Source organism: Paludisphaera soli (assembly GCF_011064595.1).
GTDB lineage: Bacteria > Planctomycetota > Planctomycetia > Isosphaerales > Isosphaeraceae > Paludisphaera > Paludisphaera soli.
On the sequence record NZ_JAALJI010000005.1, the window covers coordinates 1 to 56,839 of the forward strand.

At 71.1% G+C, this 56,839-nt stretch carries 49 protein-coding genes and 2 pseudogenes; 29 read left to right on the forward strand and 22 right to left on the reverse strand.

The features are described from left to right. The 6 genes from G6O68_RS08170 to G6O68_RS08195 form a co-directional block, all read left to right on the forward strand. The coding region (locus G6O68_RS08170; protein ID WP_315852128.1) for a choice-of-anchor Q domain-containing protein at positions 1-918 on the forward strand (918 nt) is incomplete at its 5' end. Between the two features lie 83 nt (positions 919-1,001). Continuing rightward, complete coding sequence (locus G6O68_RS08175) at positions 1,002-1,859, forward strand: alpha/beta hydrolase (protein WP_165246517.1); 858 nt, start codon at positions 1,002-1,004, stop codon at positions 1,857-1,859. Between the two features lie 358 nt (positions 1,860-2,217). Next, positions 2,218-3,093, forward strand: a complete 876-nt coding sequence (locus tag G6O68_RS08180; protein WP_165246518.1) for a cytochrome C assembly family protein — start codon at positions 2,218-2,220, stop codon at positions 3,091-3,093. Continuing rightward, positions 3,090-4,409, forward strand: coding sequence for a glutamyl-tRNA reductase (gene hemA / locus G6O68_RS08185; RefSeq protein WP_165246519.1), 1,320 nt, complete (start codon positions 3,090-3,092; stop codon positions 4,407-4,409). Before G6O68_RS08180 ends, hemA begins: the two co-directional genes overlap by 4 nt. Before the next feature lie 643 nt (positions 4,410-5,052). Further along, positions 5,053-5,373 (forward strand): hypothetical protein, encoded by a 321-nt coding sequence (locus G6O68_RS08190; RefSeq protein ID WP_165246520.1) that lies wholly within the window; start codon positions 5,053-5,055, stop codon positions 5,371-5,373. Between the two features lie 40 nt (positions 5,374-5,413). After that, complete coding sequence (locus G6O68_RS08195; protein ID WP_165246521.1) at positions 5,414-5,731, forward strand: hypothetical protein; 318 nt, start codon at positions 5,414-5,416, stop codon at positions 5,729-5,731. Between the two features lie 149 nt (positions 5,732-5,880). Here the strand turns inward: G6O68_RS08195 and G6O68_RS08200 are convergent, their stop codons facing one another. The 6 genes from G6O68_RS08200 to G6O68_RS08225 all read right to left on the reverse strand — a co-directional run bounded on the left by G6O68_RS08200 (position 5,881) and on the right by G6O68_RS08225 (position 10,281). Beyond that, a complete protein-coding gene (locus G6O68_RS08200) occupies positions 5,881-6,255 on the reverse strand; it encodes a hypothetical protein (protein ID WP_165246522.1) in 375 nt (124 codons plus the stop codon). 87 nt (positions 6,256-6,342) lie between these two features. Further along, positions 6,343-6,669: a thioredoxin family protein gene (locus tag G6O68_RS08205; protein ID WP_165246523.1), complete on the reverse strand. Its 327-nt coding sequence runs from the start codon at positions 6,667-6,669 to the stop codon at positions 6,343-6,345. A 221-nt stretch (positions 6,670-6,890) separates the two neighbouring features. Next, positions 6,891-7,340 (reverse strand): hypothetical protein, encoded by a 450-nt coding sequence (locus tag G6O68_RS08210; protein WP_165246524.1) that lies wholly within the window; start codon positions 7,338-7,340, stop codon positions 6,891-6,893. A 335-nt stretch (positions 7,341-7,675) separates the two neighbouring features. Further along, positions 7,676-8,323: a hydrolase gene (locus G6O68_RS08215; RefSeq protein WP_165246525.1), complete on the reverse strand. Its 648-nt coding sequence runs from the start codon at positions 8,321-8,323 to the stop codon at positions 7,676-7,678. A gap of 387 nt (positions 8,324-8,710) precedes the next feature. Beyond that, positions 8,711-9,628, reverse strand: coding sequence for a helix-turn-helix domain-containing protein (locus G6O68_RS08220; protein ID WP_165246526.1), 918 nt, complete (start codon positions 9,626-9,628; stop codon positions 8,711-8,713). A 170-nt stretch (positions 9,629-9,798) separates the two neighbouring features. Then, entirely contained in the window at positions 9,799-10,281 is a 483-nt protein-coding gene (locus G6O68_RS08225) for a hypothetical protein (protein WP_165246527.1), read from the reverse strand. On the opposite strand from G6O68_RS08225, the gene G6O68_RS08230 reads away from it, so the two are divergent. Further along, positions 10,265-10,495: a hypothetical protein gene (locus G6O68_RS08230; RefSeq protein ID WP_165246528.1), complete on the forward strand. Its 231-nt coding sequence runs from the start codon at positions 10,265-10,267 to the stop codon at positions 10,493-10,495. The genes G6O68_RS08225 and G6O68_RS08230 overlap by 17 nt on opposite strands. A 191-nt stretch (positions 10,496-10,686) precedes the next feature. Here G6O68_RS08230 and G6O68_RS08235 read toward each other — a convergent pair whose 3' ends face one another. Continuing rightward, complete coding sequence (locus G6O68_RS08235) at positions 10,687-11,010, reverse strand: hypothetical protein (RefSeq protein WP_165246529.1); 324 nt, start codon at positions 11,008-11,010, stop codon at positions 10,687-10,689. A gap of 288 nt (positions 11,011-11,298) precedes the next feature. Here G6O68_RS08235 and G6O68_RS08240 point away from each other — a divergent pair, with 288 nt between their 5' ends. From G6O68_RS08240 to G6O68_RS08255, 4 genes are all read left to right on the forward strand, one after another. Beyond that, positions 11,299-11,577, forward strand: coding sequence for a hypothetical protein (locus tag G6O68_RS08240; protein WP_165246514.1), 279 nt, complete (start codon positions 11,299-11,301; stop codon positions 11,575-11,577). A gap of 554 nt (positions 11,578-12,131) precedes the next feature. Then, entirely contained in the window at positions 12,132-12,653 is a 522-nt protein-coding gene (locus G6O68_RS08245; RefSeq protein WP_165246530.1) for a hypothetical protein, read from the forward strand. Between the two features lie 272 nt (positions 12,654-12,925). Beyond that, on the forward strand, positions 12,926-14,407 hold the full coding sequence (locus G6O68_RS08250; RefSeq protein WP_165246531.1) for a protein adenylyltransferase SelO: 1,482 nt from the start codon (positions 12,926-12,928) through the stop codon (positions 14,405-14,407). A 315-nt stretch (positions 14,408-14,722) separates the two neighbouring features. Continuing rightward, entirely contained in the window at positions 14,723-15,463 is a 741-nt protein-coding gene (locus G6O68_RS08255) for a hypothetical protein (RefSeq protein WP_165246532.1), read from the forward strand. Positions 15,464-15,470: 7 nt separating this feature from the next. On the opposite strand, the gene G6O68_RS08260 is transcribed toward G6O68_RS08255, so the two are convergent. Beyond that, the gene (locus tag G6O68_RS08260) at positions 15,471-15,725 is read right to left on the reverse strand and encodes a hypothetical protein (protein WP_165246533.1); all 255 of its coding nucleotides are present in this window, start codon (positions 15,723-15,725) and stop codon (positions 15,471-15,473) included. Positions 15,726-15,787: 62 nt separating this feature from the next. Here G6O68_RS08260 and G6O68_RS08265 point away from each other — a divergent pair, with 62 nt between their 5' ends. Both G6O68_RS08265 and G6O68_RS08270 read left to right on the forward strand, forming a co-directional pair. After that, positions 15,788-16,564 carry a hypothetical protein gene (locus G6O68_RS08265; RefSeq protein WP_165246534.1) on the forward strand — a complete coding sequence of 259 codons (777 nt, stop codon included), beginning with the start codon at positions 15,788-15,790 and terminating at the stop codon, positions 16,562-16,564. A gap of 243 nt (positions 16,565-16,807) precedes the next feature. Next, entirely contained in the window at positions 16,808-18,478 is a 1,671-nt protein-coding gene (locus G6O68_RS08270; RefSeq protein WP_165246535.1) for a hypothetical protein, read from the forward strand. A gap of 415 nt (positions 18,479-18,893) precedes the next feature. Here G6O68_RS08270 and G6O68_RS08275 read toward each other — a convergent pair whose 3' ends face one another. Next, positions 18,894-19,352 carry a hypothetical protein gene (locus G6O68_RS08275; RefSeq protein WP_165246536.1) on the reverse strand — a complete coding sequence of 153 codons (459 nt, stop codon included), beginning with the start codon at positions 19,350-19,352 and terminating at the stop codon, positions 18,894-18,896. Positions 19,353-19,387: 35 nt separating this feature from the next. Beyond that, positions 19,388-19,780, reverse strand: coding sequence for a hypothetical protein (locus G6O68_RS08280; protein ID WP_165246537.1), 393 nt, complete (start codon positions 19,778-19,780; stop codon positions 19,388-19,390). A 464-nt stretch (positions 19,781-20,244) separates the two neighbouring features. Between G6O68_RS08280 and G6O68_RS08285 the strand changes: the two genes are divergently transcribed. The 4 genes and pseudogenes from G6O68_RS08285 to G6O68_RS33525 all read left to right on the forward strand — a co-directional run. Further along, on the forward strand, positions 20,245-21,615 hold the full coding sequence (locus tag G6O68_RS08285; RefSeq protein WP_165246538.1) for a Calx-beta domain-containing protein: 1,371 nt from the start codon (positions 20,245-20,247) through the stop codon (positions 21,613-21,615). Positions 21,616-21,758: 143 nt separating this feature from the next. After that, the gene (locus G6O68_RS08290; protein ID WP_165246539.1) at positions 21,759-23,204 is read left to right on the forward strand and encodes a Calx-beta domain-containing protein; all 1,446 of its coding nucleotides are present in this window, start codon (positions 21,759-21,761) and stop codon (positions 23,202-23,204) included. Between the two features lie 115 nt (positions 23,205-23,319). Next, positions 23,320-24,711 (forward strand): Calx-beta domain-containing protein, encoded by a 1,392-nt coding sequence (locus G6O68_RS08295; RefSeq protein ID WP_165246540.1) that lies wholly within the window; start codon positions 23,320-23,322, stop codon positions 24,709-24,711. Between the two features lie 82 nt (positions 24,712-24,793). Next, positions 24,794-24,871, forward strand: a pseudogene (locus G6O68_RS33525) (DUF4058 family protein); the annotation flags it as partial. Positions 24,872-25,075: 204 nt separating this feature from the next. On the opposite strand, the gene G6O68_RS08305 reads toward G6O68_RS33525, so the two are convergent. The 7 genes from G6O68_RS08305 to G6O68_RS08335 all read right to left on the reverse strand — a co-directional run bounded on the left by G6O68_RS08305 (position 25,076) and on the right by G6O68_RS08335 (position 34,859). Then, positions 25,076-26,254, reverse strand: a complete 1,179-nt coding sequence (locus tag G6O68_RS08305) for a DmpA family aminopeptidase (RefSeq protein ID WP_165246541.1) — start codon at positions 26,252-26,254, stop codon at positions 25,076-25,078. Between the two features lie 116 nt (positions 26,255-26,370). Further along, entirely contained in the window at positions 26,371-26,976 is a 606-nt protein-coding gene (locus G6O68_RS08310) for an REP-associated tyrosine transposase (RefSeq protein WP_206108047.1), read from the reverse strand. 169 nt (positions 26,977-27,145) lie between these two features. Then, entirely contained in the window at positions 27,146-30,211 is a 3,066-nt protein-coding gene (secD, locus tag G6O68_RS08315; RefSeq protein WP_165246542.1) for a protein translocase subunit SecD, read from the reverse strand. A 293-nt stretch (positions 30,212-30,504) separates the two neighbouring features. Further along, the gene (gene yajC / locus G6O68_RS08320; protein WP_240911100.1) at positions 30,505-30,846 is read right to left on the reverse strand and encodes a preprotein translocase subunit YajC; all 342 of its coding nucleotides are present in this window, start codon (positions 30,844-30,846) and stop codon (positions 30,505-30,507) included. 97 nt (positions 30,847-30,943) lie between these two features. Next, entirely contained in the window at positions 30,944-32,134 is a 1,191-nt protein-coding gene (tgt, locus tag G6O68_RS08325; protein WP_165246543.1) for a tRNA guanosine(34) transglycosylase Tgt, read from the reverse strand. Positions 32,135-32,141: 7 nt separating this feature from the next. Then, positions 32,142-33,536, reverse strand: a complete 1,395-nt coding sequence (locus G6O68_RS08330) for a DNA-directed RNA polymerase subunit alpha C-terminal domain-containing protein (RefSeq protein WP_165246544.1) — start codon at positions 33,534-33,536, stop codon at positions 32,142-32,144. Positions 33,537-33,725: 189 nt separating this feature from the next. Continuing rightward, positions 33,726-34,859 (reverse strand): tetratricopeptide repeat protein, encoded by a 1,134-nt coding sequence (locus tag G6O68_RS08335; protein WP_165246545.1) that lies wholly within the window; start codon positions 34,857-34,859, stop codon positions 33,726-33,728. A 409-nt stretch (positions 34,860-35,268) separates the two neighbouring features. On the opposite strand from G6O68_RS08335, the gene G6O68_RS08340 reads away from it, so the two are divergent. From G6O68_RS08340 to G6O68_RS08355, 4 genes are all read left to right on the forward strand, one after another. Beyond that, the gene (locus G6O68_RS08340; RefSeq protein ID WP_165246546.1) at positions 35,269-36,909 is read left to right on the forward strand and encodes a hypothetical protein; all 1,641 of its coding nucleotides are present in this window, start codon (positions 35,269-35,271) and stop codon (positions 36,907-36,909) included. A gap of 388 nt (positions 36,910-37,297) precedes the next feature. Next, positions 37,298-37,885, forward strand: coding sequence for a hypothetical protein (locus G6O68_RS08345; protein WP_165246547.1), 588 nt, complete (start codon positions 37,298-37,300; stop codon positions 37,883-37,885). A gap of 65 nt (positions 37,886-37,950) precedes the next feature. After that, a complete protein-coding gene (locus G6O68_RS08350) occupies positions 37,951-38,505 on the forward strand; it encodes a hypothetical protein (RefSeq protein ID WP_165246548.1) in 555 nt (184 codons plus the stop codon). A gap of 519 nt (positions 38,506-39,024) precedes the next feature. Next, the gene (locus G6O68_RS08355) at positions 39,025-40,503 is read left to right on the forward strand and encodes a hypothetical protein (RefSeq protein WP_165246549.1); all 1,479 of its coding nucleotides are present in this window, start codon (positions 39,025-39,027) and stop codon (positions 40,501-40,503) included. Here the strand turns inward: G6O68_RS08355 and G6O68_RS32345 are convergent, their stop codons facing one another. Then, the gene (locus tag G6O68_RS32345) at positions 40,504-41,916 is read right to left on the reverse strand and encodes an RNA polymerase sigma factor (RefSeq protein ID WP_206108048.1); all 1,413 of its coding nucleotides are present in this window, start codon (positions 41,914-41,916) and stop codon (positions 40,504-40,506) included. It abuts the gene before it with no gap. A 313-nt stretch (positions 41,917-42,229) separates the two neighbouring features. On the opposite strand from G6O68_RS32345, the gene G6O68_RS08365 reads away from it, so the two are divergent. Then, entirely contained in the window at positions 42,230-43,429 is a 1,200-nt protein-coding gene (locus G6O68_RS08365; protein ID WP_165246550.1) for a tetratricopeptide repeat protein, read from the forward strand. On the opposite strand, the gene G6O68_RS08370 is transcribed toward G6O68_RS08365, so the two are convergent. Then, positions 43,384-44,709, reverse strand: a complete 1,326-nt coding sequence (locus tag G6O68_RS08370; RefSeq protein ID WP_165246551.1) for a UDP-glucose dehydrogenase family protein — start codon at positions 44,707-44,709, stop codon at positions 43,384-43,386. The genes G6O68_RS08365 and G6O68_RS08370 overlap by 46 nt on opposite strands. Before the next feature lie 182 nt (positions 44,710-44,891). Beyond that, positions 44,892-45,941, reverse strand: coding sequence for a hypothetical protein (locus G6O68_RS08375; protein ID WP_165246552.1), 1,050 nt, complete (start codon positions 45,939-45,941; stop codon positions 44,892-44,894). Between the two features lie 351 nt (positions 45,942-46,292). On the opposite strand from G6O68_RS08375, the gene G6O68_RS08380 reads away from it, so the two are divergent. The 4 genes and pseudogenes from G6O68_RS08380 to G6O68_RS33530 all read left to right on the forward strand — a co-directional run. Continuing rightward, the gene (locus tag G6O68_RS08380) at positions 46,293-48,083 is read left to right on the forward strand and encodes an aspartate kinase (RefSeq protein WP_165246553.1); all 1,791 of its coding nucleotides are present in this window, start codon (positions 46,293-46,295) and stop codon (positions 48,081-48,083) included. Between the two features lie 121 nt (positions 48,084-48,204). Next, on the forward strand, positions 48,205-49,374 hold the full coding sequence (locus tag G6O68_RS08385) for a TlpA family protein disulfide reductase (RefSeq protein ID WP_165246554.1): 1,170 nt from the start codon (positions 48,205-48,207) through the stop codon (positions 49,372-49,374). Positions 49,375-49,544: 170 nt separating this feature from the next. Continuing rightward, a complete protein-coding gene (locus G6O68_RS08390; protein ID WP_165246555.1) occupies positions 49,545-50,279 on the forward strand; it encodes a YebC/PmpR family DNA-binding transcriptional regulator in 735 nt (244 codons plus the stop codon). A 142-nt stretch (positions 50,280-50,421) separates the two neighbouring features. Next, a pseudogene (locus G6O68_RS33530) lies at positions 50,422-50,595 on the forward strand (ACT domain-containing protein); the annotation flags it as partial. A gap of 191 nt (positions 50,596-50,786) precedes the next feature. On the opposite strand, the gene G6O68_RS32715 reads toward G6O68_RS33530, so the two are convergent. Next, positions 50,787-51,284 (reverse strand): hypothetical protein, encoded by a 498-nt coding sequence (locus G6O68_RS32715; RefSeq protein WP_165246556.1) that lies wholly within the window; start codon positions 51,282-51,284, stop codon positions 50,787-50,789. Positions 51,285-52,218: 934 nt separating this feature from the next. On the opposite strand from G6O68_RS32715, the gene G6O68_RS08405 reads away from it, so the two are divergent. Beyond that, a complete protein-coding gene (locus G6O68_RS08405; protein WP_165246557.1) occupies positions 52,219-53,478 on the forward strand; it encodes an argininosuccinate synthase in 1,260 nt (419 codons plus the stop codon). A 54-nt stretch (positions 53,479-53,532) separates the two neighbouring features. Here the strand turns inward: G6O68_RS08405 and G6O68_RS08410 are convergent, their stop codons facing one another. After that, entirely contained in the window at positions 53,533-54,498 is a 966-nt protein-coding gene (locus G6O68_RS08410) for a hypothetical protein (protein ID WP_165246558.1), read from the reverse strand. Between the two features lie 272 nt (positions 54,499-54,770). On the opposite strand from G6O68_RS08410, the gene G6O68_RS08415 reads away from it, so the two are divergent. Both G6O68_RS08415 and G6O68_RS08420 read left to right on the forward strand, forming a co-directional pair. Further along, a complete protein-coding gene (locus tag G6O68_RS08415) occupies positions 54,771-55,022 on the forward strand; it encodes a hypothetical protein (protein ID WP_165246559.1) in 252 nt (83 codons plus the stop codon). Between the two features lie 3 nt (positions 55,023-55,025). Further along, a complete protein-coding gene (locus G6O68_RS08420; RefSeq protein ID WP_165246560.1) occupies positions 55,026-56,495 on the forward strand; it encodes a hypothetical protein in 1,470 nt (489 codons plus the stop codon). Positions 56,496-56,839 lie beyond the last annotated feature (344 nt).

Here is a 56,839-nt window from a genome sequence, read left to right on the forward strand (position 1 = left end):
TGGCTGGCCGGGATCGTGGGGGCCGGCGACGGCGGCGGGCCGGGGGGCTTCGGCGGCGGCGACACCCTGAACGGCTCCAACACCGGCGGCGGCGGGGCCGGCATGGGGGGGGCCGTCTTCAACCTCTTCGGCACGGTCACCATCCTCAACAGCACCCTCTCCCAGAACGTGGCCTCCGGCGGCTCCGGCGGAGGCTCGGCCGACTCCCCTTCGAGCAAGAACGGCCAGTCCGGCTCGGGCTTCGGGGGCGGCGTCTTCAATCTCAACGGCGTCGTGAACGTCGTCAACTCGACCCTGGCGGGCAACGGCGTCGGCTACGCCCTGGGGGCCGGCGCTCCGGGGCAGATGTCGGGCGCGGCGGTCTACTGCATCGCCATGGGCCTGACGCCGGAGGGGGGCCAGGCCGCGGCGACGGTCAACCTCGGCAACAGCATCCTGACCAGCTCGAACCCGGCGGTCCCGGCCGTCGCCTCGTTCCCGGCCTACGGCCCGACCACGATCAACGCGATCGGCCCCAACCTCCTCTCCAACGTCCCGGTCGAGGTCCGCGACGCGGCCGTGAATGACGACCAGGCGGCGACCTACGCCGTGCGGTCCTACCGGGCCTCGGGGGCCGCGGACCTCTTGGCGACGTCCTCCGCGCCACGGTCCTACACGGGCGTCCGGTTCCTCGTGGCCGACCCCCGCCTGGGGGCCCTGGGGACGAACGGCGGCCAGGCCTCGACCCGGGCGCTGCTGCCGAGGAGCCCGGCGATCGGCCGGGGCTCGAACCGCCTGGCAGCGGCCTACGGCCTGGAGACCGACGCCCGCGGGCCCGGCTTCCAACGCCGGGTCGGCCGGAGCGTGGACCTCGGCGCGTTCGAGTTCCACCCCGGTGCAGGCCCGAGGTTCGCGCGCCGGCCGGGGGCGTTGAGATGAGTCCCGCCCGAGCGATACCGGGGGCGACGTCCGGTGTTCCATCTTCGGATCGAGGACCAGGCCGGGGCGAGGGGGGCGAGGCGATGAGCGTTCGACGACGGCTCGGGGCGACCTTGTGGCTGGGGCTGGGGATGATCGCAGGCTCGGGCTCGGCGTCGGCCGAGGAGGGTGCGACGACGACGAAGGGGTTCGTCTACAAGAAGCCGGCGAGCGGGCCGCTCAAGCTGCTGGTGACGTACCCGCCCGGCTGGAAGGCGACCGACGCCCGGCCGGGGGTCGTCTTCTTCTTCGGCGGCGGCTGGGCGGACGGCGACGTGAAGCAATTCGAGGAGCAGGCCGAGCACCTGGCCCGGCGGGGGATGGTCGCGGCGCGGGCGGACTACCGGGTGAAGTCGCGGCAGGGGGTCTCGCCCGAGGCCTGCGTCGAGGACGCCAAGAGCGCCGTGAGGTGGCTCCGGGCCCACGCGAAGGAGCAGGGGATCGACCCGAGCCGGATCGTCGCGGCCGGCGGCTCGGCGGGGGGGCACATCGCCGCCTGCGCCGCGTTCACGCCGGGGCTGGACGCGGCCGGCGAGGACCCGGCGGTCTCCTCCAAGCCCGACGCCCTGGTCCTGTTCAACCCGGTCCTCCGGTTCCAGGGGGTCCCGAAGTTGATGCAGCGGATCGGCGGCGACGCCAAGCTGGGGAGGGCGATCTCGCCCGTCCTCCACGTTGGCAAGGGCGCCCCGCCGGCCCTGATCCTCTTCGGGACCGACGACCCCCTGGCCCCGATGGGGGACGAGTACGTCGCCAAGGCGAAGGCCGCCGGGGCCGTCGCCGAGCTGTTCACCGCCGAAGGGGTCGGCCACGGCTTCTTCAACCGGCCCCCCTGGAAGCAGAAGACCACGGCCCGGATGGACGCCTTCCTGACCTCGATCGGCTACCTGCCGAAGCCCGGCTGAGGACGCAAACCCTTCCCCCCTGGCGGGGGAAGGTGGCCCGCAGGGCCGGATGAGGGGGGGACGAGCGAGACGGCCGACGGGGTTCCAGCGGGGCTCGACGAGGCCGACCGTCGTGCGGGCAGGGCTCCGAATTCCGAGGCTCCCCGCGGGCGTCCCCCCCTCATCGGACCGCTGCGCGGTTTGTCTTCCCCCGCCACGGGGGAAGACCAGCACGAGCGCCGGCGGTGTCGCCGCGACCGCCCGCCGTCGCCCCTGGGATTCGGCCGGGCTTTCGCCTACAATGAATCCACGCGTCCCGAGGCGCGTCCCACCTGGCCGAGGCGACGGAAGCAAGAGAGGCGAGAGGCACCCACCGGGCATGGATCGGCTGCAGATCCTCTGTTTCGCCGGGACGTACGGGCTGGCGCTGGCGGTCGAGCTGGCCCGGCTCTTCGTGCGCAGCGAGCTGCGGTGGCACCTGGGGGTCGGCCTGACGTTCCTGGGCTGGTGCGTGCAGACGCTCTACCTGGCCAACATCGCCTGGTCGGGCCGGACGCCCCTGCCGGTGACCTCGGCGTTCGAGTCGGTCATGGTGCTGTCGTGGGTCGTGGCCCTGATCGGGCTCTACCTGATGGTCCAGTGGCCGCGCAAGGTGGCCGTGGGCTTCTTCACGCTCCCCCTGGTCCTGGGCCTGATCCTGGGCGCCGCCTGGTTCGTCCCCCGGGCGGCCGAGGGCCGCGACTGGGAAGGGGCGACCGCCTTCTGGGGGACCGTCCACGGGATCTTCCTGCTGGCCGGGGCCGTCTGCGCGTCGCTGGCGTTCGCCGCGGGGCTCATGTACCTGGCCCAGATGCGCCGGCTGAAGTCCAAGCAGACGCGGAACTTCGGATTCTCGCTGCCGAGCCTGGAGCAGTCCGAGCGGGTGAACCGTGGGGCCATCGTGGCGGCCTTCCCGCTCTTGACGGCCGGGCTCCTGATCGGGGCGTTGCTCAGCGCGGTGGAGCTTCGCAAAGGGGGGGGCGGGCCCCACGCGGGGGTCCCCTGGTACGACCCCAAGGTGCTGAGCGCGTTCGGGATGTGGCTGGTGTTCGCGGGGCTCCTGCACGCCCGGTTCCGGCCGTCGATGCGGGGACGGACGGTGATGATGCTGACGATCGCGGCGTTCGCCTTCCTGGTCTTCACCTGGGTCGGGGTCGAGGCCCTCCGCCTCCCCACGGCCCACGGCGCGCCTCGGACGGCGGGAGGCCCGCCGTGAGGCTCCTCGCCCTCGGGGTCGACCACCGCTCCGCGCCGGCGACGGTCCGCGAGGCCCTGGCGTTCGGCGACGATCGCCTGGGCGCGGGCCTGCACGCGCTCCGGGACGCCTTCCCCGGCAACGAGTTCGTGGTCCTCTCGACCTGCAACCGGGTGGAGGTCTACGCTGCGGGCCCGGCCGGCGACATCCCCGGGGTCGACGCCCTGACGGCGTTCCTGGCCGACTTCCACGGCCTCAACCCCGAGACGATCGCCGGCCACCTGGTCGGCTACCACGACGAGGCGGTCGTCGGCCACCTCTTCCGGGTCGCCGCCAGCCTGGAGAGCCTCGTCCTGGGCGAGGGCCAGATCCTCGGCCAGGTCCGCGAGGCCTACCGGGCGGCCGTCGACCGCCAGGGGGCCGGGCCGGTCTTCCACACGGTCTTCCAGAACGCCCTCCGCGTCGGCAAGCTCGTCCGCGAGAAGACCGGCATGGACCAGGGGAAGCTCTCGGTCGCCAGCGTGGCCGTGGACCTCGCCCGCGAGGTCTTCGACACCTTCGCCGACAAGACCGTGCTGGTCATCGGCGCGGGCAAGATGGGGGATTTGACCCTCCAGCACCTCAAGAACCTGAGCCCCGGCCGCATCCTGATCGTCAACCGGAACCCCGAACGCGCCCAGGCCGCCGCCGAGAAATGGCGCGGCGAGCCCGTCCCGTTCGACCGGCTGAACCAGGCCCTGATCGAGGCCGACCTGGTCATCAGCACCACGGCCGCCGCCGAGCCGGTGGTGAACTACGACCAGTACGTCCGCGTCCAGCGGGCCCGCCGCAACCGCCTGGCCCTGATCCTGGACATCGCCATCCCGCGCGACTTCGACCCCCGGATCGGCGACCTCGACCAGGTGACCCTGTACCACGTCGACGACCTGCGGGCCCAGGCCGAGCAGAACCTGTCGCGGCGTCGCAAGGGGGTCGACCCGGCCCTCCTGATCATCGAGCGCGAGACCGCCGCCTGCTACGCGGCCGTCCGCCAGCAGCAGGACGCCGGGGCGCTCCTGCGGCAGCTCGGCGACCGGGCCGACCAGATCCGCCGCCGCGAGCTGGACCACCTGTTCCAGAACCTCCCCCAGCTCTCCGACGCCGACCGCGAGGCCATCGCCCACATGGCCGCCCGGCTCCAGAACCAGTTCCTCCACCACCCCCGCGCCGCCGTCCGCTCCGCCGCCGCCGAGGCCGCCGCCGCCCCCGAAGCCCCCCACCCCATCCTCTCCGCCGTCCGCCACCTCTTCGGCCTCGCCGACCCCCCGGCCCCGAGCAGCCTCAAGAAGATCACCTGAGCCGCCCGCCGGAAATCGGCTTCGATTGGGTTCGTTCGCGCGCGGACCTCGCCCCATATTCCGATCGCAAATCCTGGCAATACAACGTCTTGCGTCCACCGCGAAAATTGGCTTCGTTCGGCGCGATTCGACACGCTCGGCATGCCCGGCGGGGCATCCTTGAGAGGCTCGTGGCCGGGTGCTACGGCTTCGGGGAGCTTGCGGATCATTGCCGGGTGCCTCCCGAGCCGTCGCCGGTCTTCCCGGCCGGTCCGCAGACTCACGGAACTCGTGGCATCCGAAGATCGTCTCGCGCCCCCGGTGGGATTGCGTGAGGACCGTCCAGTTCGAGGTTGCGGCGACGTCCCGATCGATGCCGGAGGCCCTCGCCTCGCCACCCGTCGGGATTGGCTTCGATTGGGTTCGTTCGCGCGCGGCATTGCAGCCCATTATCCCTCCCCAACCGAATACATTATAAGGACTTAAATCGCCTCGGAAAATTGGCTTCGTTTGGCGTGCATCGTTTGTCCCACGCGCTTTGCCATGACCCGACCGAGGGCGAAGTCTCGGGACGACCGAGCGTTGGTTGTCACAGTCTTTCCCGAAACGAGCATCTCGATTGTCAGTGTCGGAGAAGATACGAGACTCGAACGAGGTGTAAATCATGACGCGAATGGAAGGGGCCTTGAGAGGATTCGTGGTGCTGCCGATCGTGGTCGCGGTCCTCGGGGCCGTGCTCGGTTGCGTCGGGGGCTGGGCGCCGTGTCACGGGGTGCCGTATTCGGCCGGCGGGGCCGTTTTCGGGCTCGCGACCTTCGGGGGGATCTTCGGCCCTCCCGCGGCCGTCCTCGGGGGAAGCCTCGGGGCGGTCTTCGCGCCAGGCTGGCGACAGCTGAGCGTCGGCGAACTGATGGCCGCGATCGCGGGCTTGGGGGCGACCCTCGGCCTGTTCATGATCTGGGCCGCCTTCGGCCTGAGCCGGTAAGTCCGCCCGGCCCCCCCCTTTGATCTACGAAGGAACGTCCATGACGCGCATTCAAGGTGCGATCCAGGGCCTGGCGGCGGCGCCGCTGGCCGTCACGATGCTCGGGGCCGTCCTCGGCTTCGTCGGGGGCTGGGCCCCGTGTCGCGGCGTGCCCTACACGCTCATCGGGGCCCAGTTCGGGATGATCGCCTTCGGCGGCTACCTCGCGCCCCCCGCCGGCCTCCTCGGGGCCGCCTTCGGCGCGGCGATCACCCCGGCCGTCAAGGGCCTGAGCTTCGGCCAGTTGGCGATCGTCCTCGCGGCCGACATGGTGATCCTGAGCCTGATCGTCACATGGACGGTCTTCGGGTTCGTCTGATCCCAAGGCCCGGCTCCAGCCCGTTTCTTGCCGAATTGCCAAAGATTAGAGCGCAACGCCCCATCCTGACAATGCGCCATCATGGGGCGTTGCGGAAACCCGGCTCGCGGATCCGAGAGTCGGGGTCCGGGGGATCCTCGCGGCCGCCGCTACCACAAGCCGCTCCGCGAGATCAGCCACGAGGCGTCGCCGGACCGGACCAACCACTGGTAGCCCGCGCCGCCTTGCGAGAACGGCTCGACCAGCCCGGCCACCTGGTCCCAACCCGATTGCGAAAGCACGCATTCGAACCCGGCGTCGCGAAGTCGGATCACGCCCCGATCCCCGGGCCCGACCCGGAGGACCAGCCGGCACCCGTCGACCGCCTCGACCCCGGGCCACTCGTGGACGGCGATCGTCTCCCGCTCGCCCGAAGCGAGCGCCCCCAGGGCCGTCAACATCCCGGCCGCTTCCTCGGGACGGAAGTCGAACACCCGGACCAGGGGGCAGTCGTCCGAGCCGTCGGGGAGGAACTCCAGCTTCACGCGGGCCTCCAGTCAGTCTAGCACCGCCCACCCTTCGGTTCGGTCGCGGCGGGCCATGCCCACCGGACCCGGCTCGTGTGGGCTCCCTTAGCCCCGGAACGCCCACCAAGGCTTCCGCTTCCGTTTCGGCCCGTTCAGCCGCGACTCGATCAAGCCCGCAAGCGTCTCCGGGTCGCGGTACCCGATGACCGAAATCGGTGGATGCCCCGAGACGAGCAGCCCGAGGGCAGGAATGTTCATGAAGCCGCACTGCTGACACAGTTCGCGGTTCTCTTCAAGGTCGGTGTTGCAGGAGACGAACACGACGCGACCGGCGAACCTGCCGGAGATGCCCTGGATGCTGCGGTCCATCGCCGGGTCATGCCCGTTCCAGGGCGCCCAGAAGTGAATGGCGACCGCCGGGTGTTGCTGCATGAGGTCCTCGACCTGGAGGCCCCGTACCTCGGGCGTCGAGGGCCTCCAGCCGGGGATGGGGCGGGGAAATTCCATCGCACTCGCGACCTCAAGTCCCGATTCGTCGATCCGGCCGATCGGGCGTAACGGGATCTCCGCATCACGACCGACCGAGCCGTTCGACCAGGAGTTACGGATGCCTTGATGATCCCGGGTGGGGCGGGAGCCGCCATGACGCCGGGTCAGGCGGGGTCCTGTGACATCCCTAAGGCGCGAAGCCACTCGTCGCCGAAGACAAGCCAACCACCGACGTGCATCACGAGCGTGGCGACCGCGTACCACAGGGCGCCGTTCAGGGCGAGCCAGCCCAGACCTTTCCAGCGTCGGGTCCAGACGACGTACCCCGGGACCAGGAGGCCGGCCCCGAGGAAGAACCACGGCCTGGAGAGGAGGGGGATGGGATGGCGACGCCCGCGGGCGTCGACGATCGCCCACCACCCGAGCGCGAGGGCCGCCGCGACGTGGAGCACGACGTCCATCCTCGACGGTTCCCAGAAGTGGATGCTCCTCACGCCCCAGGCGACGGCGAGCGTATAGAGGGCGACGAGCAACCCGAGAGTATGGCGGGAAGCCCGCCCCGCGGGGGGCGTGGGCGTCGCTGGTTCATCCGGCGTGGCCGATCCCGCCATCACGCTTCCCGCCGCCTGACCTGCGAAGTGGATGAACGAAAGGGCGTGATCGAAACAGGCCCTCGATCCCCATCATCCCGCCCGGCCCCCGCGAAGTCCAGGTCGGACCTTCCCGAAGCCGATTCGCGTCGGAACCGCCCGCCTCGACCGGATCGAATGCGGCGGGCGGCGCCCACCCTGCTGGACCGAAAATCCATCCGGCGAGGGCGGCCGCGTGATCGTCGAAGCCGACGGCTTCGACCGTCAGACGAGCCGCTCGACCCGGCGGTCGCTCCGCAACCCGGCCGGTCGGCGAGGGGCGGCGGCGGATTGGGACGAATGCCGATGCGATCGGCGCGTCAGGCGCCCGACTTGGCGTGGCCCGCGAGGAGCTGCATCTCCCAGGCGAAGGCGACGCCGGTGGCGCCGCCGTGGGCGACGAGGATCTCCGCGACGGCGGCGGCGGTCTTCTCGCGCGCCCAGTCCCGCTGCCATTCGCACATGACGGCCAACCAGGTCATCGGGATCGCGCCGGCCTGGGCCATGCGGCGGACGGCCATGTCGTGGGCCTCGGCCGAGACGCCGCCCGACGCGTCGGTGACGATGTACACGTCGTACCCCTCGCCCAGCGCCTGGATCGTCGGCATGGCGAGGCAGACCTCGGACCAGAGCGCCGCCAGGATGAGCTGCTTGCGGCCGCTCTTCTTCACGACGTCGGTGACGTTCGGGTCTTCCCAGGTGTTGATGAAGGTGCGGTCGATCGGCTGCTGCTCGGGGAAGACGTCCTGCAGTCCCTTGATCAGATAACCGCCGCGGTCCTGGATCACCGTCGTGAGGATCGTCGGCACGTCGAACGCCTTCGCCGCCTTGGCGAGCCCGATGACGTTGTTGACGATCATCGTCGGTTCATGGCTGTGCAGGTTGGTGAACTGGAACGGCTGGTGGTCGATGAGCACCAGGATGCTGTCCGCGGGGCGCAGCAGCGCGTCGAGGCCGGTCTTGGGCATGGTCGCTCCTTGTGGGGATCGAGGTTGTTCGCTTGCGGGATCGAGGGAGCCGTGGAGGGCGCGGATGGGGCCGCCCTCGAAGCGGGCGACGTCCGCACCGGCGACGGCGACCGGAACGTCGGGCGGGCCGGCTCGTGCAGCACCCGGCCGGCGGCAGGCCGCTCGGGGATCGTCGCGATGCGCCGGCCTGATCGCGCTCGTTGGAGGGCGCGAGGTTCGCCCGCATCGGACGATCGCGGTCGATGGTCGGTCGATCGCTCATCGTCCTCGTCACGGACCAGGGGGGTGAACTCGCCTGGCTGGTGAGAAGGAACGATACCCTCCCGCGTCCGGGAAGTCCCTGTTCGATCCTGCTATCCGCAGTCCGAAATCGTCATGGATTCGCGCTCAGCGTTTCCGGTCGTTTCGCCACGCCGCCGGCGTCGCGCCGGTGAATTTCCGAAACGTCCGCCCGAAGTGGACCGCGTCGGCGAAGCCGGTGGCCTCGGCCACCTGGTCGAGAGTGGAGCGATTGTCGAGCAGCAGGGCCTGGGCGCGTCGGATGCGTGCGTCGAGCTGCCAGCGATAGGGGGCCATCCCGGTGGAGGCCCGGAACGCCCGGCTGAAGTGCGACTGCGACAGGTCCACCAGCGCCGCCAAATCCGCGAGGTCGACGCGCCTCGGAAGGTGCGCGTCCAGATACTCGACGACCCGCCGCAGTTGCCACGGCGCGAGGCCGTCGCCCCGCCTGGGGCTTCGGCCCGTCGGGCCGGCGAAGAGCCGCGCCGCGATCGCGGCGGTCAGCCCGTCGCCGTAGAGTTGCGCCGACGGGTCGGGGTCGTTCACGGCGTCGGCGAGCAGCCGGACCAGGGTCCAGAGGCGATCGTCGGAAAAGCGGAGCCGGGGGGTGGCGGTCGCGGCGGCGTCGAAATCGGTGCCCAGCCGCTCGCCCAGCGTCGCGAGATCGAAGGTCAGTGTGGCGTCCTTCACGAAGCGGATGTCGTCGCTGAAGCCCCACGACTCATGGCCGGCCGGTGCGAAGTGCATGTGCCTGGGCGTGTAGGCGATCGCGCAGGGCTTATCCTCGCGCAGGCGCGGTTCGCAGCGCCCGCCCACCTCCTCCAGCACGACGCTGAGGCGGGTCTCGGTCTCGTGGGGCAGGCGATGAACGACCCGCCCCGCACAGTGGAAGTCGGTGACGTCGACGCCCACACCGTTCCAGGCGCGTCGCGACGCTGAGAGTCTCGTCACGTTCTCGGGCAGGGGGATCACGCCGTCGACGCGGGAATCGGGGCCGCCGATCGGCGGGATGGGATCACGCGACATTTCGAAAGCCTCCTCGCCTGGAGTTTACCCGAGGAGGCAAGAGGTCGGACGGAGTGGCTTTCGACTCTCGCGATGGGCGATCGGCCGTGGTCGGCTCGATCCGGCTCCATTTCGGCGAGTACGGAGGCAGGTGATTCCGATGGATGCCCGCGTCGGCCGGGGTGTTCGTGCTACTTGGTAGCTCTTATCAGCTTGAACATCGGCTCCGTCCTCCAGACCTCCTGGCGGGTCAGGTCGAACCATTCGTGCGTCAGCTCAAACTTGTCGACCAGGGTCAGCGTGTGACGCCACTTCCCACGCTCGCCGAATGTTAGCGTCTTGAAGTCGTCGGACAGGGATGCGGCTTGCATCTTTTCAGGCGGATCGCCCGATCGGTATACGTTCAATCCTGTGCCGCTGACCACGATCCAGTAGCCCGTATCGTTCTCCCAGTGCCCGACCCAGGTTTCGCGATCGAACGGCCCTGCATCCCAGGGGGTGCCGGGCGTGAACGTCTTCTCGCCGCGAATCCGGGCGGTCGCCTCGGCCGCCAGTTCCGGGTACTGGGCGCGGTTCTCGTAGGTCGGCCGATACTGGGCGTTCAGGCCCCTCCACGCCTTCAGGACGCGGTCCGGTTGATCGCCCTCGAGCTGCTCGATGGAAGCTTCGATCAACCCCTTCGTCGCGAGCCCGAAATCCGCGTTCTACTGGAGCATCGCGAGGGCGGCCCACAGGCCCGACGCCGTAACGGTCACGACCGCCATCGAGGCGATCCCGAGCGATATCCTCATCCCGCGGCCGCAGCGGAACTCGGACGCCAGCCACGCAATGGGGAGTCCCATGACGGCTAGGATCAGGGCACCCCCGAAGAAGGTCATGGCGGCTTGATCTCAAATGTTCGGCGATCCCGTCGACCTGGACGTAGGCCGACCCGACCGGGACGATGGCGGTCACCACTCTTGCCTGACACTCCGGGCGGAACCGGGCCCCGATGATATGCTCGCATCCGACGACCACCCCGTGCCAGTGGTCCTCCCGGCTTGCCGCCTTCATCCCTTGCGAGCGACGGCGCCCGACCGTCAAAGCCACCGTCGCCACCAGGACCGGCGGCGGTAATACGCCTCGGCCGCGGCGTCGAATCGCTCGGCGAGGGTCAGGAACTCGTCGCCCCAGCCGCTGCTCAGGCTCACCTCCTGGATCGGCCCGGTCGGGGCGAAGAGGACGCAGAGCGTGAGCCGAGAAGGGACTCGCCCGAGTTCCAGCGCCGCGATCATTCCGTCGATCTCTCGCAAGGCCGCCTCGGCGTCCGACCACGAGGACCAGTCGAAGTTGGCGTCGGGCCGCGCAAGCCACATCCTGGCATCCAGGAGGACGTCTCGCAACTCGCCGCTCGCGGCGTCCATCCGTCCGTCTCCTGGGCGTGCCGCCCGTCAGTTCGAAGCGGGTCGCCTCGCTGCGAAATGCGGTAAGGTGGGCACCGCCCACCTCTTCGTTTCGGTCGTGGTGGGCAATGCCCACCCTACCCGGCTCACCTCCTGGATCGGCCCGGTCGGGGCGAACACCACGGACGTCGTGAGCCGCGACGGGCCCCGCCCACGATCCAGCGACGCGACGCTTCGCCAGGTCCTGAAATAATCAGGGACGGCCCCCGAAAGACTCACCGTAACGTGACCGGAGCCACGGAGGTTACGATGAGCCCGCTATTCGCCGCGACGACCCATTCGGACCTCTCGCAACACTACATCGGCTGGGGCACGCTGTCGCTGATCAACGCCGGCCTGGCGCAGTCCAAGGGTCACAGCGGCCTGGCCTGGTGGCTGATCTCGCTCCTGCTCGGCCCGGTGGCCACCTTCATCATCGTCGTCTTCCTTCAACCGCCGTCGACGCCGCCCGGCCCTCCGAGCATCCCGTCCCAGGGTCTTCCGGACAAGCCGCCGGTCGATCCGGACATGTCCGATCCGCTGGCCTGAGCCCGAAAGGGGCGACGGACGACGGCTCGGGTCGTCGTGAGGTCTCCCAGCCCCGGCGAAGCCTCGTGGATGAGGGGGCTTCGGGCTCCCTGGACCTTCCGCGACTTCGTTGATGCTCTGCAGCCAGTCCGAGCAGCCGTTCGGCCGTGGCCTGTCTTGCCTCTTCCGCGACCCCCGGCCGTCGAGCCGCACGAATCTCCTCGCCCCAAAGCGCACGCCGCCAGGCCCGCCGCTCGTCCGCGTGGCTCGGGCGGCGCGGCGGCGAGTCCCGGGGAGAGTCGGAGCGGTCCACCGACTCGCTCGCCGGGCGGCTCCAGGCCCAGGCGTCGGTCATCGTGAGCGTCCCCGGGCTGACGCGGAAGGCCCTGTCGCTCGCCCGGAGGGACCGCACCTGCCAGGCAACTCCGATATTTAGAAGAAAGAATTCGACCGAGCTGATCCGGCCCATTACCCTGGCTCGGAACGCCGCAGTCCCGGCGTCCGACCCGACCCGATTTCGCATCAAGCGGGGCTCATTGTTGGTTCCCCGCACACCCCGCACACGGGAGGTAGCGATGGCGAGCAGGAGCAGAGCGAACGTCGGCCTTACCTTCGGCAGGCGGCTGACCTATTCGAGCAGTCGAAAGGTCGAATACGAGCGGGCCGGCGACCAGAGGGCGTTCCAGATCGGGTTCGTACCGGGCCTCGCTGCGGGCGTCGGGACCCCCGGCTACGACGGAGTGGCCAACACCCAGTCCCCGACGCGGTCGCGCAACTACTCCGCGGTGATCCCGGCCAGCGGCCAGAATGTGGACGTGACGTTCTTCGTGGACGGTGATTGCCAGCAGGGATCGGGCACGAACACCGTCCTCGTGCTGATCGTGAACGACCAGCACAGCGTGACCCATTTCGCCGAGGGCGAAGAATTCACTCCGGTTTCGTTCCGGTTCCGTGCCGAGGCGGTGGAGGATATCCGGCTGACCTTCATACTCATCGCGCAGCGCGACTCCGCTCATCGCGACGCCACGGCCGTGATCGTGGTCAACAGGATCGGCGTGGACGCTGCGTGGCCGGGGCCGGGGACCGATCCGGCCTGAGCCGGAGCACTCCGGCGTTCCGGACGGCCCGCCTGCGATGGGCGCTCGCCCTGTCCGTGAACGCCGGCTCCGCTCGGGGACTCTGGCTGGTCTGGTCGACCGCCATCGTCCCGCCGCCCAGGATCACGCGACGCGCATGAAGTCCCGGAAGGTGCGGGGTCCGTCGGCGGCCCGCAAACGGGATCGGCGCGCCGCGTGATCGCGGCGCGCGCTTCGCATGGTCGGAAACGGGTAGGATGGGGCTTTGGCCACCGCGACCGAGGGGGGAGACGATGTTCGAGCAAGAGGCCTCGGCTACAGTCGGCGACAAGGTCGGCTGGCGGTTCGAAGACACGTACGCGCGGCTGCCGGAGGTCCTGTTCGTGCCGACGGCGCCGGCCCCGGTGAAGGCCCCGCGGGTGGCGGTGCTCAACCACGGGCTGGCGGGGGAACTCGGGCTGGACCTGGAGGCGATCTCGGAGGAGGCCGCCGCGCGGCTGTTCGCGGGGCAGGACGTGCCCGCCGGGGCGAGGCCGATCGCGCAGGCGTACGCCGGGCACCAGTACGGGCACTTCACCATGCTCGGCGACGGCCGGGCGATCCTGCTGGGGGAGCACCGCGACCCGTCGGGACGGCTGGTCGACGTCCAGTTCAAGGGGTCGGGGCGGACGCGGTACTCGCGCGGGGGGGACGGGCTGGCCGTCCTCGGGCCGATGCTCCGCGAGCACATCATCAGCGAGGCGATGGCCGCTCTGGGCGTCCCTACCACGCGGAGCCTGGCGGTGGTGGCCACCGGCGACGTGGTGTATCGCGAGACCCCGCGCCAGGGGGCGATCCTCACCCGCACGGCCGCCAGCCACATCCGGGTCGGCACGTTCCAGTTCGCGGCGGGGATCGGCGAGCCGGACGTCCTGCGGGCGCTCGCCGACTACGCGATCGAACGCCACGACCCGGAGCTGGCGGACGCGCCCGACAAGTACCGGGCCTTCCTGAGCGCCGCGGTCGACCGCCAGGCCGCGCTCATCGCGCGCTGGCAGAACGTCGGGTTCCTTCATGGGGTGATGAACACCGATAACATGGCGGTCTCCGGCGAGACGATCGACTACGGCCCCTGCGCGTTCATGAACGCCTACGACCCGCGCACCGTCTTCAGCTCGATCGACCGCGGCGGCCGGTACGCGTATGAGAACCAGCCGGGCATTGCCCAGTGGAACCTCGCCCGGCTCGCCGAGGCCCTGCTGCCGCTGCTCGACCCCGACCAGCAGAAGGCGATCGCGATCGCCACCGAGGTCCTGGAGGAATTCCCCGAGCGGTTCGAAAGCTACTGGCTGGCCGGGATGCGGAAGAAGCTGGGACTCCAGACGGCGGAACTCGGCGACCTCGACCTGGTCCGGTCGCTGCTCGACTGGATGCACACGATGGGCGCCGATTTCACGAACACGTTCCGCGACCTGGCGTCCGACGAGCCCCCGGCCGGCGACCGCTTCCAGGACCCGGAGTTCCTGGCCTGGCACGCGCGCTGGCGGGAACGCCTGGGCCGCGAAGGCGACCGAGCCGAGGCCTTCGCCCTGATGCGGAGCGTCAACCCGGCCGTCGTCCCGCGCAACCACCGCGTCGAGGAGGCCCTCGCCGCCGCCGAGCAGGGCGACGACCTTTCCGTGATGCACGACCTGCTCGCCGCGCTCGCGTCCCCCTTCGAGGACCGGCCCGAGCACGCCAAGTACCGCGAGCCCCCCGCCGACGATCGCGGCTATCGGACCTTCTGCGGGACCTGACGCGGCCGCGGGACGGCCCGGAAGCGATCCGGCGACCGCTCCCGTCCCTGGACCGTCGAGGGGCTCGGATCGGGTGCCACGGGTTCCTTGAGCCCGTGGAATCGGCGTCGGATCGGTCCCGGGCCGTCGCTGGGATCCCGAGCCGGTCCCCGGGTTCTTTGAACCCGTGGCACCCGGAGGATTTCCGCGAAATCCGGGGGACTTTCCGCGGAGTCTCGGGATCCGGACGAATCTCCCCAATATCCAGCCGCGTCGAGCGAAGCCTCCGAGCGAGCGACGCCAAAGCGGACGTCGCCGCCCGAGGAGGTGATCCCGATGACGGGCCGCGACTTCTTCTTCCTGTGGATCGGCCTGATGGTGGGGGGTGCCGTCCACCGGAGCGCTGCGTCGACCGGGGAGAAGCGGCCGGCTTCGGACTCCGCCGAACAGTCCAGGGCGCTCCGGGCGTTCCTCCTCACCGTCTTCGCCGTCCTTGCGATCATTTACGCGATCTTGCTGGCGGGGTTCGACCTCTACATCCTCTACCGGATGATCATCGGTCGCGACCGGTGGGAACCGAGCCTCTTCCTGATCATCCCAGGGATGGCGGCGGCCTCGGCCTTCCTCGGCTGGCTCGGGATCCGGCTCCTTCGGCGCGCGCGGCCGGCTCCGGACGCCGCCGAACAGGCCGACTGGCACCTCCGGGCGCGGGAGGCGGGGGCGGCGACGAGGCGGGCGGCCCTGGACGCCTCCGAACGGACCCGCGGGTTCCGGGCGGCCTTCGTCGCGGTCTTCCCCTTCGCCGCGCTCGTCTACGCGGCCATGCTGGCGGGGATCGCCCTGTTCGCGATCGGTCGGCTGCTCCTCGGCCAGGACCGGTGGGAGCCCGCCCTCTCCCTGATCCTCCCGGTCGTGGCCGTGGCCTCGGCCCTCCTCGCCTGGCTCGGGCTCCGGCTCCTGCGCGGCCGTGACCTGCGAGCCGAGTACGCCCAGGCCTGGGACGACGCCCGGGGGCTCTACGCCCGGACGTTCGACGAGGGGAAGCCGAAGCCGGCCCGGGACGCCGACCTGGATTGAGCCGAGGTCAGCGGCGATCGCCGAAACCTCGCGCGAGGCGACCCACGCCCGCCAGGCTCAGGGATCCGGCGGCCAGCAGGACGGCCCCCTCCGTGACCCGGTCCGCCAGGGTGACATTCGACCGCGCCTGGATCCCGCTGCGGCCGCCCCCCCTGTCCGCGACCTGGATGGCGACGCCGAACAGGAAGACGAGGGCCAGAAAGGCTAGCAGCGCCTGCGCGAACAGGACCATGATGGTGACCCCGAGCGGCCTCCGGCTCATCGGCGGCGATCCTTCCTCGATCCTCGCGCGGATCGGCTGGTCTCGGCGGGAGATGCGACGCGATGGAAGACCACCGGGAGTGGTACGAGAAGGACCGGCTCGCCTGGATCAACCGGCGTTGGGACCAACGGCGCGGGGTCGAGTCGTTCGCTGCTAACCGAGACCTGGTCCTCATCAAGGCCTCGGTCGAAGAGGTCGGGCGGGCCCTGGCCCCGGAGGCGGCCGTCTGGGAGCGCGACGTCCTCGGCCGCGAGATCACCCTGGAGCGGTCCGCATGCTTCCTCTTCCGGCTGCGGGGCCACTCGTGGACGGAGGTCGTCGACTATCACGAGCCCCCCTACTGGGACGAAAGCATCGACGACAAGGACTGGCGGTCGCTCTCGAAGAAGCTGGGCACCCAACTCATCACCTTCGGGATGAGCGACAGCTGCTCCAGCGTCGGGTACACGCTCTGGGCCGACGGCGAACTCCAGGAGAGCTTCTTCGCCGAAGAGGCCTGCGCCGAGGACGAAGACGAGGAGGACGAGGTCGCCGGTCGGCCGGAGCCCGGGGTGAGCCACTTCGTCTCGAAGCGGCGAGCCACGACCCTCGCGGAGATCCGGAACATCTGGGACTTCGCCCACGACTTCCTGGTGGAGCAGGACGCCTTCGATCCTGGCATCGGGTTCGGCTATTTCGTGGGCCAATACTGGCCCGAGCCGGGCCTCCGGGCGCGGGTCGAGAACCCCGGCCTCGGGCTGGGGCTCGGCTCCCACGGGACGGCGACGAGCTTCCCGGACTTCGAACGGATCGACTACATCGACTTCCGCCTTCGGAAAGTCTCGCCTCGCCCGTCGTGATGAGACGATGCGAGGCGGGCCCGTGCGGGGACCGTTCGCGAACAGGCCGGGAGTCCTGCCCACCCCTCCACACCGCCCGGACATTCAACCCATCCCTCCTATCCTATTTATAATATCTGCTCGATCTGTCATGCTGGGAAGCATGGACCCGTCGGATCGGACCGGCGGGCGGGGCCTCATCCGCGGCATCGCGCGCAGCGCGAAGGGTTCCGGGGGGCGAGGGGATCTCGTGGAGACGGGCCGATGATCGCGAGCTTGATGACGCTGACGGTGGCCGCCCTGGTCGGGGCCGTCCCCCCGGAGGCCGCCTGGCTGGGTTCGTTGCCGGCCGACGTGCAGGCGGTGGCCTGGGTGCGGGGGGTGGAGGCGGCGCGCGACGACGTGGCCGCGATGGTCGGGGCGATGGGCCCGGACCTGGACCGGGCGATCCGTCCCGAGCTGGACCGGGCGATCGCGGGCTTCACCGGCCGATTCGGGGCCGCCGCGGCGCGGTCGCCCCTGTTCATCCTGGTCGGCCGCGCCCGCCCGGGGGGCGACGGGATCCCGCCGATCGCGCTGGTGGCCCGGCCCGACGACGTCGAGGGCCTGCGGCGGGCCCTCAGCGGGGGCGAGCCCCAGGCGTCTCCCCGCGACGGCGGCTACGAAGCCCTGGCGGGCGCCGGCGGGACGTCCTACGTCGCCTCGGGCCCAGGGTTCGTCGCGTTCGGCACGGATGAGGAGCTGATCGCGGCCGTCGCGAAGCGGGGCGGGGATTCGCTGGATTCGGTGATGACCGACGACCAGCGCGAGCGGCTCTTCGCCGGCGACGTCGGCCTGTTCGTCAACCTGGCGGCCTTCCGGGTCGGTCGCGGCGAGGAGATCGAGCAGCTGCGGCGGTCCGCGCGGGTCCTGTTCTCGCAGCTCGGCGATGACGGCTTCGCGGAGTGCGCCGCGATCGTCTACGATCGGGTCCACGACGAGCTGATCCAGACGCGCGGGGTCGCCCTCGGGGTGGACTTCCACGCGAACGGCCTCGACGTGGCGGGCGCGACGCGGGCCGTGGCCGGCTCGGACCTGGAGCGTCGGCTCCCCGGCGCCCGGCCCGGCGATCCGGAGGCCCTGGCCACGCTGCCGGTCGGCTCGGCGCACTACCGCTACCTCTCGGGCGAGGCGGACGACGTCTCCTGGATGGAGCGGCTGGTTCTGGCGTTCGTCGGCCGCCGCGTCACCCCGGACGACGCGAAGTTCGCGGAGATCCTGGAGCACTACCGCCGGGCGGGGCACATCGAGCTGATCAACGCGACCACGTCGCGCGGCGGCTTCGGGTGGATCTACCTGCCGACTCCCGAGAACCCCACGGAGATGGTCGCCGCGATGGGGGGCGTGCTGGAGGCGATGAAGGGGGACGCCCGGGGAGGCTTCGGCGCGGACGTCGTCATGGAGCGCGCGGCGGTGGTCCACCGGGGGTTCACGCTGAACCACGCCCGGGTCGCCTTCGACTACGCGAAGCTCGCGGGGGGCGACGCCTCGGCGGCCGCGTCCATGCGTTCGTTCTTCGGCGGCGACTCGATGGACGAGTGGTTCGGCACCGACGGCACGCGCGTCCTCTCGGTCATCGCCCACGACTGGGACGAGGCCCGCGCCCGGATCGACGCCGCCCTGGCGGGCGAGGGCGCGATCGGCGCGACGCCGTCGTACCGGGCCGTGCGATCGCGGCTGCCGGCGCGGGTCAACGACCTGACGCTGATCAGCGTCCGCGAGCTGCTGGGCCTGCCGCCGGATCCCTCCGCCGACCCCGGCTTCATCGGCGTCGCCCTCACCGGCGCCCCCGACGGCCGCGAGTTCCGCATCGCCGTCCCCCGCGAGATCGGCCCGATCGTCGAGCCGTCGCTGGTCCCACTGCTCGAAGGCCTCCTCGCCCCGGCGACGCCGTAACGACGCGCCGATCCGTGAACAGACCATCGCGAATCGTCCTGCTCCCCTCGTCGGAGAAGGCGGCCGGAGGCCGGATGAGGGGGGGACGCGCGCGAGCGCCTTCGGAGGCTCGACCGGGCCGGCCTTCGGTCGAGCCGCCCCGCCCTTCGAACCCTGCGAGCGGGCTTCACGTGCATATCGGCTGATATCTCAAACCCTTCCCCCCTGGCGGGGGAAGGTGGCCCGCAGGGCCGGATGAGGGGGAAGACGAGCGAGAAGGCCGTCGGAGCATCCGGTGGGCTCGGACGTCGTCGCGACCTCGCATCGTCAGCCTGGATGGTCCCCCTCATCGACCGCTTCGCGGTCGTTCCCCCACCGAGGGGGGAAGGGAATTCTTTGATGCGAATCCCAGCGCCCTGACTCCCGGCGGCTGGCGTCACGGGCCCGCCGGGTGCGGCCCGTCGTCGCGCACGGTCCGGACCCATTCCGAGACCGGCCGCGGCGGGTCGTCGAGCAGGCCGCACATCGCGTCGTCGGTCGGCTTCCAGTCGAACACCTGCGGCGGGGCGAAGTCGGTGTCGATGTGCGCGCGGGCCGACCACCAGTACAACTCCCGCAGGACCCGTTCGAACTTCCCCAGCCAGACGTCCCAGCGGTCTTGCTCATAGGGAAAGTCCTTCATCGACAGGCCGAAGTGGATGATCTGGCGGCGGTAGATGCCCCTAGGGTAAGGCGCGGGCAGGGCGAAGATGCCCCTGACCACCCATGGGTGGTCATCCTCCTCGGGCACGGCCGCCAGGGCGTCGCGGTTCAAGTCGTACATCCGCCTGAACCCCTCGCCGACATGCCATGTGGCGCCGACGATCCGACCGTAGATGATCGCCTCGTGTCCCATCGTCGCCCCCCCGCGCGGATGCTCAAGGTCGCGGTTTACTTGCCGCCCCCCTTCTCGCGCTTGCCCTCGATCTCGAACTCCCGAAGCTGGCCGAGGTCCACCGCGCCTTTCCCCTTCAGCTCGTCCCCTTCGACCTTCAGCGTGTAGTCGATGGGGATGTCGTTGTCCTGATACTTCCTCACGGCGGAGAAGGTCAGCTTCCCGTCCTGGAATTTCAGGTCCTTCAGCTTCTCGCCCTTCTGATCGGCCCAGTCCATGGTCCCGGTCATCGCGTCGCCCTCCTTCTTGATCGTCAGGGTGGACGTCCGCGCCTGGCCGCCGATCTCGTAGCTGCACAGCCACTTGCCGACCGGGTCGGCCGCCTTGTCGTCGGCCGCGGCCAGGCCGCACGCCCCGAGGATCACCGCCATCGAGAGAATCGCCTTCATGATCGCCTCCGAGAGGGTGGGCGACGAACGCGGCCCGACGCGGGCCGCCCGTCGCAGGTGGCGATTCTATCCGCGCCAAGGTCGGCGATCACCGAGATACCGGCCGATCATCGGATGCGTCCGTGAGGGCTCACGCGCAATCCTCCGACGAAGCCCGACGCGAGAACCCGTCGGGATCGGGCCGCCGGCGGCTTCTCCGGGGGTCGGCCCCTGGCTCGGGATCGCTCACGGCGGACGAGGGATTCGAACCGACGGACCGGAACGCCCCCCGCGAGGGGCATGCGGGGCCCTCTTCGGAGGGGGTCGGTCGGATCGTGAGGTGATCCGACGACAAATCCGCGCGGGGCATCAACGAAGACTTTCGGCGACGATCGCATGTTTGATAGGATGCCGCCGGCGGTCGCGAGGAGCGTCGTCGGGCCAGGCGACGCGGGACGACCGCCACTCTGCAGAGGAGCTACCGCATGATGCGCCCGCACCGATCGTCGCGACGCCCCGCCCGAAGGCCGGTTCTGGAATCGCTGGAGGGGCGCCGCCTGTTGACGGCCGCCCCGTCGGCGATCGCGAGCCAGCTGGACCCGTCGGGGGGGCCGTACGCCGTCTTCCTGGCGTTCTCGCGGACGGTCGAGGAGTCCGAGGGGGTGATCCAGGTCGCGCTCATGCGCACGGGCGACCTGACGACCGCGGCGACGATCTCCGTCCGCACGGCCCCGGTCACGGCGCTGGAGGGATACGACTTCGTCCCCCTCGACCGGGTGGTGACGTTCGCCGCCGGCGAGGCCGAGGCGACGTTCGATCTCGCCATCGTCGACGACGCGATCTCGGAGCCCCTGGAGAAGCAGCTCCGGCTGGAGCTGTATCGCGGCGAGGAGGACGACCTGGTCGCCACTACGGCGCAGACGGTGACGATCGTCGACGACGAGCCGGGGAGCGCCTCGCGGCTCGTGTTCCACGCCTTCGGCGCCGCCGGGCTCTGGACGTACAACGAGGCGGAAGGCTACCGCAAGATCAACGACGGCTCCCCCGAGGCGATCGTCGCCGCCCCCGGGCGCGGGGCCTACCTGGACTTCGGCCCGGCCGGCCTCTGGTCGTGGGACGCCCTGCGCGGATATTCCCGGCTCAGCCACGTCGACCCGGAGATCATCCTGACGTCGAGCCTCGGCGAGCGGGCCCTGATCGACTTCGGCCACGGCGGGGTCTGGCAGTGGTCGGCCGAAGGGGGCTACGCCAAGGTCCACGACCTGAGCCCGCGCGCGATGTCGGGCTTCCCCGGCAGCGCCGTCTTCGACTACGCCGAGCACGGCCTCTGGACCTGGAACGAGAACACCGGCTGGGCGAAGGTCCGCGACTACGGGCCCGAGCAGATGCTGAACGCCGGGGGCGTCTACTTCCTGGACTACGGGGTCTTCGGCCTCTGGCGGCTCGACGCCGGCGGCGCCGTGGCGCGCGTCCACGAGGGGAACGCCGAGGAGATGACGCTGCTCCCCTATGGGATCCTCGTCGACTTCGGCTCCGCGGGCCTCCGGAAGCTGGGCGACTTCGACGTGTGGTCGCAGGTCAGCTCGCATTCGCCGAGGGCGATGCTCTCGTCCGAGCTGCTGGACTTCGGGGCCGGGGGCTTCTGGCGGCTGGCGGCGGACGGGACCTGGAGCAAGCTCAACACCGTCGCGCCCCGATCGGTCGTCTACGCCGCCCCCGACCTGGTCCACATGGACTACGGCGACGCCGGGCTCTGGACCTGGTCGGCCGCGACGGGCTGGCGGAAGCTCAACCCCGCCCGCGCGACGCTGCTGGGCTTTGCCATGACCGAGCCGATCGTGCGCCTGCCGGGCTGACCGGCGGCCGGGCCCGGCGGCGCCGGGGGTCTTCCCGCCGGGCCGCACGATTCGTTATGATCGCCGACGGCCGGGCCGGCATGGCGTCCGATCGGATGAGGACGCGCCGGGCGGGCCGCCGCACGCCGGGATGGAGCCTCAGCATGATGCGAGTGCAGCAGGGTCGGGCGCGTCGTCGTCGAAACCGCTCGTGGGGCCTGGAGCCGCTGGAGGATCGGCGGCTCCTGACGCAGTATTACTTCCCCGCGGACCCGAATCTGTCGCTGATCGACCTCGAGTCGGGGCCCGCCTTCGTCTCCGAGTCGGCGGGCGAGGCGACGTTCACGGTCGGCCGGAGCGGCGACGTCTCCGGGCCGGCGAGCGTCCGGGTGGAGACGCGTCCGATGCAGGCCGTTCCGGGGTACGACTACGTCCCCCTGGAGACGACGCTGACGTTCGCCCCGGGCGAGACGCGGGCGACGTTCAAGGTGAAGATCCTCGACGACCGGATCGCGGAGCCGACCTACAAGAGCATCCGGGTCGAGTTGAGCGACGCGGTAGGCGCCTACAGCGTGGGGGCCCAGCGGAGCCGGGAGGTGACGATCGCCGACGACGAGCCGGCGAGCGCGTCGCCGCTCACGTACCACGCCTTCGCCGGGGCCGGGCTCTGGACGTACAACGAGGTCGAGGGCTGGCGGAAGATCAACGACGCCACGCCCGAGGCGATCGTCCCGGCCCCGGATCGCGGGGCCGTCCTGGACTTCGGCCCGTCGGGCCTCTGGGCGTTCGACGAGCTGCGCGGGTATCGCAAGCTCAACGACGTGGACCCCCGGGCGATCCTGGGCTCCGCCTGGACGAGCGACCTGCTCGTCGACTTCGGCCACGGCGGCCTCTGGACCTGGAACGAGCGGGAAGGCTACCGCAAGATCAACGACGCGGTCCCCGACGCGATGGCCGGCGACGCCTCGGGCTGGGTGATGCTCGACTTCGGGGCACACGGCCTCTGGTCCTGGTCGAGCGGCGCGGGCTGGGGCCGGATCCGTGACCACGGCCCGGAGGCGATGCTCGTCACCCCGGGGGGGGGCGGGCAGGCCTACCTGGACTACGGCGCGGACGGGCTCTGGGAGTGGCATCCGTCCGGGACCCTCCTGCAGCTCTCCGAGGCCGACCCCGAGACGATGGCCGTGCCCGTCGGCGGCGAGCTGTACGTCGGCTTCGGCCCCTTCGGGCTCTGGAACTGGAGCGCGTACCGCTACAGCTGGAAGAAGGTCAACGACGTCGCCCCGCGCGCGATGGCGACCGACCCCCGCGGCCTGCCGCAGCTCCTCGACGGCACCCCGCCGCCGGCCCTGTTCCTGGACTACGGGGACGACGGCCTCTGGCGGCTGGGGGATTACGGGGCGTGGGACCGACTCAATGACGTCGGGCCCGCGAGCGTCACCTACGCGGGCGTGGACGACCTGCTGCTGAACTACGGGACGGACGGGCTCTGGCGATGGACCCGGAAGGGTGGCTACGCCAGGCTCCGCGACGTCGCGCCGACGGCCTCGGCGGTCGCCTCCTCGGCGGCGATCTTCCGGGGGACGGTCCGCGACTTCCTCGCGGTCTGACCCGGGGCGCGTCGCCGCGCCGGCTGGGACTCCGAACAGCTTACGACGACCGGCCGCGCCCGGTCGGGCCGCGCCGCGGCCCCGGGCCGGCCGGACACCAGGATGGAGCCGCAGGATGAAGCGAACGAAGCCAGGACGGGCGCGACGACGTGCGGGGGGCAAGCCGACCCTGGAGACGCTGGAAGGCCGCCGGATGCTCTCGGGCCCCGGGACCGAGGGCGTCGGTCCGCAGGCCTCGGCGGTCGTCTCGCTGATCGAGTTCGACCGGGCCTCGATCCGGACGGTCCAGGAATCAACGGCGACCGTGTCGTTCCTCGTCAAACGGACCGGCGACCTGTCGTCCGCCGCGACCGTGCGGGCCCGGACCGTGGCCGGCACGGCGCTGGAGGGGTACGACTACGTCCCGCTCGAGACGACGCTGACGTTCGCCCCCGGCCAGCCCACCGCGACGTTCGTGGTGAGCCTCGTGAACGACGCGATCGCGGAGGCGCCGTACAAGCCGTTCCGGGTGCTGCTGGAGGGCCCGAGCGAGGGGGCCGGGCTGGGGCAGGTTTCGATCGCCCCGGTGACGATCCTCGACGACGAGCCGGACTCCAAGCTGCCGATGACCCTGCTCGACTTCGGCCCGCACGGGGTCTGGACCCACGGGCCGAACGGGGGCTTCCGCAAGATCCACGACGGCGGGGCGCAGGCGATCGCGGCCTCGTCGAACCGGAACGCCTACCTGGACCTCGGCGGGGACGGGCTCTGGGCGTGGGACTCGCTTCGCGGGCTCCGCCGGCTGGCCGAGGCCGACCCCGAGAACATCGTGGTCGTCAACGACGACTGGAACCACGCCGAGGACGTCCTGCTCGTCGATTTCGGCCCCACCGGCCTCTGGCGGTTCAGCGAGAGTCGGGGCTGGGCCCGGCTCAGCGACGTCGACCCCCGGGCGATCGTCGTCGACCGCCTGGACGCCTACATCGACTTCGGCCACGGCGGCCTCTGGCGGTATCGCGACGCGTCGCCCTCCTGGTACAAGCTCAACGACGTGGCGCCCGAGTCCATGGCCGCCGACGGCGTGCTGTTCCTCGACTACGGCTCGCGCGGGATCTGGAGCTGGGCCGCCGCCCAGGGCTGGCGGAAGGTGGGCGAGGGGGACCCCCAGGCGATCGCCGGCTCCGGGACGACGCTCTACGCCGACTTCGGCGCCGCCGGCGTCTGGAGCCGGACCGAGGCCGACGGCTGGTTCCAGGTCGCCGCGGCCGACCCGCGCTCGATGCGCGTGGCGGGCGGGACCCTCTTCCTGGACTTCGGCGTCCACGGCCTCTGGTCGTGGGGGACGGGCGCGACGCCGGCCTCGCGGTTCACCAGGCTGACCGACGCCGCCGTCGAGTCGTTCGCCGTCGGCCCGGCCGGCGACCGGGCGGTCGTCGACGCGGGCACCGCCGGCGTCTGGATCTGGACCCGCGACGGCTACCGCCGCCTGAACGCCGCCAACCCGACGGCGATCGCCGTGACCGCCTGACGGCGCCGGGGCGTCGCGGCCCCCCATCCGGTAGCCTGGGGTCTGGGCCACGAGGCAGGCAGGCAGGCAGGAGGGCGCGTCGATGCCGTCACCGTTCCCGGGCATGAATCCGTACCTGGAGCAGCCGGCGCTCTGGCCCGATTTTCAGACGAAGGCGCTTCTCGGCATCAAGGAGGAGCGGCTCGTCTCGTTGATACGCCCTCGCTGCTTCGCGCCGGGTGCCACGGGTTCTCTGAACCCGTGGATCGGCGTCGGGCCCATCCCGGACCGTTGCCGAAATCCCTGGCCTGTCCACGGGTTCGGAGAACCCGTGGCACCCGAAGGATTCCCGCCCACGCTCGGCGAATTCGAACGAGGGTCTCGATCAGGGGATCCGGTTGTACTTCCGGAGCGCCTCGCGGACGCGGTCGACGGGGATCGCTTCGACGGACCGGCCGCCGGCGCCGGTCATGTCCTCGGCCCGGAGCAGGGCGTTGCAGACGGCCTCCTCGACGCCTTCCAGCGCGGCCTGGAACAGGGGGGAGACGGCGTCGGTGGGGAGGACGGTGCGGGGGCGGCGGCGTTCGTCGCCGTGGGCGACGCGGAGGCCGGGCGCGGTGGAGAAGGCGACGGCGTAGTCGCCGCTGCCGTTGGTGAACGACGAGCCGACGCGGGCCAGGCCGAACACGGCGCGGGCCGCCAGCCGCTTCAGGTCGCGGGCGTCGAGCGGGGCGTCGGTCGCCACGACGATCAGGCACGAGCCGTCGCCGTCGCGGCGGTCGCCCTTGTCCGGCGGGTCGTTGGCGGCGACGCGGAAGGCGTGGCGGCCCAGCTCCTTGCCGATCGGGGCGCCGGCCATGGTGAGCACGCCGCCGAAGTTCGCCTGGACGAGCACGCCGACCGTCCAGCCGCCGAGGCGGTCGGGGAGCTTGCGCGAGGACGTGCCGATCCCCCCCTTCCAGCCGAAGCACTCGCAGCCCGTCCCCGCGCCGACGTTCCCCTCGGCGACCGGGCCGTCGGCCGCGGACTCGATCGCGCGGAGGACGTGCTCGCGGCGGACGTGCAGGCCGCGGATGTCGTTGAGCCCGCCGTCGTTGGTCTCGCCGACCAGGGCGTTGACCGAGCGGACGTCCTCGTGGCCGGGGCGATCCAGGGTGTAGCGGACGACGGCCTCGACCGCCGCGCCGACGGAAAGGGTGTTGGTCAGGACGATCGGCGTCTCGATCGCGCCGAGTTCCTCCACCTGGGTCGAGCCCGCGAGCTTGCCGAACGCGTTGCCGACGAACACCGCGCCCGGGACCTTCTCGCGGAAGAGGTCGCCGCCGTGCGGCAGGATCGCCGTGACCCCGGTGCGGACCGAGGCCCCCTCGATCAGCGTGGTCTGCCCGACCTTGACCCCGGGGACGTCGGTGATCGCGTTCAGCGGCCCCGGCGCGAACACGCCGGGGGCGACGCCCAGCTCGCGAACGCGAGGCCGCGGCGGCGCGGGGGGCTCGGCGGCGGGAGCGGGGAGGTTGAAGACGACGGCGATCGTGAGACATCGAAGGAGCTGGCGGGTAGTCATGAATCGTCGCCTTTCCGAACCGGCGGCGGCAGGTTGACGCCCCGGCCCCTGCGCCCGGGCGGGCCGCCCGGGCCACCGTATTCGATTCCCATCGGCCTCGGCAAGGTCCCCGGGACTCAAGAATCTGGTGGCCCGGGCGGTCCGCCCGGGCGAGCGGGGCTGAAGCCTTCCTCGAAGCCCTGAGCATCGCCATACCACCACGGGTAATCCTCGGGGGTCGGGCAGAGGCCGGCCTCGACGGGATTGTTGTTCATATAGACCCAGGTCTCCCAGAACTCAGGCTCGTCGCGCATGATGCGGTCATAGCGCTCGTCCTGCCAAACAGGGCCCGAAGTGGCGTGAAGCCTATTGATGGCTCGCGCCGAGAACCCCTTGTTGGTGTGAAGGATCTCCGCCAGCGAGTAGAAAGTCCCATCCTCGCGCCGAACGGGCGTGGTCAGGACGTGGACGTGGTCCGGCATGACGACGATGGCGTGGAGCAGATAACGCCGACGGTCCCAGTGCCGCCAATTGCCCAGGACGAGGGAGCGGTCGGCCTCGTCGAGCGCCCGCCCCGGGGCGCAGCGATAGGTCAGGAAGTACGTCGAGCCGCCGAGCTGCCAGTGGGGCAGGGTCCGCCTCGTCCGGAGCAGGCGGGAGTCGATCGGCCTGATCCGACGGTCGGGGCCTGGCGGGGCGGGGGGGCCGCCATCGGGGGGGTCGCCCGACTGCGAATGGGACATGGGTGGCTCCTCCCAGGGCGCTCGCGCCCGGGCGGACCGCCCGGGCCACCATTCTTCTCTTCACTCATCCATAAGCGGCGCCCTGCCCGGCCGCCACGAAAAAAAAGGCCCGCCCCCGACGTCGAGGCGTCGGGGGCGGGCCCTGGATGGGGGGGAGTCTTCGTTGGCGTCAGCGCGAGGCGACGGCCTTGGACGACTTGTCGCCGGGCCTGGCGAGGGCGTCGTGGCCGTGGTCCTCGTGGCCGATCCAGTCGACGAGGATCGGGGTGGCGATGTACACGGTGCTGTAGGTGCCGCTGAGGAAGCCGACGACCAGGGCGAAGGCGAAGCCGTGGAGCCCCTCGCCGCCGAGGACGTACAGGACGACCACGACGAGCCAGGCGGTGAGCGACGTCAGGATCGTCCGGCTGAGGGTCTGGTTGATGGCGTCGTTGACCAGCTTGGGGGTGAGGTGGGGGCTCTTGCCCTTGATCTCCCGGATGCGGTCGAAGATGACGATCGTGTCGTTCACCGAGAAGCCGATGAGCGTCAGGAAGGCCGCGACGATCGGCAGGTCGATCTTGAACTGGTCGATCATCAGCAGCGTGTTCAGCCCAGGCACGAGCGCCAGCCAGTAGCTGACGGCGATGGCGCCCAGGGTGATGAGCACGTCGTGGACGACGGCGAGCACCGCGGCCAGGCCGTAGGTGAAGGAGTGGAACCGCCACCAGAGGTAGAAGATGATGATCAGCCAGCTCGCCACGGTGGCGATCAGGGCCAGGGTCCGGGTCTCCGAGGCGACCGTGCTGCCGAAGTTGGCGATCCGCTCGAACAGCATGTCGCGGTTGTTGGCCAGCGAGTCCTTCAGCGCGGCGAGGTGGGCCTGGGCGGCGTCGGGATCCAGGTCGGTCTTGAGCACCAGCCGGGTCCCCTCGGCGGGGGCCTGGCCGCCGGAGCCGGCGGGGACGATCTCGAACCGGGAGTTCGGGTTGACGATCCCGGCGGCGTCGAGCACGCGGGCGAACTCGGCCGAGACGACCTGGGCCGGCGGCTGGGTGCTGTTGAACGACGTGGTGTTGAACGCCAGCTCATACTCGCGGCCGCCGGCGAACCGGGCCGCGATCGTCGACGGGGCTTTCGCCCCGGCGGCCGCGGCGGCGGGGGCCGGCGCCCCGGCGAGGGCCTTCTCGGCGCCCACGGTCATCTCGACCTTGGCGAGCGACGGGCCGAACGCCTCGATGATCTGGTCCTTGACCTTCGTCGAGTCCTGCTCGGTGGTCCGGATGTTGAACCGGGCCGCCTTCTCCTTCTGGTTCTGGCTGACGCGGAGGCTCTCGATGGTCACGTCGGGCAGGACGCCGGCCTTCTCGCGGACGAACTCCGTGCGCTTGCTGTCGGTCAGGCTGCGGACGGTGGCGTCGGCCTCGTTCAGGCGGATGGTGACCAGGGTGCCGCCGGTGAAGTCGATGTTGTACATCGTCCGGCCGCGGGCGAAGAACGCGGCCAGGCCCAGAACGATCAGCACCAGGGAGACCGCCATGCAGTAGTAGCGGGGGCCGACGAAGTCGATGTTCGTCTTCTCGAACATCTTGCGGAAGTGCAGCTCGCGGAGCCAGCCGTGCAGGTAGGCGGTCTCGAAGATGTACCGCGACATGAAGACCGCGGTGAACAGGTTCCAGAGCATGCCCAGGATCATCGTGAGGGCGAAGCCCTTCACTTCCTCGGTCCCCACCGCGTACAGCACGATCGCCGCCAGCAGGTTGGTGACGTGCGAGTCGAAGATCGTCACCCAGGCCCGGTTGAACCCGTTGCGGATCTGCTGGGCGAGCCCGGCCCCGCGCTCCTTCTCCTCCCGCATGCGCTCGAAGACCAGCACGTTGGCGTCGACCGCCATGCCGATCGTCAGCGCCAGGCCCGCCAGGCCCGGCAGCGAGAACGTGGCCTGGATGAACGCCATCGAGCCCACGAGCAGGATCATGTTCACGATCAGGGCCACGACCGCCACCACGCCGGCGAACCGGTAGTAGGCGATCATGAAGATCGGCACGATCAGCATCGAGACCCAGATGGCCCGCCAGCCCTTGGCGATCGAGTCCTCGCCGAGCGTCGGGCCGACGTTCTCCTCCTGGAGCGGCGTCGGGTCGAGGCTCGCCGGCAGGCTGCCGGCCTGGAGGATGTTGATGAGGTGCTGGACCTCCTTCAGCTTGAAGCCCTGGCCGCCCCCCTCGATGATCCCCGAGTCGCGGATCTCCGAGTTGATCGACGGGGCCGACATCACCAGGTTGTCCAGCAGGATCGCCAGCTGGTAGCGGAAGGCGTCGCCTTCCTCGGGCAGGTGCTCGCGGGTCAGCTGGCCGAACTTCCGGGCCCCCTGGCGGTTGAACTGGAAGCCCACCGCCGGCTGGAGCTTCTCGTCCGTCTGCTGATACGCCCGCGAGAGGTACTTGCCGGTCACGTCCTGGCGGTCCTGGACGCAGAGGATGAAGATCTCGGTGCGGCCGTCGGAGACCTTCTCCTCGCGGACGATCGGGTCGCCGGGCCGGGGGTTCGTCGGGTCGCCGCCGCGGATGCCGCTGGGGTTGTACTCGACCCGATACGAGGCGATCGACTTGAGATTGTGGGGCTCGGCCAGGGTCAGCGTGTCGGCCGTGTTGCGGACGATCGGGATCGCCAGGGTCTTGTCGGCGCCCCCCGCGTCCTTGCCGGTCAGCACGACCTCCACGCCGGCGTAGAGGTCGCGCTTCCAGCGCTGATTCGGGTCGGTGATCGTGACGTCGGTGAACTGGGGGTCGTTCCCGTTGGAGATCTCGCCCAGGCGGGCCCACTTGTAGCGGGCGGGGGGCTTGGCCAGGCCGCCGGGGCCCATGGCGCGGGCGATCGCCTCGGAGTCGTGCTTCTGGTTGGCGAGGATGCGGAACTCCAGCGAGCCCACGTCCGTCAGCATGTTCTTGATCTCTTCGACCTCCTCCGGGCTCGCCTTCGGGAGGATGATCTCCAGCCGGTTGTTGCCGATGTTGCGGATCGGCGTCTCCTTCACCCCCTGCGGGTCGGCGCGCTGCTTGAGCGCGGCGATCAGCTCCTCCATGTTGAAGTTGGGGGCCTGCTGGCTCTCCTTGGCGACCTCGTACACGAGGATCGTCCCCCCGGAGAGGTCGATGCCCAGCTTCAGCTTCTTCTCGGGGGGATACATGGCGATCAGGCCCAGGAGGGTCGATCCCACGATCAGGATGCTCTTCCAGTTCACTAGGTTCTTCATCGGCGTTCCTCAAGCCCCGCAGGCGGCGGCCGACCGCGGTCCCTGGTCGGCGGAAAATCGGGATTGGATCGGTGGATTCAGAGGCGGTCTCGGCCTACCGCACGCCTTCGCGGGCGGGCCGACGGTGATGCCATGCAAGGCGGTGCGGGCTGCCGAAGGCCTCCCGGGCGGGCCGACGGCGCGGCGGAGTTCGTGCTCGTCCCCCCCTTCATCCGGCCCTTCGGGCCTTCTTCCCCCGCCCGGGGGAAAGGACGTCGATCGCCCCAAAAAGGGGGGAGGGGACCTCGGCCGGGTCAGTCCGAGTTCGCCCCCGGGCCTTCCAGCACCCGCACGACGCTGGCGCGGGTGACGCTCATCTTGCCTTCGTCGATCCGCAGCCCCACGCGGTCCGAATTCGGGTCGATCGACACGACGGTCCCGTAGATCCCCCCGGCGGTGACCACCTTGTCGTTCTTCTTCAGGGCGTCGATCATCGCCCGCCGCTTCTTCTCCTGGTCCTTCTGGGGGAGGTAGATCATGAAGTAGAAGAGCAGGGGGATCGGCAGCAGGAAGATCAGCGTCGTCCAGTTGCTGGGCGGCGCGCCCGCGTCCTGGGCGAAGAGGGGGCCGATCGCTTCGAACAATCCTGGCATCATGGGGGTCCGATTAAGGCTGGCGTTTCGCGGGGGCCTTCGGCGCGGGGCGGGGCGGCACGGGGCCCGGCGGCGGCCGGATTTTCCTGCACTCTAACGCCTAGGGTCCCAGGGCTTCAAGCACTTCCAACCGCAACTGGACGAATCGACCGGCCCTTATCGCCTCGCGGGCCCTCCCCATGAGGCGGTGGAGATACGCCAGGTTGTGGATCGACGCCAAAATAGGCCCCAGCATCTCCTTGGCCAGGAACAGGTGCCGCAGGTAGGCCCGCGAGAACTTCGCGCAGGCGAGGCAGTCGCAGCCCTCCTCCAGCGGCCGGGGGTCGCGGGCGTGGGCCGCGTTGCGGAGCTTCACCTGGCCGCTCGCGGTGAAGCAGGTCGCGTTGCGGCCGTTGCGGGTGGGCATCACGCAGTCGAACATGTCGATCCCCGCCAGCACGGCGTCGAGCAGGTCCTGCGGCCGGCCCACGCCCATCAGGTAGCGCGGGCGGTCCTCCGGCAGGCGGTGGACCGAGACGTCGAGGGCGCGGCGGACCTCCTCGCGGCTCTCGCCCACGCTCACGCCGCCGACCGCGTAGCCGTCGAAGTCCATCGCGATCAGGGCCTCGGCGCAGCGGCCGCGGAGGTCCTCGTGCGAGCCCCCCTGGACGATGCCGAAGAGGGCCTGGTCGGGCCGCCGCTTCGCGTCCTTGCAGCGGGCGGCCCAGGCGATCGTGCGGTCGACGGCCTTCGCGATCTCGGGCTTGGCGGAGGGGAGGGGGGGGCACTGGTCGAGGCACATGGCGACGTCGGCGCCGAGGGCCTCCTGGATCGCCACGGCGCGCTCGGGGGTCAGCTCCAGGAGCCGGCCGTCGAGGTGGGAGCGGAACGTGGCCCCCTTGTCGGTGATCTTCGCCTTGTCGGCGAGGCTGAAGACCTGGAACCCGCCCGAGTCGGTGAGGATCGGGCCGTCCCAGGCCATGAAGCGGTGCAGGCCGCCGAGGGCGGCGACCGTCTCCTCGCCGGGGCGGAGGGCCAGGTGATACGTGTTGGCGAGGATCATCCGCGAGCCCACGCCGCGGAGCTGCTCCGGGGTCAGCCCCTTGACCGTCGCCTGGGTGCCGACCGGCATGAAGACGGGGGTCTCGACCGGGCCGTGGGGGGTGTGAAGGGTCCCCGCGCGGGCGGCGGAGCCGGCGTCGCGCGCCGTCGCGGTGAAGCGGACGGGGCGGACGCCGGGCGGGGTCGTCGACTCGGTCGTGGGGGGGGCGGCCCCTGGCGCGTGGGCGTCGGCGGCGGTGTCCGGGCTCACGGCGGGGTCAGTCGTTCTTGAGCTTCAGGCCGAGCGCGGCGAGCTTGTCGCGGACCTCGTTGAGCGAGGTGACGCCGAAGTTCTTGCACTCCAGCAGGTCGTCGCCCGACCGCTTGGCGAGGTCGCCGACGGTCTGGAGGTTGAGCTTGCTCATGCACTTGCGGGCCCGGACCGACAGGCTCAGCTCGCTGATCGGCTTGCTGAGCATGGCCTGCATCTCGGGGGAGACTTCCTGCGCCGGCTCGGCGCGGTGGTCGCCGGCGCCGTTCGGGCCGCCGCGTTCGGCACCTTCCAGGGCCATGCCCAGGCGGACCCCCTTGGAACGCATCATCTCCTTGATCTCGGCGAGCGAGGTCTCGCCGAAGTTCTTGGAGGCCAAAAGCGCCGCCTCGGTGGTCCGGGTGAGGTCGCCGAGCGTCCGGATGTTCATCTTGCGGAGGCAGTTGCGGCTGCGGACCGACAGTTCGAAGTCGGTGACGGGGATCTCCAGCAGCTGCTTGAGGACCGTGTAGCCCTTCTCGGCCTCCTCGTCGTAGTACATCCCCTTGCTGGCCTGGCAGTCCTTGACGAACAGCCGGGCGCGGGGGTGGTTGGGGTCGTACTCCAGGACGTGGCGGTAGCACTGCTCGGCGTCGCGGAACTTCATCTCGTCCTCGTACAGCACGCCCAGGTTGATCCAGGCGGCGAGCGGGACGGGGGGGCGCTCGGTGCAGCGCTTGTAGAAGTCGACCGCGGCGTCGTCGTTGCCGTACAGGTCGTTGATGTAGGCCAGCTCGAAGAGGGCGCCGTTGTGGTCGCGGTCCAGGCTCAGGGCCTTCTCCAGCTCGGCGGCGGCCAGCTCCAGCTCGCCTTCGGCGGCGAGCACGGCCCCCTGCTGGAAGTGGAACTCGGCCGACGAGCCGACCGACTTCTCCAGCCCGTGGAGGATCTTCTTGGCCTCGGCGATCTTGGCGGCGCCCTGCTCGAACCGGCCGTTGGACTCGTCGACCTTGCCCAGCCGCCGCAGCGCGCCGGCGCGGCGAAGCTCGGAGTTCTTGGCGTCGTAGCCGAGCTTGGCCGACTGCGCGAAGGCGTCGGCCGCCTCCTGGTACTTCTGGAGGTTCTCGTACGCCAGGCCCTGGAAGTACAGGGCCATGCCGAGGTCCCCGGCGCGGCGGAGCTGGTCCAGGCCGGCGGCGTAGCGGCCCAGCAGGACCTCGCCCACGCCCAGCCGCAGGTGGGCCTCGGGGTTGCCGCTCGGCTCCTTCTTCTCGCGGTCGCGGATCGTCCCCACGGCGTCGCGGAGGGTGCGGTAGCGGGAGGGGTCGCGGTTGAGCACCTCGCGCAGGTCGGCGACGGCCGAAACATCGAAGGGCGTGCGATCCATGATCGCGCGGACGTCCGTGGTCATCATCTCAGTCATCGCCGAATCATCTCCGTGTGCCGCCCGCATGCATCCAGGCCGACCGATCACCACCCGCGCGCGCCGGGCCGCGACGCCCAGGCCTCGGCGGGTGAATCCCAGATCGTAAGCAATTTCCCTTGACTTGTCAAAGTCCGGCGAAACGGCGAGCCGCCCGAAACCATGCGGCGCGGTCGGGATGCGGCCGGCTCACCCCTCAAAGGCCGGGCCGAGGGCCGAGCGGAGGCGGCCGATCATGACGGAGTCGCCCTGCGCCCGGAGGCGGGGGAGGGCCCGGCGCGCGTGCCGCGAGGCGGCGTCGGCGTCGCCGGCCGCGGCGTGGGCCAGGGCGAGGTCGGCCTCGATGTAGTCGAGCGAGACCCCGATCAGCGGCGACGCGTGCCGGAACGCCGAGAGCCGGCCGCGGGCCTCCTCCAGCAGGGCGACGGCCTCGCGGGGCCTCCCCTCGGCGCGGACGATCTGGCCCTCCAGCGCGAGGGCGAAGGGGACGACCACGTCGCTCAGGGCGTGCTCGCGGGCCTCCTCCAGCAGCTCCCGGGCCCGGCGGGGGTCGTCGCCGTGTCGGGCCTCGAACCGGGCCATGTCGAGCAGGATCGTCGGGTTGTCCGGGGCTAGCTCCAGGGCTCGCTCCATCGCGGCGCGGGCCTCCTCGAACCGTTGGGCGGCGCAAAGCACGTCGGGGAGGCGGCCGAGGTAGAGCCATTCGGGCATCACCTCGCCGTCGCCGTAAGGGGCAACCGCGGCGAGGCCCTCTTCCACCCTCCCGAGCCCCGCCAGCGCCCGCGCCCGCTGGAAGGCCAACTCCTCGGGCGGGACGTTCGATCCCTGAAGCTCGTCGACGAGCCGCAAGACTTCCTCCCAGCGTCCCCACGCCACGGCGTCGATCATCCGCTCGTAGCTTCCCGCCTCCCCTCGGAAGATCTGGGCCGCGGCCGCGAAGAGGGCGGGCGCGAGCAGGTAGGCCGTCGCGAGCCAGTCGACCCACGACCAGGGCCGCCCGTCCCATCGACGAAACGCCACCACGCCCAGGGCCAGCAGCATCGTCCATCGCCGGCCGCGATAGAGGTTCCTCGACAGGACCAGCAACCCCGCGATCGGCGCGGGCAGGTCGCGGAACCGGAGGTAGTCGCGCGGCGAGATCGCCCCGGCCACGTCGGCCTGCCGCGAGTAGAGGGCCCCCGCGTCGTCCGTGTGCAGGACGACCTCGTCGAGCCCCATCGCCTCGCGCGCGATCCGGACGGCCTCGTCGGTCGATCCCGCCTCGACGCTCTCGGTCACGGTCTTGCCCGTCGCGTCGCGACCGGTCAGCAGATACTCGGGCATGGCTCGTCGCGGCCCCTCCGGATCCGGTCGCGGTCCGGCCGGCGGCCCGAAGCGGGCGGCCCGTCGAGACGCGTCGCGGGAGAGGCTATCACGCAGGACCGCGCGTTGAAAGCGGCGTCCCTGTACAGCTCGTAGGCGCGTCGGGCCCGAGGCAGGATCTCGCCGCGAGAGCGGCGGACCTTCGTGTAGCCGGCTTGGCGATTTCTCCCGGATGCGACGACGCCTTCCGTTTTATCGGCCGCGCCGCCGGCCGCGGCCGGTCGAATCCGGCCGCGCGGGGGGGGGCGGCCCGGGAATCGCGGGAATGCCGACCCATGCGCGGCGTCGCCGACGCTATGCTCTAGATGAGGCGACGCGGGCCGTCAACCGCGTCCGACCGGCCGGGAAGACCACGTGCGGGAGCCTGCCTATGCGACTGCTCGGGCTGTTGGGGATCCTGGTCGCGACGGCGTCGGCCGCGCAGGCGGGGACGCACGTGACGACGTTCGGCGGCGGGCCGCCGTCGCACAACCAGATCTCGCTGGAGCGGAACGTCGCGTACTTCCGGCGGGTGCTCGCCGGGCTCGGCCTGGGGGGCGTGCGGCACGACATCTACTTCGGCGACGGCGGCGCGGGGAACACCGTCCAGCGGCGGCTCCCCGAGGGGGACGACCAGCGGCTGGCCAAGGCCCTGGGCCTGATCCTGTTCAACGACGCCGACGCCGACATGCGGTACTCCCGCGTGGACATCCCCGACCTCGTCGGCCCGTCGAGCGCCGCCAATCTCGACGCCTGGTTCGAGCAGGTCGGCCGCGCCTTGCCGCCGGGCGAGCGCCTCCTCTTCTACTTCACAGGCCACGGCGGCCCCGACCCGAAGGGGGGCGACAAGCCCCGGAACACCAACCTCGTCATGCCGGGCGAGCCCAACGCCTACCCGATGGAGCGGTTCGTCGGGCAGCTCGACGCGATGAGCCCGGACGTCGAGGTGACGCTGGTGATGGTCCAGTGCTACTCCGGCGGGTTCGCGAACGTCATCTACAACGAGGGGGACCCGGCCAGGGGGTTCGCCCGCCACCCCCGCGCCGGGTTCTTCTCGACGATCGCCTCGCGGACCGCCGCCGGCTGCACGCCCGACATCGCCGAGGAGGACTACCACGAGTTCTCCACGTCGTTCTTCGAGGCCCTGGCCGGCGAGACCCGCACCGGCCGCGCCGTGACCCGCCCCGACTTCGACGGCGACGGCCGGACCTCGTACGCCGAGGCCTTCGCCCACGTTTTGCTCAGCTCCGACACCATCGACCTCCCCACCACGACCTCGGACCGGCTGCTCCGCGACAAGAGCCGGTTCGCCCGCGCCGAGGACGGCCCCGCGCAGGGCCTGCTCCCCCAGGACGCGCCGTGGTCCACCGTGATCGCCGCCGCGTCGCCCCCGGAGCGCGCGGCGCTGGAGGGGCTTTCGCAGCTCCTCGGCCTCGACGGCGAGGACCGGCTGACCCGGGCCCGCGCCAAGGCCAAGGCGATCGACCCCAGCCGCAACACCGGCCGGGGGCGCGGCCGCAACCAGCCCCGCGACCGCCCCGAAGCCGCCCAGGCCGAGCCCGAGCCCGAATCGTTCGACCGCGAGCCGACCGCCCAGGCCCCGACGGAAGGGGGCCGCCGGGGCGGGCCCGGTCCCGCCGCCGGACGCCTCCGCTCCGCCCTGGCCGACCGCTGGCCCGAGCTGACCGTGCCGCTGCACCCCGACGCCCCCCGGATCCTGGCCGAGCAGGGGGGCGAGATCCGCCGGTTCCTCGAAGCCCAGCCCGACTACCGGGCGTTCGCCGGACGGCTCGCCCGCCGCCCCGCCCCGGGCCCCGACGACCCCGAGCGGCGTTGGGTCAAGTACCAGCGCCTGCTCGACCGCGCCGACAGCGTGATCCTCGGCGCCAACCTCGCCCGGATCAACGACCCCGAGGCCCTCGGCGTCTTCCGCCGCCTGGTCGAGCTGGAAGCCCGCACCCTCGGCCCGGACCGCCCCCCCATCGCCGAAGGCCGCCCCGCCGCCCCCACCCCGCCGCCGGCCGGCTCCTGAGCGATCGACGGGCCGAACGGAAGGCCGATGCGACCACGCCTTTCGCCCGCCTTTTTGCCGGAGATAGAGGGATTTATCTCCGGCAAAGCGAGCGTCCCAGAACCCGACGCGGTCGGCCGGTATCGAGATTTTGATTTCGAGACGTGTTGCGACCTCGGCGTTCGGTGCCGTTGAGCCGGTAAGACGGAGGTGTCGCAGAACCGGGCGTTTTTGAGTCAGCCTCGTGGCAGGCATGGAGGGTCAAGAATCGGGCGGCGGGGCGTCCTTGCCGCTCGAATGCCTCGCAGGTCCAATGGACACGTTCAAGGGTGGGCTGGGCTACTTGGGCGGTCCCTTGGACTGGCCCGGGTTACCGGGCATGGCATGGCACATACCGGAGCAACGGTCGATGGACGCCGGCGAACTGATGGCCAAGCTCGACAAGATTCGCTTCTTCGAGGCCTATACCCCCGAGGCGGAGAAGAAGGCCCGGGCCCGCGTCCTCAAGCAGTACAAGGAGGGGCTCGCGGGCGAGTCGCGTAAGTATTTCGAGCGGTTCCCCGGGTTCGCGTTGTGTTTCCTCGGCGTCGACATGGAGCTGGACGGGGCCGAGGACCTCAAGCTCGTCCTCAAGCAGTTCGCGGCCGACACGTTCGGGCTGTTCAAGCCGACGCACGTGAAGGCAGTCCGCGACCGGGACAAGGACGTCACGCGGTTGGAGTTCCGCGTCGACGGGGTGCCGTACAAGGCGGAGGCGGGATATGAAGGCTGGGTGCCCGACGAGGTTTTTCAGGTCATCGTGAAGGCGTTCAAGACGCACTGCAACAAGCTCGGCTTCCACGCGGTCATCTTCCCGGAGTTCAGCCAGGAGGCGACCATGACCGTCTGCACCGCCCGGGCCTTCAAGGCGGCGGTGAAGGCCGGGCTGCTACCCGCGGATTACCATCAGGCGTACGACCCGTCCGAGTACGGCGAGGCCGCGTCCGAGGAGGCGTGACCCAACACGACTGACTCGCGGGGGTCGCTCGGGGGCGGACGCTCACGACTCGGGAGTGAGGACGCATGAGCTGGCAAGTGGTGCCGCTGAAGGTCGACTGGCAGAAGTTCTTGCGGTCCTTCCCCAAGCCCGACTGTTGGGCCGAGGGGACCACCTCCCGATTGACCCGCGACGACTCGGGGCAGCAGGACGCGTGGGTCGAGTGCTACGCAGCCATGAGGAAGCACTTACCCGAGGAGACGGTCTTCGCCGTCGACTGGCTCGTGCAGGCGACGACCCTGGACTCGCTGCCGAAATGGAAGGGCTTCAAGCTGCCCGTCTGGTACAAGCCGCATCGGGCGTTCGACCCGGAGGACTACCAGGGGCCGGGCAGTGGATGCGAGCCGGTCCCGCTGATGAGCCCGGGCAACGTCGTGGACATGCTCCACTGCCTGCGGCTGCGGGAGCCCGAGCGGGTCACGGAGGACGTGCAGGTCGCGTGGGCACGCCTGACGGACAAGGGGTGGGTGAATGACGCCTTCGAGGACGCGGGGCGGTTCCTCGCCCACTTCGGCGAGTGGCGTGCGGTCTTCGAGGAAGTGGAATCGGAGAAAGCCGGGTACGCCTTGGACTTCGCCTGAGCTTCTGGATGGTCGGTCGGCACCGACGAAAATGCAGGCGGAACGACAGCTCAGGGAAGGCGTCAGACCATGCAGAGAACGCACTCGACCTACGTGGCTGCCTGGCGAATATTGAAGCACGTTCCACGGCGTTGCGTCTCAAAAACGAGCGTTCTTGAGACAGGACGAGCGAACGCAACATAAAGGCCATTCCGACGACGGAAGTCCCCGTCCATCGAAGTCGGATCATCTCCGGGAGAACCCGGCGGCCGCTTCCGGTCGCCGCGTCGCCTTGAGGGTTCCCACGGGCCCGGATCACGCGTCGGGTCGTGACCGCCCCGCCCGCCGACGGCCGGTCCCCCCGGCCCTCCGGCGGCTTCCGCGCGCCGCCCGCTCATCCGGCCTGCGGCCGCTTTCCGCCGCGAAACGACGAGGCGCGGCAGGGACCGGCCCTGTCGAGCGGGGGTTGCGGCGGGACGGGCGCGGGCGGACAATCCATCGAGGATTCCATCGTCGAGTCGAACCGGAGAGGGGGCGTTCATGCGGGCCTGGGCCTGGGGGATCGTCGCGGCGGCGGGGTTCGGGCTGATGGTCGGGACGTATCAGCGGCGGATGGCGGTCGACCCGTCGGCACCCTGGGGCTCGGCGATGCTGGCGATCGGCGAGGGGGGGGCCGAGGCCGCGCCCGAGGGGGCCTCGGCGCTGGGGACGCGGGTCGTCTTGCTGCCGCTGTCGGGGACCGCCGCGGGGTTCACGCAGGCGATGGCGGCCGACGACCCCAGGGCGGCCTCGCGGTTCGCGGCCCTCGTCGCGCCCAAGCTGATCGGGCTCCCCCCCGGCGAGTTCGCCGCGCTGAGCCCCTGGCTGCGCTCGGGGCGGCTTCCCGAGGCCGACGCCGACGAGGTCCTCGCCGGCGCGGAGGCGGACGAGGGCGACCTGACCGTCGGCGACCGGCGATTCCGGGTCGTCGGGAAGCTCAAGCCGGACGTCGCGCTCTTCGCCTCGTCCTACCTCGTCCCGTCGGACGCGAAGCTCGACGAGGCGCCCGCCGGGCCGGATGTGGAATCGCTCGAAGCGACCTTGCTGCGCGCGCCCGACGCGAAGGCCGGCGGTGCCGGGCTGGGCGAGCGGATCCTGGCCGCGTATCCCAGGGATCGGTTCCAGCTCGTCACCCCCCGGCTCCGGCCCGACGGGTCGACGTTCCTCCTCTACCTGTCCGGCCAGGCGCTGTTCCTGCTGGGGGGCTCCGGGCTCTTGATCGCCCTCTACCGTCGGCTGGCGGAGCGGTCGACCTCGACGCTGTTCGCGCCCGCCCTGCGCGAGATCGCCGGCAGGCCCCGGCTGATCTGGGGGCTGCACCTGGCGTACTTCGGCCTGTACGTCCTGGGCTCGCTGGCGGCGTACGGCCTGCCGGAGCTGAACGCGTACCTGATGTCGATCGTGTCGTCGGAGTTGGGGAGCGGGGGCAAGGGGCCGCTGGCCGTCGCGGGGCAGGCGTATCGCACCGGGTCCATCCCGTACGCCGCGGTCGTGACGTTCCTGGTGAACTTCCCGCTCGGCTCGCTGGCGGCGATCACGCTGCCGTCGCTGATCGTGCCGGGCTCGGGCGTCTTGCTGTCGCTCTTCCGCGCCTCGACCTGGGGCCTCCTCCTGGGCCCGACCGAGTCCCTGCTGGCTCGCCGGATGATCCCCCACTCCGGGACGCTGCTCCTGGAAGGCGAGGGCTACATCCTGGCCACGTTCTTCGCCCTGCTCGTGCCGATCTACCTGTTCGGCCGGGGCCCGGTCCGCGAAGTCTCCCGCCCGCCGGCCGAGGATGACCTGGCGTTCGGCGACGCGCCGGCGCCGGCCGTCCCGGCCCCTGAGCAGACCCCCGAACCGACCGGCCCCCAGGGCTTCGTCCGCCGATACCTCGGGGCCCTCGCCATCAACGTGAGGGGCAACGCCCTCGTCGCGATCGTCCTGGCCGTCGCCGCCGTCTACGAGGCGTACGAGGTCATCCGCATGGCGGGGTTCTGATCACTCGTCCATAATGATGACCAGCTGGGCGCATGGGTAGGGCGAGAACGGCTCGCCGTCCACGTGCACCGGCGCGGTGGTGATCACGACGGTCTCGCCCGGGGCCGTCGGGGGTGCGCGGTGGCCGTGCGTCGTCATCCCTCCCCTTTCCATGCGATCTCGAAAAGGGAGAAGCATGACCGAGGTAATGCCGCCCGGCTCGCAGCCGTTACAGCTCGTCGCCAGCGCGGCCCATAACTCGCGACCGAACAGGACGCCGGCGAAGCGCCCGTCCGGCGGCCGAATCTGGATGACCAAGGTCACGGGCCCGTCTTCCTTCTTCCGGAAGGACTGGGATTCGACGATTCGGGGAGGGGCGTCGGCCGCCGTCAGTTCGCGGAAGACCACGCGGAACCGCGTCCCGGCAGGCCCCTGCAGCTGGTATTTCCACAGGTGGACCCCGGCGGCCCGGACGAGGTCGTCGACGTCGAGGGCGGCTGTCTTGAGCGAGCGGGCGACGGTCGGCGGCTCGGGCTCGGGCTCGGGAGCGGGAGCGGGCTCGGGGGCGGCTACGGGCGCGGGAGGGGGATCGGGGGGCCTGTTCGACAGGGCCGCGACGACGCCGCCGACGGCGAGCAGGACGCCCAGGCCCGCCGCGAGGGGCTTCCAGGTCGAGGACGACATGATTCGCATCGCCTTTCGTGAGAGCGACAGGATGGAAGCCGGGATCGGCCCGGAGGAGGTCGCGAGCCGCGTCGCGGACTGGATGAGGGCGGCCGAGAGCGGTTCGCCCGCGCGGAGGATCGCCAGGGAGCCGAGGGCCTCGACGCCCCCCCGGCGCAGGAGCCGCTCGCGGAGGCGTTCGCGGCCCCGCGCGAGGCGGCTCTTGACGGTCCCCGGCGGGCAGTGGAGGGCGAGGGCGGCCTGATCGTGGGTCATCCCCTGGAGGTCGCAGAGGACGACCGCAGCGCGGTAGCGGTCGGGCAGGGCGGCGACGGCCTCGTGGAGCGCGGGCGCGAGGTCGACGGCTTCCGGTCCATCCCCGGATCGGGCCGAGGCCTCGCCGGCGGCGCGTTCGTGGCGGAGCCGGCGGGCGGCGTCGGCCCGGGCGTGCGCGGCGACGCGGCGGGCCACGCCGAACAGCCAGGGGCCGAGCGAGCCCCGGACGCGGAGGCCCGGAGCGCGGCGGGCGAGGACCAGGAACGTCGCCTGGAAGGCGTCGTCGGCCGCGTGCCGGTCGCGCAGGACGCCCCGGCCGACGCGCAGGACCATCGGCCCGTGCCGCTCCACGAGCGCCTCGAACGCCGCCTCGGCCGACTCGCCCCCGCCGGCGACGAACCGCGCGAGCAGCTCGCCGTCGGTCAGGCCGAGCCCGCCCCCGCCGCCGAAGATCGCCCGCAGGTGCCGCCCCGCAACCGTCCCGTCGTCCGCCATCCGATCGCCCCCTCGCGCCTTCGATGCCTGGATTGCCCGGACCGGGCCCGATCGTTCCAACATTCTCGAAGATCGCGCGGGATTCCCCCAGGCGGTCGGACGCGCAGGCCCGAGGGATTCTCAAATCGGGCCCGATCGGGCAGGATGGAGGGGCGTCCGGGCGAGGGGCCCGCGGGCGGCTCCACTGGGACGATCCGAGATCCAGACGGCCTCCTTGCTGGTCTTCCCCCTCATCCGGCCCTTCGGGCCACCTTCCCTCAGGGGGAAGGACGTCGTGGTCCGCTCTCGACCCAGGATCGGAATCCATCGCGTCATGGCCCGTCGTCGCACGCCTCGTCGCCCGAGCCGACCTTCGCCCGCGCCTCGCGTCGAGGCGGCCTCGCGGTCGTCGGCCTTGACGGCGAGGCGCGTCGGCTTCGCGTTCGCGGCCGTGCTGGCGCTCGTCGCGATCTTCCTGGCGACCCGGCCGGAGGGGATCGACGCGGTCCGCAGGCGGGCCGAGGCGGCCTCGGCGCGGAAGGACTGGGGGGAGGCGCTGACGCTCTGGCGGCGGGTGAACGCCTCGCCCTCGGCGACGGCGGCGACCCGGCTGGAGGAAGGCCGGGCCTGCCTGGCGCTCGGCCGGGCCGCGCAGGGGGAGGCCGCGTTGCGGGAGGCGACGGCGGCCGACCCGAAGCTCGCGAAGGCCTGGGCGCTGCGGCTGGAGATCCTCCGGGTGGAGGACCGCTGGTTCGACGCCTCGGCCGTCGGCTGGGAGGCGTTCGAGGCGGTCGCGCCGGAGGACCGCGCGGCGGTGCTCCGCGAGCTGACCCTGGCCGCCATCTCCGACCTCCCCGACGACCTGGCGCGCGACGCCCTGAAGAAGTGGATCGCGGCCGACCCCGAGGACGTGGAGGCCGAGGCCGCCCTCCAGCGTCGGATCGGCGCCGACCCGAGGTCCGACGACCCCGACCGGCCGACCCGGCTCGCCCGATTGGAGGAGCTGGTCGCGAGGCATTCCGGGAGCCCCTCGGCGCGCGAGGCGCTGGCGACGCTGCTGGCCGACGGCGGCGACGTGGAGCGGGGCCGCGAGGTGCTCGACGCCTGGCCCGAACCGGCGCGCGACGGCCGATACGACCGGCTGGTCGGCCGCTGGAAGCTGGAATACGACGCCCGCCCCGAGGAGGCCGTCGGCCCCCTCGCGCGGGCGATCGAGGCGGCCCCGCACGACTGGCGGACGCACTACCGCCTGGCTCGGGCCCTGACGATCCTGGGCCGTCGCGAGGAGGCGGCGAAGGAGGCGAAGGCGACCGCGAGGATCCGCGAGGCGCTCGACCCGATGACGCTCGGCCCGGCGCTGGAGGACGCGTTCGCGAAGGTCGACCGCCCCTCGGCGCGGGCGACGATCGCCGACGCCTGCGCCCGGGTCGGCCTGGATCGGCTGGCCCGGGCGTGGCGTGAGCTGCCGGCGGCGCCGCCGGCGCCGGCTCAGACCTCGACGGGGGCGGCCGGGACGAGCCGGCCGATGCCGTAGTAGGTGAAGCCCATCTCGACCATGCGCTCGGGGTCGAAGACGTTGCGGCCGTCGAAGACGACGGGGCGGGCGAGGAGCCGCTTGATGACCTCGAAGTCGGGGTTGCGGAACTCGTTCCACTCGGTGGCGATCACCAGGGCGTCGGCGCCTTCGAGGGCCCCGTAGGGGCGGTCGCAGTAGGCGATCTTGTCGCCGTAGATCGCCCGGACGTTGGGGATGGCCTCGGGGTCGTGGACCCGGACGTTGGCCCCGGCGGCGAGCAGGGCGTCGACCAGGACGAGGGCCGGGGCCTCGCGGATGTCGTCGGTGCGGGGCTTGAAGGCCAGGCCCCAGACGCCGATCGTCTTGCCGGCCAGGTCGCCGTGGAAGTGCTCGGTCACCTTGCGGACGAGGACCTGCTTCTGGGCCTCGTTGACCTCGTCGACCGCGAGCATCATCCGGGGCTCCAGGCCCCGGGTCTGGGCCATGTGGACGACCGCGCGGATGTCCTTCGGGAAGCAGCTGCCGCCGTAGCCGACGCCCGGGTGCAGGAAGTGGAAGCCGATGCGCTGGTCGTGGCCGATGCCGCGGCGGACGTCGTTGACGTCGGCCTGGTAGGCCTCGCAGAGGTTGGCCATCTCGTTGATGAAGCTGATCTTGGTGGCCAGCAGGCAGTTGGCGACGTACTTGGTCATCTCGGCCGACTCCGGCGACATGACCAAAAACGGCCGGTCGGTGCGGAGGAAAGGCGCGTACAGCTCGTGCAGGGTCTCGGCGACCTCGGGTCGGCGGACGCCGACGACGACGCGGTCGGGCTTGTTGAAGTCCTCGATCGCGGCGCCTTCCTTGAGGAACTCGGGGTTGTTGGCGACGTCGAACGGGACCTTGGCGTGCTCCTTCATCAGCCGGGCCAGCTCGGCGTTGGTGCCGACGGGGACCGTGCTCTTGATGACGATCACCTTGGGGCCGTTGAGCGCGGCGGCCAGCTGGCGGCCGACGGCCCAGACGCCCGAGAGGTCGGCGCCGCCGTCGTCCCCCTGGGGGGTGCCGACGGCGATGAAGACGATCTCGGCCTCGGCGACGCCCGAGGCCAGGTCGGTCGAGAACTTGAGCCGGCCGTCGCGGTAGTTGCGGTGGACCAGCTCGGCGAGGCCGGGCTCGTAGATCGGGATGCGGCCCTGCTTCAGACCCTCGATCTTGTCCTCGAGCTTGTCGATGCAGACGACGTCGTTGCCGCTCTCGGCCAGGCAGGTCCCCTGGACCAGCCCGACGTATCCCGTTCCGATGACTGCGATTTTCACGGGGCCTCTCTCGTTTTTGGGGGATCGTCTCGGCGACCGGGGGGAGGGCGGGGCCGATCGCGCCGGACGTGGGGAGGGCGGGGCCGCTCCGCGGCGCCGCCCCGCGACGCGCCGGGGCGTCGCAGGGGCCTATTATGGAAACGTAGCTCCGGTTCCGCAAGTTCGACGGACCCGCGGGGCGGTCACGCCACGCCCCCGTTACGGGCGTTCCACGACGCGGTGACCCGCGAGCACTTCCGCTTCAGCAGCTCGGTGTAGACCTTGCGGTAGGCCTTGCGGGCCAGGAAGGCCGGGTCCCTCGGGAACCGGACCTGGACCAGCGGGCCGTGGCCCAGCAGCCAGTCGTGATACTCCGGCAGCTCCCCCCGGATCCTCGCCATGAACCGGGGCCAGTGCTCCGGGTCGCGCGAGCGGCTGTAGTGCACCAGCCGGGCGTCGGGGACGAGGGGAGCCGCGCCGGGGCCTTCCAGCATCCCCTGGTAGAGCATGTGGTGCTCCTGCCGCGACAGCTCCCGGAACCGCAGCCCCAGCTTGACCATGGCCAGCATCACCGCGTTCTGCTCGTTGTGCCAGAACACGTTGTCATAATAAGCGACGCCCGCCTCGATCATCCGGCGGGTGAAGTCGGCGTAGACCTCGGAGAAGCCCAGGCCGCGGCGGAAGGCGAAGACCCCGGCGCAGAACGCGATCCGCTGGCGGGGGCTGGGGCCGTCGGCCAGGAGCCAGGGGACGGCGTCCCAGTCGACCCCGACCGCGTCGCAGGCGCGCCGCCAGTAGCCCAGGAACCGCTCGGTCCCCGACCCCGGCTCGCGGATCGCCGGCGCCACCGGCTCGCGGCGGGCGGCGAGTTCGGCCCCGTTCGGCAGCCCCAGCTCGGAGAGCGGGCGCAGGACCAGGACGTCGCTGTCCAGCCAGATCACCACCGGCGTCGTCGCCAGCCGGTCCGCCAGCCGCACGGCCACGACCTTGTTGTACCAGTTGTACCAGGTCATCTCGTTCTCGCGCGAGGCGTCGTGCAGCTCCACGCCGTACGACTCCAGCCCGGCCAGCGTCGCCGGCGACAGCCGGCGGTCGCGGCGCGGCAGGACCGCCAGCACCCGCGACTGGCCGATCGGCCCCCCCCAGCGCCGGAGCGACTCCAGCATCAGGAGCGACTCGCTCTCCAGCCGCCCCGCCTCGATGCAGAACACGATGGTGGCCCGGTCGGAGGTGGGCTCCGCGATCGTCGACATGGACCCGTCCCGCAGCGAAGGAATCGGAATCAATCGCCGGGCGCCCCGGGCCCGACGGCCCCTCGCCGCGGGCGGCGCGCCGGCCCGGGATCAGCCTAGCAGCCGGGGCCTCGCGCTTGAAATACGAAATCGGGCCGGGAGCCGCCCCGCGGACGACGCCCCCCGCCGGGCGACGTCTCGCGGGCCGGCGGGGCAGGCGTTAGAATGGGTCGCCCGCCGCCCGGCCCGCGCGCGGCGGCGCGACGGGAAGCGGAGCGAAGATCGGGCCGCCGGCGGGCGAAGATGCGGGCCGATTCGATTCGGGACGAAGGCCGGCGCGGCGCCGGACCCAGGGCGAGACGGGAGTCGACAGTGGCATTGCTCGTGCAGAAGTTCGGCGGGACGAGCGTCGCCGATTCGGACAAGATCCTGGCCGCCGCCCGGCGGGCCATCCAGGCGCATCAGCGGGGGGACCAGGTCCTGGTCGTCGTCTCGGCCCGCGGCCACACGACCGACGAGCTCGTCGCCCTGGCGCGCGAGATCAACGACCGCCCCCCGGCGCGCGAGATGGACATGCTCCTCTCCACCGGCGAGCAGGTCAGCGTGGCCCTCATGGCGATGGCCGTGGAGGCCCTGGGCGTCCCCGCCATCAGCTTCACCGGCGCCCAGATCGGCCTGGTGACGGACAGCTTCCACGCCAAGGCCCGGATCCGCAACATCTCCACCGAGCGGATGCAGGCGGCGCTCGACGAGGGCCGGATCGTCATCGTCGCCGGCTTCCAGGGGGTGGACGAGAACTACAACATCACCACCCTGGGCCGGGGCGGGTCCGACACCACGGCCGTCGCCCTGGCCGCCGTCCTCGGCGCGTCGGCCTGCGAGATCTACACCGACGTCGACGGCGTCTACACCACCGACCCCCGGATCGTCCCCGAGGCCCGCAAGATCGACCGGATCAGCTACGACGAGATGCTGGAGCTGGCCAGCCTCGGCGCCGGCGTGATGCACTCGCGGTCGATCGAGTTCGCCAAGAAGTACGGCGTGCCGATCCACGTCCGCAGCAGCTTCTCCGACGCCCCCGGCACCTGGATCGTCGCCGAGTCCGACGCCCGCCGCCTGGGCGTCGCCGTCACCGGCGCGGCGCTCGCGAAGGACGAGGCCCGGATCACCATCCACGGCGTCCCCGACCGCCCGGGCGTCGTCCACACGATCTTCCACACGATCTCGAAGGCCGCGATCGTCGTCGACATGATCGTCCAGAACGTCGCCGTCGAGGGCCTCGCCGAGGTCAGCTTCACCGTCGCCAAGGGGGACCTGCCGGACGTCCTCTCGGCCGCCGAGGCCGCCGCCGCGGCCGTCGGCGCGGCGGGCGTGGCCCACGACGCCGACGTCGCCAAGGTCTCGGTCGTCGGCCTGGGTATGCGCACCCACACCGGCGTCGCCACCACGATGTTCGAGGCCCTCGCCGACGAGGGGATCAACATCCAGATGATCACCACCAGCGAGATCAAGATCAGCGTCCTGGTCGAGCGCCCGAAGGCCGCCGCCGCCCTCCGCGCCGTGCACAAGGCGTTCCTGCTGGAGATGGTCCACGCCCAGGCCCCGGAGCCCTTCTTCCCCACCCCGTCGACCGGCCGGGCCATGAAGCTCGTCCCGCTGGCCGACCCGACCGCCGACCCCGCGCTGCCGCAGGGGATGGAAGACCTCGTGATCGCCGGCGTCGACCTGGACGAGACCCAGGCCAACGTCGCGCTCTTCGGCGTCCCCGACGAGCCCGGCTACGCCGCCAGGGTCTTCCGCGCCATCGGCGACGCCGGCGTCTTCGTCGACATGATCGTCCAGAACGTCAGCCTGGCCGGCAAGACCGACCTCTCGTTCACCGTCCCCCGCGAGTCCGCCGACCGCGCCGCCGAGGCCGTCCGCCCGTTCGCCGGCGGGTCCGTCGACGTCGAGCCCCGCCTGGCGAAGCTCGCCGTCTCCGGCGTCGGCATGCGGACCCACACCGGCGTCGCCACCGCCATGTTCCGCGCCCTGGCCGACGCCTCGATCAACATCAAGCTCATCAACACCAGCGAGGTCCGCATCAACGTCGGCGCCGACGCCGCCGGCGGCAAGCTCGCCCTGGCGAGCCTCCGCAAGGCCTTCGCGCTGGACGAAGAATGACGGACGCGGCGACGGCCGGGGTCCGCCCGGGGATCCCGGCCGGCTCTCGGGTGAATCGCTCGCGGTCGCAGGCATTCCTGATGCAGACTCCAACGCCTCCCCGCACCCAGGAGCCCCGCGCATGGCCTTCCGACCGCTCGTCGCCCTCCTCGCCCTGACGGCCGCCTTCACCTGTCGGCCCGGCCTGGCGATGCAGGAGCCGGCCCCGGAGACGAAGCCCGCCGAAGTCGGGGCGGATCGGCCCCTCGCGGAGCGGTTCCGGGACCTGAAGCGGAAGATCCAGGAGCGATCCCGGGCGCAGTCCGCCGAACTCGCCGAACTCCGGCGCGCGGGGGCGGCGGGGGGCTCGCCCGAGATCCGGAAGTCCATCGAGCGGGCCCGGCGGGATCACGGTGCCATCCGCGACGAGGTCGCGGCCCTGATCAAGGCGCATCCGGACGACCCGGCGGCGTTCGACGGCCTGCTCCTGATCGGCGCCGAGCTGGACGACGACCTGGCGGCCTTCGTGGAGGATCGCTACCTGGGCGACCCTCGCATCGCGACGCTCTGCCCGCTGCTGCGGCATTCGCGGCGCGAGTCGAGCCGGCGGCTTTTGGAGAAGATCGCCGCGGAGGGCCCGGACGGCCGCTCGCGCGCCCAGGCGGCCTACGCCCTCGCCGAGTCGCACCTGGCCCGCGCGAAAGGGCCCGACGCCTCGGGCCGCGATCGCGCCATGGACGAGGCCAAACGCCACTTCGAGCGGATCGTCGCGGACCATCCCGAGGAGCGGTCGCTCGAAGGCTCGTACCGGCTGGCCGACCGCGCGAAAGGCGCCCTGGCCTGGATCGCCAACGCCCCGAGCCTGCAGGTCGGGCGGGTCGCGCCCGCGATCGTCGGCGAACTCCTGGACGGCGGCCGCTTCGACCTGGCCGACCATCGCGGCAAGGTCGTGGCCCTGGTCTTCTGGGGGACCTGGTGCCAGCCCTGCATGGCGATGGTCCCCCATGAGCGCGAGCTGGTCGCCCGCATGAAGGGCCGGCCGTTCGCCTTCATCGGCGTCGACGCCGACCGCCCCGAGGACCGCGAGAAGGCCCTGCAGACGACCCGCGACGAGAAGATGGACTGGCCCTCGCTCTGGGACGGCGGCTTCGACGGCCCCATCCAGGCCCGCTACAACGTCGACCACTACCCGACCGTCTACGTCCTCGACGCCCGCGGCGTCATCCGCTTCGTCGACCCCCGCGGCGACGACCTGGACCGCGCCGTGGAAAGGCTCCTCGCCGAGATCGAGCCGGCGCCGGCCTCACCTTGAAAGAGGGGTCCGCCGACCGCGAGGACTTTCCGACGTACCGGGCCGGGGCCGAGATCCGGTACAATCGCCGCATCGAGCATCTTCATTCGACGGCTTCACAGGCCGAGGCCGCCCCGGGCCGCTCGCCCGGGATCACGCCCCGGTCGCCCGAACAAGCAGGTGGGATTCGCATGGGACGGATCTTCGAGAAGCGCAAGGCTTCGATCTTCAAGACTTCCGCTCAGAAGTCCAAGCTCTTTTCCAAGTACGGCCGGCAGCTGTACATGGCCGCCAAGAACGGCGTGCCCGACCCCGACGCCAACCCGGCCCTGCGCGCCATGGTCGAGAAGGCCAAGCGCGAGAACGTCGCCAGCCACGTGATCGAAAAGGCGATCCAGAAAGCGGCCGGCGCGGGGGGCGAGGACTTCCAGCCCGCGCGCTACGAGGGTTTCGGCCCCGGCGGCTCCCTGCTCATCGTCGACTGCCTGACCGACAACAACACCCGGACCATCTCCGACGTCCGCAACTGCTTCAACAAGACGAACTCCAAGCTGTCCGCCAACGGCTCCGTGGTCATGTCCTTCGACCACCTGGCGGTCCTCTCCTTCCCCGGCGACGACGAGGAGAAGGTCATCGAGGCCCTGTTCGCCGCCGACGTCGCCGTCGAGGAGGTCGAGTGCAAGGACGGCACCACCACCGTCTTCGCCCCCCCCGCCGAGTTCTTCAAGGCCAAGACCGCCCTCCTGGAAGCGTTCCCCGGCCTGGAGTTCGAGGTCCAGGAGATCACCTTCCTCCCCCAGTCCAGCAAGACCCTCGCCGGCGACGACCTGGTCGTCTTCGAGAAGCTCATGAATATGCTGCACGACTGCGACGACGTGCAGGAGATTTACCATAACGTCGAGCTGGCGGGCGAATCCGAGTCGTGACGGATTCGCGACCCTCTCGTCCTCGGTCCTCCGACGGCCTGGCAACAGAGACCTATCGTTCACCGTCCCTCGCGAGAGCGCCGACCACGCCGCGGCCGCCGTCCGCCCGCTCGCCGGCGGCCAGATCGCCGTCGAGCCGAACCTGGCCAAGCTGGCCGTCTCGGGCGTCGGCATGCGGACCCACACCGGCGTCGCCACCGCCATGTTCCGCGCCCTGGCCGACGCCTCCATCAACATCAAGCTCATCAACACCAGCGAGGTCCGCATCAACGTCGGCGCCGACGCCGCCGGCGGCCGACTCGCCCTGCAAAGCCTCCGCGAGGCCTTCGCCCTCGACGGGGGCGGTGGGGCGGGGATCGTTCGAGGGGCCCGAGACGCCCCGGCGCACGGCCGGGGCCGGGTCTCGACATCCTCCCCGACCCACAGGGGACCGCCGCGACCGCCATCACGATCCGGGAGGCGCAGGCGCGGCCGACGCCGGCGATCCGCGACTCGCCCGGGCGGCGGTCAGGTCGCTCGACTGAGTGCCGTCTCGACCGCGGCGACGGATCGATCGAGCGCCTGGGCCAGGGTCTCGCCGAACCGCGAGCCGTCGGCCCCCGCCGTGGCGGCCGCCAGACGGGCCGCGAATCCGAGGTGGTAGTCCGTGAGCCAATCCGGGTGCGGGTCAGGGATGGGGATCGGCGGCCACCACGGCGGAAACTTCGGCGGCCTCGGGGGAGTGGGGCACCAGTCCTCCAGGTCGCGCAACGCGACCCCGAGGTCCTGCCCGAACCGCTCGGTCAACCAGACGTTGCGGATGAACTCGGACGCGATCGCGGCGCCCAGCTCGTGCGGCGGCAGCGGTTGGGGGTTGAGCGACACCCTGGAGAGGTAGCTGAGCGGCCCCTGGGGGATGATGTCGTAGATGGCGGGATTGCGACGCCCGAGGATCGCGAGAAGCCGGCCGTCGATGGAAAGGCGTCTCCTCTTCCTGGCGGCCTGTTGCTGGGTTGCTTCTTCCATCCGAAACTCCTGTGGGACGATTCCCGATGCGGGGTCGGCACCTGACGACTCGGCCGATCAAACGGAAGACCGGTATCCAAGCCGCCGCCATTCGCAGCGCCAGGACGAAGCAGCGCGTTCGACGACGCGCATCCACGATGATGAGCCCGGCTCGACCCGCGGCGCGGGTCGATTGGATCCCCGCCGAGGCGCGACCGTCGAGATCGAAGAAACGAGGCGCGATCAGCGACCGAGAAGGTGCGCGGCGCCCGCGCCTGAGTGCAGACCGACGCCCAGCGTCAAGGAGACGGCCGAATCCTCGCGTGAGAAGTGGCGATCTTGATGTGGATTCTCGCTGCGACCATGATCATTCACAACAAGTCGGCCTGGTTCAAGACAAATCAGGAACGAGACTGGAATTAATCGGCGCTTGCAGCCGAATTTTGAGCTTTGATGAATTCCAGGGCGAGCCCGGCTTCCTTCAATCCTTCCCATCTCGCGGCGGCCGGGCGGGACGGCTTCGCCTCGGGGAACATCCGCTCGCGGTCAAGGACGCCCTCGGCGATCGGCCGCCGCGAGCCGACTCGGCGCGGGTCGGGAGGCGGTGGGCTCCGACCTCGCGTTCGACGCGGATGGCGTCTTCCGGCCCTGGTGCATCCGTTCGCGAGCGTCGCCCTCGCCTGAAGCGTCGGGTCGGACTGGGGTGACCTGATCGCGAGGGGGGTCGTTTTCGAGGACGCCCGGACGATCGTCGTTCGGAGTGCGGCCGGTCGGCTGGGCCGGCCCGTCGGAACGGGTTTGTCAAACCGGCCGCCAGCCGAAATAATGGAAGCCGGGCCGGGTCCCGTTCGGGTGGGGGTGCGCGCGGGTGCGGCGGCCCGAGACCGAGGGCCGGCGCGGGTCCGTTTTCCTACCTCGTCCTCAGCAACAGCCCCAGAGAAAAGAGCACACAGCCGTGGCGCGTGAGAAGATCGTCCTCGCCTACAGCGGCGGCCTCGATACGTCGGTGGCCGTCAAGTGGATCAACGAAACGTACGACATGGACGTCATCGCCTACACCTGCGACCTCGGGCAGGGGCAGGACATCCATGCGATCCGCGACAAGGCGCTGAGGACCGGCGCGATCGAGGCCGTCGCCGAGGACGCCCGCAACCTGTTCATCGACTACTTCGTCTGGCCCTCGCTGATGGCCGGGGCGCTCTACGAGGGCAAGTACCCGCTCGCCACGGCGCTGGGGCGGCCCCTGATCGCCCAGCTGATGGTCCGGGTGGCGCGCGAGCACGGCGCGACGGCCGTGGCCCACGGCTGCACGGGCAAGGGGAACGACCAGGTCCGGTTCGACGTGACCTTCCAGACGCTCGCGCCCGACCTCAAGATCGTCGCCCCGGTCCGCGAGTGGAAGTGGACCCGGACGCAGGAGCTGGAGTACGCCGCCAAGCACGGCATCGAGGTCGAGGCGACCAAGAAGTCGATCTTCAGCACCGACCAGAACCTCTGGGGCCGGTCCATCGAGGCCGGCATTTTGGAAGACCCCTGGGTCGAGCCCCCGGCCGAGACCTTCCAGTGGACCGTCGACCCCCGCGAGGCCCCCGACGAGCCCGAGGAGGTCGAGATCACCTTCGAGCAGGGCCGCCCGGTCGCCTGGAACGGCGTCGAGATGGACGGCATCGAGCTGATCGAGGCCGCCAACAAGACCGCCGGCAAGCACGGCGTCGGCCGCATCGACCACATCGAGAACCGCCTCGTCGGCATCAAGTCGCGCGAGATCTACGAGGCCCCCGGCGCGGTCCTTTTGAACGAGGCCCACAAGGAGCTGGAGTTCCTCACGCTCTCGAAGGAATCGCAGCGGTTCAAGACGCACGTCAGCCAGACCTACGCCGACCTGATCTACAACGGCCTCTGGTTCAGCCAGCTCCACCAGGACCTGATGGCGTTCACCGTCTCCAACCAGCAGTACGTCTCGGGCGTGGTCCGGATGAAGTTGTACAAGGGGGGCCTGATCGTCGTCGGCCGCAAGAGCCCGCACAGCCTCTACCGCCACGAGCTGGCGACGTACGAGGAAGGCGACCAGTACGACGCCACCGCCGCCATGGGCTTCATCAAGATCCACGGCCTCGGCCAGACCACCCAGGCCAAGCACCAGCTCCTCAACTCCAAGGCCGGCGGCGCCCGCCTGGAACTCCCCAGCATCATCCCGCCCGACAAGGCCCGGTGAACGGCCCGAGCCCGGCCCTCGCCCGCGATCGACGCGGGCGGGGGCGGGCGATTCTCAGCGGGCCAGCCCGCGGAAGTAGGCGATCCAGTCCTGGCCCGTCTCCTTCGTCAGCCCTTCCAGGGCCGCGTCGATCTTCGGGCGGGCCGGGGTGCCGGCCTTCTCCCGCTCCGAACCCCGGCGCGCCAGGCGCTCGGTCTCGCCGGTCCATTCGCTGGTGGAGAAGCCTCGGGAGAGCGCGGCGAGGTACCAGACGCGGGCGTCGTCGGGTCGGGACTCCGTCAGGGCCCGGAAGGCTTCGGACGCCTCGCGGTAGTGGCGCTTGCGGAAGTCCTCCAGGGCGGGGGCGATGTCCGCGTCGGCCTGAGCCTCCTCCGCCCCGGGGCGGAGGGCCTCGGCGTCGCTGGGGGCCGTCGCCTCCTCGTCCTTCGGCGCCGTGCGGGCCTTCTGAAGCTCGGCCACGAGGCCCCGCAGCTCGTCGATCGAGGCCCGGTTCGCCTCCACGCCGGCGGGGATCTCGTCCAGCTTGCGGGAGAGCGAATCGACGGCCGACGAGGCGGCTTCCAGCTTGGCGACCCGCTCCAGCATCGGGCCGAGGTCGGGCATCGGCGTCGCGAGCTTCGCGTCCAGGTCCCGTCGCACCCCGTCGACCCGCCCGGAGAGGTCGTCGAGGCGATCGGCCAGGGGGCCCGCGGCCGGCCCCGGCGGCTCGGCCGTCACGCTCGCGGCCTTCTCCGCGGGGGCCGGCCGATCCGCGAGGAAGGTCAGGTAGGCCCAGGCCCCGACCCCGCCCATCAGCAGCGAGAGCGCGCCGGCGACCGCCAGGGTGGCGAGGCCGAGCTCGGCGGTCGGGCCGACCGGCGGCCCATCGACCCGGCGAGGGCCATCGGGCCAGAGGGCCGCACGCGTCGGCTCCTCCACCCGGGCCGGATCGGTCGGCTCGTTGATCAGGAAATCCTCTGCGGCCCGATCGCCCTCGGGATCGCCAGGGCGGTCGTCCGTCGTCTCATCGTGGGGCGTCATGATTCTCGGCTCCCAGCAGGCCGAAGGCCTCGCGGCTCGCCTCGACGTCGAAATCCCGCTCGGACGGCCCTCGGGAAGATCAGGCGAACCTCATGCCGTCCCGGACGCGATCTGGGTAAAAGGGCCGTTTTCGGGGATCTCGGCGAGGTCGGGGGAGCATCGAGATCTCCAGGAGCTCCGACGCCCGCCCAGGCCGCAGCCCCTTGATTCCTCGGACAAATGTGAGACAATGACGCCGGTGGCAAAGTCGGCCTCTATCCGGGAGCCTCGCCATGGTGCGATTGCGGGTCTTGCTTGCGGGCCTGGTGCTGGTCGGCGTCGGGGGGCGGGCGGGGGCCTGCCTGAACGACAGCGAGCTGAAGACGCACGAGCGGGAATTTCGCTCGCAGTACGGCGAGTGGGCCGGGGCCGGGCCGGGCCCAGGGCGTCGGGCCCTGCGGCACGACGTGCTGCTCGGGGGCGGGGCGGCCTTGCTGGTGGGGGCGTTCGCGCTGGCCGCGAGACGCGATCGGACGGGGGCCTGAATCATGGCCGCGACACGACGCGTCGCCCTGACGGCGCTGGCGATGGTGGCGGGCTGGTGCGTCGGATGGCTGGCCGGGGCGATCCCGAACGCCAGGAGGTCCCTGGATAAATCGAACTACCCGTTCCTGGCCCGGATGGTCCTCCCGCCGCACCACGCCCCGAAGTACGAGGGGGGCGTGGCCTTCCGGTTCGCCATGGCGCACGACGTGATCCACGAGCGTTTCGCGAAGCACGGCCCCGCTTATTATCGCGAGCGGGACCGGCTCGTCCGCGCGAAGCTGGCGGGGCTGCCGGCCGACGACCCCTCGGCATTCGACCTGACCGACGACCTGGGCGTGGGGCTCGACCGGCTGGGGAGGTCGGACGAGGCCGTCGAGGTGATGCGCGCCAAGCTCGCCCGCCAGGAGGCGAAGGGTCTGCAAGGGCGCGACCTCTACACGTCGTACGCGAACCTCGGCACGTTCCTGATCCACGGCGCCTTCAAGGCGGCCGCCGCCGGCGACGCCCCGGCTCGCGAGCGGTTCCGCGAGGGCGTCGGCTTCATCCGCAAGTCCGTGGAGGTGAACCCCGAGGCCCACTTCGGCCGCGAGCAGTGGCAGGCCGCGATCGCCGAGTTCCTCCTCGCCGCCATGGACGACCCGTCGCTCCTGAAGGCCTACGACTGCCTCGGGAATCGGCTCGACCGCCCGACCGGGGAAGTCCTCGACCGCGAGACCAACCAGCTCGACACGGGCTACGGCCGCCCTTACGACCTGGCCTTCAGCAAGGGGGAGGTCCCGCCACGCTCCCCCTCGATCCGCGATCACATCACGAAGGTCGGCGCCGAGGCGGGCTGGCAGGAGGTCCCGGTCCCCTCGCATCGCGTCCCGGTGGCGTTCGACGAGCCGACGCTGGGGATCATCGGCATGTGGCGGCAGGGAGGCGGGGCCAACCCGCACTTCGCCCTGGCGCTGGGGGAGACGATGCTCCGCGTGGGCCAGCGATCGATCGCCTGGACGGCCTACGAGCGCGCTTATCGCCTGGCCGATCGCTACTCGGCCGACCCGGCCATCCAGGAGTTCCTGCGCGAGCATTGCCGGAAGCGTCAGGCGCAGATCGTGGAGTCGCTGGCCTCCGAACCGGCGCGAGTCGCGAGCCTTCTCCCCCAGTTCGAAGCCGAGCTGGCCTACGGCGAGGGCTACCAGAAGGACTACCAGGCGTTCGAGGCGGCGAAGATCGCCGCCGGGGCCTCGATCGACGACGAGACCTTCTTCGACGACTTCCCGCGCGCGAGCGAGAAGATCGCGTCGCGCAGCGGATCGGAGGAGCGCTTCGCCCAGGTCGACCGGGCCGACATGAACGCCTACATCGCGTCCGACATCCAGGCCAAGGCCCTGTTCGGGGCCGGCCTCGCCGCCCTCGCCATGGCCGCCTTCCTGCGAGTGAAGCCCCGCCGGAGCCCACCCCAGGAGCCCGCTTCGGCCGGTGCGTGACCGGGGCTCCTCTTCGTGCGGGTAGGGGGGTGGGATTCGCATGTCTCGCCTTCCCCTCCCGGCGGGGGAGGGGCCGTGAAGCGGCCGATGAGGGGGAGACGCTCGCGAGGCGCCGCGGATTTCGACGCCCCACACGCACGGCCGACGGCTTCGGAGGGGTCTCCAGGGTCGCCGACGACGCTCGTGCTGGTCTTCCCTTCCCCCCTGGCGGGGGAAGGTGCCCCGAAGGGGCGGATGAGGGGGACCATCCAGGGGGCCCGCGCGCGGAAGCAGTGGTGTTCCAGCCCGCTTGTTTCACCGCCGCTTTCCGTGCTCGTCTCCCCCTCATCGACCGCTCCGCGGTC

Excerpts from the sequence above, each read along its gene's own strand:
- G6O68_RS08310 (WP_206108047.1), bottom strand. The coding sequence starts at position 26,976 with ATGTCCCATTCGCAGTCGGGCGACCCCCCCGATGGCGGCCCCCCCGCC.
- G6O68_RS08415 (WP_165246559.1), top strand. The coding sequence starts at position 54,771 with ATGGTGCGATTGCGGGTCTTGCTTGCGGGCCTGGTGCTGGTCGGCGTC.
- G6O68_RS08340 (WP_165246546.1), top strand. The coding sequence starts at position 35,269 with ATGCGACTGCTCGGGCTGTTGGGGATCCTGGTCGCGACGGCGTCGGCC.
- G6O68_RS08330 (WP_165246544.1), bottom strand. The coding sequence starts at position 33,536 with ATGACTGAGATGATGACCACGGACGTCCGCGCGATCATGGATCGCACG.
- G6O68_RS08285 (WP_165246538.1), top strand. The coding sequence starts at position 20,245 with ATGATGCGCCCGCACCGATCGTCGCGACGCCCCGCCCGAAGGCCGGTT.
- G6O68_RS08230 (WP_165246528.1), top strand. The coding sequence starts at position 10,265 with ATGGAAGCTTCGATCAACCCCTTCGTCGCGAGCCCGAAATCCGCGTTC.
- G6O68_RS08260 (WP_165246533.1), bottom strand. The coding sequence starts at position 15,725 with ATGAGCCGGAGGCCGCTCGGGGTCACCATCATGGTCCTGTTCGCGCAG.
- G6O68_RS08385 (WP_165246554.1), top strand. The coding sequence starts at position 48,205 with ATGGCCTTCCGACCGCTCGTCGCCCTCCTCGCCCTGACGGCCGCCTTC.
- G6O68_RS32345 (WP_206108048.1), bottom strand. The coding sequence starts at position 41,916 with ATGGCGGACGACGGGACGGTTGCGGGGCGGCACCTGCGGGCGATCTTC.
- G6O68_RS08235 (WP_165246529.1), bottom strand. The coding sequence starts at position 11,010 with ATGGACGCCGCGAGCGGCGAGTTGCGAGACGTCCTCCTGGATGCCAGG.
- G6O68_RS08220 (WP_165246526.1), bottom strand. The coding sequence starts at position 9,628 with ATGTCGCGTGATCCCATCCCGCCGATCGGCGGCCCCGATTCCCGCGTC.
- G6O68_RS08195 (WP_165246521.1), top strand. The coding sequence starts at position 5,414 with ATGACGCGCATTCAAGGTGCGATCCAGGGCCTGGCGGCGGCGCCGCTG.
- G6O68_RS08245 (WP_165246530.1), top strand. The coding sequence starts at position 12,132 with ATGGCGAGCAGGAGCAGAGCGAACGTCGGCCTTACCTTCGGCAGGCGG.
- G6O68_RS08180 (WP_165246518.1), top strand. The coding sequence starts at position 2,218 with ATGGATCGGCTGCAGATCCTCTGTTTCGCCGGGACGTACGGGCTGGCG.
- G6O68_RS08420 (WP_165246560.1), top strand. The coding sequence starts at position 55,026 with ATGGCCGCGACACGACGCGTCGCCCTGACGGCGCTGGCGATGGTGGCG.
- G6O68_RS08280 (WP_165246537.1), bottom strand. The coding sequence starts at position 19,780 with ATGAAGGCGATTCTCTCGATGGCGGTGATCCTCGGGGCGTGCGGCCTG.
- G6O68_RS08290 (WP_165246539.1), top strand. The coding sequence starts at position 21,759 with ATGATGCGAGTGCAGCAGGGTCGGGCGCGTCGTCGTCGAAACCGCTCG.
- G6O68_RS08255 (WP_165246532.1), top strand. The coding sequence starts at position 14,723 with ATGACGGGCCGCGACTTCTTCTTCCTGTGGATCGGCCTGATGGTGGGG.
- G6O68_RS08240 (WP_165246514.1), top strand. The coding sequence starts at position 11,299 with ATGAGCCCGCTATTCGCCGCGACGACCCATTCGGACCTCTCGCAACAC.
- G6O68_RS08215 (WP_165246525.1), bottom strand. The coding sequence starts at position 8,323 with ATGCCCAAGACCGGCCTCGACGCGCTGCTGCGCCCCGCGGACAGCATC.
- G6O68_RS08355 (WP_165246549.1), top strand. The coding sequence starts at position 39,025 with ATGCGGGCCTGGGCCTGGGGGATCGTCGCGGCGGCGGGGTTCGGGCTG.
- G6O68_RS08275 (WP_165246536.1), bottom strand. The coding sequence starts at position 19,352 with ATGGGACACGAGGCGATCATCTACGGTCGGATCGTCGGCGCCACATGG.
- yajC (WP_240911100.1), bottom strand. The coding sequence starts at position 30,846 with ATGATGCCAGGATTGTTCGAAGCGATCGGCCCCCTCTTCGCCCAGGAC.
- G6O68_RS08175 (WP_165246517.1), top strand. The coding sequence starts at position 1,002 with ATGAGCGTTCGACGACGGCTCGGGGCGACCTTGTGGCTGGGGCTGGGG.
- G6O68_RS08375 (WP_165246552.1), bottom strand. The coding sequence starts at position 45,941 with ATGTCGACGATCGCGGAGCCCACCTCCGACCGGGCCACCATCGTGTTC.
- G6O68_RS08265 (WP_165246534.1), top strand. The coding sequence starts at position 15,788 with ATGGAAGACCACCGGGAGTGGTACGAGAAGGACCGGCTCGCCTGGATC.
- secD (WP_165246542.1), bottom strand. The coding sequence starts at position 30,211 with ATGAAGAACCTAGTGAACTGGAAGAGCATCCTGATCGTGGGATCGACC.
- G6O68_RS32715 (WP_165246556.1), bottom strand. The coding sequence starts at position 51,284 with ATGGAAGAAGCAACCCAGCAACAGGCCGCCAGGAAGAGGAGACGCCTT.
- G6O68_RS08345 (WP_165246547.1), top strand. The coding sequence starts at position 37,298 with ATGGACGCCGGCGAACTGATGGCCAAGCTCGACAAGATTCGCTTCTTC.
- G6O68_RS08390 (WP_165246555.1), top strand. The coding sequence starts at position 49,545 with ATGGGACGGATCTTCGAGAAGCGCAAGGCTTCGATCTTCAAGACTTCC.
- G6O68_RS08365 (WP_165246550.1), top strand. The coding sequence starts at position 42,230 with ATGGCCCGTCGTCGCACGCCTCGTCGCCCGAGCCGACCTTCGCCCGCG.
- G6O68_RS08350 (WP_165246548.1), top strand. The coding sequence starts at position 37,951 with ATGAGCTGGCAAGTGGTGCCGCTGAAGGTCGACTGGCAGAAGTTCTTG.
- G6O68_RS08295 (WP_165246540.1), top strand. The coding sequence starts at position 23,320 with ATGAAGCGAACGAAGCCAGGACGGGCGCGACGACGTGCGGGGGGCAAG.
- G6O68_RS08335 (WP_165246545.1), bottom strand. The coding sequence starts at position 34,859 with ATGCCCGAGTATCTGCTGACCGGTCGCGACGCGACGGGCAAGACCGTG.
- G6O68_RS08250 (WP_165246531.1), top strand. The coding sequence starts at position 12,926 with ATGTTCGAGCAAGAGGCCTCGGCTACAGTCGGCGACAAGGTCGGCTGG.
- G6O68_RS08270 (WP_165246535.1), top strand. The coding sequence starts at position 16,808 with ATGATCGCGAGCTTGATGACGCTGACGGTGGCCGCCCTGGTCGGGGCC.
- G6O68_RS08410 (WP_165246558.1), bottom strand. The coding sequence starts at position 54,498 with ATGACGCCCCACGATGAGACGACGGACGACCGCCCTGGCGATCCCGAG.
- G6O68_RS08305 (WP_165246541.1), bottom strand. The coding sequence starts at position 26,254 with ATGACTACCCGCCAGCTCCTTCGATGTCTCACGATCGCCGTCGTCTTC.
- G6O68_RS08190 (WP_165246520.1), top strand. The coding sequence starts at position 5,053 with ATGACGCGAATGGAAGGGGCCTTGAGAGGATTCGTGGTGCTGCCGATC.
- G6O68_RS08205 (WP_165246523.1), bottom strand. The coding sequence starts at position 6,669 with ATGCAGCAACACCCGGCGGTCGCCATTCACTTCTGGGCGCCCTGGAAC.